The organism is Kitasatospora sp. NPDC094019 (genome assembly GCF_044764505.1).
Classification (GTDB): domain Bacteria; phylum Actinomycetota; class Actinomycetes; order Streptomycetales; family Streptomycetaceae; genus Kitasatospora.
The window spans coordinates 119797-177121 of the sequence record NZ_JBIWIF010000010.1 but is presented as its reverse complement, the minus strand read 5'-3'; the positions used below and the strand labels follow the sequence as shown (position 1 = coordinate 177121).

The window sequence follows — 57325 nt, the reverse complement described above, 5'->3', positions numbered from 1 at the left end:
ACCCGCCTGGACGCCGAGATCCTGGTCGGCTCCGACGCCGGCTCCGGCGAAACGGTCATCCTGCGCATGCACGGCGAACTCGCCGCGCACGCCCAGTCGGTCGTCCTGCCGCTGCTGCTGCCGGACGCCCCGGTCGTGGTCTGGTGGCCCGAGAACGCGCCGCTGCACCCGGCGCAGGACCCGCTCGGCGCGCTCGCCCAGCGCCGGATCACCGACGCGGTCACCGCCGAGTCCCCGGTCGGCCAGCTCGCCCAGCGGGCCCAGAGCTACACCCCGGGCGACACCGACCTGGCCTGGACCCGGATCACCGGCTGGCGCTCGATGCTGGCCGCCGCGCTGGACCAGCGGCCGTCCGAGATCACCTCCGCGGTGGTCGAGGGCGAGTCGTACAACCCCAGCGTGGAACTGCTCGGTCTGTGGCTGCACAACCGGCTGCACGTGCCGGTCGAGCGGGCCGTCACCAGCGGCCCGGGCATCACCGCGGTGCACCTGCGCACCACGGAGGGGGACATCACCCTGGACCGCCCGGACGGTCTGCTGGGCACGCTCTCCATGGCCGGCTCGCCGGACCGCCAGGTGGCGCTCAAGCGCCGCGAGACCTCGGAGCTGATCGCCGAGGAGCTGCGCCGGCTCGACCCGGACGACATCTACGCGGCGGCCGTGCGCACCCCGGTGGAGCGGCTCAAGGAGCGGGACACCGCCGAGGTGGCGACCGCCGCCGCGATCGCCGGCGGGGCCGTCGAGGAGGCCGTGGCCGAGGAGACGGCCGCCGCCACCGCCCCGGCCGCGGCGGCCGAGAGCGGGACCCGCAAGGCCGCCGGCAAGCGCGCCGCCAAGAAGGCGGGCGCATGACCGCGGCCACCCCGCAGCTGGTCGTCCACCGGGACAAGGAGCTGATGGCCCAGGCGGCCGCGGCCCGGCTGATCACCCGGATCGTGGACGCCCAGGCCACCCGCGGCACCGCCTCGGTGGTGCTCACCGGCGGACGCAACGGCAACGCCCTGCTGGCCGCGATCGCCGCCTCCCCGGCACGCGACGCGATCGACTGGGCGCGGCTGGACCTCTGGTGGGGCGACGAGCGGTTCCTGCCCTCCGGCGACCCGGAGCGCAACGCCGTCCAGGCCCGCGCCGAGCTGCTGGACGCCGTCCCGCTCGACCCGGCGCGGGTGCACGAGATGCCCGCCTCGGACGGCGTCGACGGCTCGGACGTGGACGCCGCGGCCGCCCGCTACGCGGAGGAGCTCGCCGGGGCGGCCGGTCCCGCCGACCGGCTCCGGGTGCCCGCCTTCGACGTGCTGCTGCTCGGCGTCGGACCGGACACCCACGTCGCCTCGCTGTTCCCGGAGCACCCCGGGGTGCGGGAGACCGAGCTGACGGTGGTCGGCGTGCGCGGCGCGCCGAAGCCCCCGCCGACCCGGGTCTCGCTCACCCTGCCGGCGATCCGGGCCGCCCGCGAGGTCTGGCTGCTGGCGGCCGGCGAGGACAAGGCGGACGCGGTCGCGCTGGCCCTGTCCGGCGCCGGCGAACTCCAGGCGCCCGCCTCCGGCGCGCACGGCACCGGCCGCACCCTGTGGCTGCTGGACCGCGCCGCCGCGGACCGGCTGCCGCCCCAGCTGTACCCCCCGGCCTCGGCCTGAGGCCCGGGAACACCGAAGGGCGCCACCCGTCACGGGTGGCGCCCTTCGGTGTTCCGCCTGCTCAGATCTCGCCGCGGAGCTTGGCCAGCGCCTCGGCGAGGATCGCCTCGCCGTCGGCGTCGGTGCGCCGCTCGCGGACGTAGGCCAGGTGCGTCTTGTACGGCTCGTTGCGGGACGGCGCGGGCGGGTTGTGCTCGTCCTGCCCGGCCGGGAAGCCGCAGCGCGGGCAGTCCCAGGTGTCCGGGATGACCGCCTCGGCCGCGAAGCTCGGCCGGGTCTCGTGCTTGTTGGCACACCAGAAGGAGATCCGGTTGCGGGGGGCGGATTCGCCGCGCTCCGCCTCACCCATCGGGCCGGCTCCGACCCTGCTGCCACGGATGGCGTTGCCACTTGCCACGGTCTGACTCCCTGCGTGCTGGTGCGCCGACGAGCCGCGATGCGCGTCGGTGGCGAAAGTCGTCCTAGTGTAAGCAGGAGTTAAGGATGCGCCACCACCGGCTCCGCCCCGGACCCTTCCAGGATAGGCCGCGGGGCGACGGGGCGTCAGAGGTATGTCAGCTCTTGTACTTGAGGACCATGCTGAGCACGAACAGCGAGGCGAACCAGCCCAGACCGACGACGATCGTGATGCGGTCCAGGTTGCGCTCGGCCACCGCCGAGCCACCGCCGGTGGACATCGCGCCACCGCCGAACATGTCCGACAGGCCGCCGCCCTTCCCCTTGTGCAGCAGCACCAGGAGGATCATCAGCAGGCTGAAGACGATCAGGGCAATAGAGAACCCGAGAACCACGACGGGACCAACTCTCTCGTATCTTCGGCGAAGGGGCCGGACCACGCCAGGTGGTCCGGCCCCAAAGCCTACGTTGCTGCGGCGGCGTTAGCCTACTGCCTGGTCACGGTACCGCACGATCTTGACGAACTCCTCGGCGTCCAGCGAGGCACCGCCGACCAGCCCGCCGTCGATGTCCGGCTTCGCCATCAGGCCGGCCGCGCTCGACGACTTGACCGAACCGCCGTACAGCACCCGGACCTTGTCCGCGAGCTCGGCGGAGTACAGCTCGGCGATCCGCGCGCGGATGGCGGCGCAGACCTCCTGGGCGTCCTCGGGGGTCGCCACCTCGCCGGTGCCGATCGCCCAGACCGGCTCGTAGGCGACCACGACGGACTCGGCCTGGTCGGCCGGGACGTCCTTCAGGCCGCCGTCGAGCTGGGCCAGGGTGTGCTCGACGTGGGTGCCGGCCTTGCGGATCTCCAGCGGCTCGCCGATGCACAGGATCGGGGTGATCCCGTTCCGGTAGGCGGCCTTCACCTTGGCGTTGACCAGCTCGTCGGTCTCGTTGTGGTACTCGCGGCGCTCCGAGTGCCCGATCACCGCGTAGGTGCACTTCAGCTTGGACAGCATCGGGCCGGAGATCTCGCCGGTGTAGGCGCCGCCGTCGTGCTGCGAGATGTCCTGCGAGCCGAACTTGATCTTCAGCTTGTCGCCGTCGACCAGGGTCTGCACCGAGCGCAGATCGGTGAACGGCACCAGGACGGCCACCTCGACCGACTCGTAGTCCTTGTCGGCCAGCGCGAAGGCCAGCTTCTGGGTGTGCTGGATGGCCTCGAGGTGGTTGAGGTTCATCTTCCAGTTGCCCGCCATCAGCGGGAGACGCTCAGTCATGCGTGATTCAGCCTTCCAGTGCGGCGAGACCGGGGAGGGTCTTGCCCTCCAGGTATTCGAGGCTCGCGCCACCGCCGGTCGAGATGTGCCCGAACTTCGTCTCGTCGAAGCCCAGGATGCGGACGGCCGCGGCGGAGTCGCCGCCGCCGACCACGGTGAAGCCGTCGCTGTCGATCAGGGCCTGGGTGACGGCGCGGGTGCCGTCGGCGAAGGCCGGGTGCTCGAAGACGCCCATCGGGCCGTTCCAGAACACCGTCTTCGCGTCGGCCAGCTTCTCCGCGAACAGCGCGCCGGAGGCGGGACCGATGTCCAGGCCCAGCGTGCCCGCCGGGATGGCGTCGGCGCCGACCACCGCGAAGTCCTCGACCGGAGCCTGCGACCTGACGTCCGGGAACGACGCGGAGACCGCGACGTCCACCGGCAGCACGAACTCGACGCCGCTCTCCTCGGCGCGCTTGAGGTACTCCAGCACGGTCGGGATCTGGTCCTCCTGCAGCAGCGAGTTGCCGACCTCGTGGCCCTTGGCCTTGAGGAAGGTGAACGCCATGCCGCCGCCGATCAGGATGCGGTCGGCCTTGCCGAGCAGGTTGTCGATCACACCGACCTTGTCGGAGACCTTGGAGCCGCCGAGCACCACCACGTACGGGCGCTCGACCTCCTCGGTGAGGCGCTGGAGGACGCCCACCTCGGTGGCGATCAGGTCGCCGACCGCGTGCGGCAGGCGGGCCGGCAGGTCGAACACCGAGGCGTGCTTGCGGTGCACGGCGCCGAAGCCGTCGCCGACGTAGAGGTCGGCGAGGCCGGCCAGCCGGTCGGCGAAGGCGCCGCGCTCGGCGTCGTCCTTACTGGTCTCACCGGCGTTGAAGCGCAGGTTCTCGAGCAGCGTGACCTCGCCGTCGGCCAGGGCGGCGACGGTGGCCTTCGCGCTCTCGCCCACGGTGTCGGTCGCGAACGCGACCGGCCTGCCGAGGACCTCGCCGAGGCGGACGGCCACCGGCGCGAGGGAGAACTGCGGGTCCGGCTCGCCCTTGGGGCGGCCGAGGTGGGAGGCGACGACGACCTTCGCACCGCGCTCGACGAGCTTGGCGATGGTCGGGGCGACGGCGCGGATCCGGCCGTCGTCGGTGATCGTGCCGCCGGACAGCGGGACGTTCAGGTCCGCGCGGACGAACACGCGCCGTCCCGCGACGTCCAGGTCTTCGATGGTCTTCACGGTCTTCGGTCTCCTGGCGAGATGGTGGAGCAGGCGACGGCACGACAGCGGGCCGTCAAAGGGGAGTTGAGGGTGCGCAGACGGAGGGCCCGGTCGGCTTCGCACATGCCTTCCGGGCCCTCCCCCCTACTTCACGTCAGCTCCCGCAGCGTCAGAGCCCGGCACCCACGAGGGTGGTCAGGTTGACGAGGCGGTTCGAGTAGCCCCACTCGTTGTCGTACCAGCCGAAGACCTTGACCTGGTTGCCCTGGACCATGGTCATCAGCGAGTCGAAGATCGTGGAGAACGGCGAGTTCACGATGTCGGAGGAGACGATCGGGTCCTCGGTGTACTGCAGGATGCCCTTGAGGGTGGTCTCGGAAGCCTTCTGGAAAGCCTCGTTGACCTCCGCGACGGTGACGTCGCGCTCCAGGGTGACGACCAGGTCGGTGATCGAGCCGGTCGGGACCGGGACGCGCAGCGAGGTGCCGTCCAGCTTGCCCTTGAGCTCGGGCAGGACCAGAGCGGTGGCCTTGGCGGCACCGGTCGAGGTCGGGATGATGTTGAGGGCCGCGGCGCGGGCGCGACGCAGGTCCTTGTGCGGGAAGTCCAGGGTGACCTGGTCGTTGGTGTACGCGTGCACCGTGGTCATCAGACCCTTGACGATGCCGAAGTTCTCGTTCAGCACCTTGGCCAGCGGCGCCACACAGTTGGTGGTGCAGGAGGCGTTGGAGATGACGGTGTGCTTGGCGCCGTCGTACTTCTCGTCGTTGACGCCCATGACGATGGTGATGTCCTCGTCGGTGGCGGGCGCCGAGATGATGACCTTCTTCGCGCCGGCCGTGACGTGCTTCTTCGCAGCCTCGGCCTTGGTGAAGATGCCGGTCGACTCGATGACGATGTCGACACCCAGCTCGCCCCAGGGGAGGTTGGCCGGGTCGCGCTCGGCGATGACCTTGAAGGTCGTGCCGTCGACGGTGATGCTGTCCGCGGTGTGGGACACCTCGCCCGGGAAGGTGCCCAGGATCGAGTCGTACTTGAGCAGGTGCGCCAGGGTCTTGGTGTCGGTCAGGTCATTGACGCCGACGATCTCGATGTCCGCGCCCTGGGACTTAACCGCACGGAAGAAGTTGCGGCCGATGCGGCCGAATCCGTTGATGCCTACCCGGATCGTCACGAACCGATCTCCTCGTTAGGTACGCCGGACGCTATGCCGACGGGGTGGAATTTTGGGATGTCCCCGACCGCCTATGACCCTACCCCTCCGAGGCCGCGCGGAGCACATCAGGCGACCGCGCAACCCCTGGCGTGGCGCGTGTTCCCACCGTTTTCGGGTCGTCCGGCCTTGCCCGTCCGGGCAGTTGGTCCCGACCCGGGCGAGGCGCCCGGCGGCCGCCCGTCCCAGCCCCCGGACACGACAGCGCCGGTGCCCGCGTTGGCGGGCACCGGCGCGTGGATCACCAGCGGGCGCGATCGTCAAGACCCCGGACGGACCGGATCGACGGGAGGCGTCAGCTGAGCGCCATCTCGTCGGTGAGGTTGGCCTCGGTGCTCGGGAGTCCGAGCTCGGAGGCGCGCTTGTCGGCCATCGCCAGCAGCCGGCGGATCCGGCCGGCCACCGCGTCCTTGGTCAGCGGGGGGTCGGCGAGCGCGCCCAGCTCCTCCAGCGACGCCTGCTTGTGCTGCATCCGCAGCTGGCCGGCGGCGGCAAGGTGCTCGGGCACCTCCTCGCCGAGGATCTCCAGCGCGCGGGCCACCCGGGCGCCGGCCGCCACCGCGGCCCGGGCCGAGCGGCGCAGGTTGGCGTCGTCGAAGTTGGCCAGCCGGTTGGCGGTGGCCCGCACCTCGCGCCGCATCCGGCGCTCCTCCCAGGCCAGCACCGACTCGTGCGCGCCGAGCCGGGTGAGCAGCGCGCCGATGGCGTCGCCGTCGCGGATCACCACCCGGTCCACGCCGCGCACCTCGCGGGCCTTGGCGGGGATGCCGAGCCGGCGGGCGGCGCCGACCAGGGCGAGGGCTGCCTCCGAACCGGGGCAGGTGATCTCCAGCGAGGACGAGCGGCCGGGCTCGGTGAGCGAGCCGTGGGCCAGGAAGGCGCCGCGCCAGGCCGCCTCGGCGTCGCAGGTGGCTCCGGAGACCACGGCCGGGGGCAGACCCCGGATCGGGCGGCCCCGGCCGTCCACGAGCCCGGTCTGGCGGGCGAGCAGTTCGCCGTCCTTGACCACCCGGACCACGTAGCGACTGCCGCGCCGCAGGCCGCCGGGGGCCATCACGACCAGGTCCGAGGAGTGTCCGAAGATCTCCAGCAGGTCCTTGCGCAGACGCCGGGCGGCGGCTCCGGTGTCGAGCTCCGCCTCGATCACGATGCGGCCGCTCACGATGTGCAGCCCGCCCGCGAAACGCAGGATCGCCGACACCTCCGCCTTGCGGCAGCAGGCCCGGGTGACCGGGAGCCGGCTGATTTCGTCCTTCACCGCTGGAGTCATCGCCATGGCCCGATCCTTCCATGTGTCCGGAAAATCCGGTCGTACGCGGCGGCCAAGAGCTCCGGGTCGTGTCGCGGCGTGCCGTCGGTGCGGGCGACCCGTCCGAGCACCAGTGCGGCGCCCATCCGCTCGGCGGCCTTCTCCAGTCCGGCCAGGTCGGCCTGGCCGAAGGCGCCGCCGGTGACGGCGCGCTCGTCCACCAGGATCGCATCCACCGCGAGGGCGGGGGCGTGGTCGGCGATGACGTCGAGGTGGCGCTGCGGGGTGAAGCCCTCGGTCTCGCCGGGCTGCGGGGCGAGGTTCAGGGTGAGCAGGCGGCGGGCACGGGTCTCCACCAGCGCCTTCACCAGCTCGGGCACCAGCAGGTGCGGCAGCACGCTGGTGAACCAGGATCCGGGGCCGAGCACGACCCAGTCCGCCTCCCGGACCGCGGCGACCGCCTCCGGCACGGCGGGCGGCTCGTCCGGGACGAGCCGGACGGACTGCACGGTGCCGGGAGTGACCGCCACGCTGGCCTGGCCGCGGACCGCGCCCAGCTCGGCGGGGAAGGCCGGGTCGTGCCCCCGGACTATCGCCTCGATGTCCAGCGGGACCGCCGACATCGGCAGCACCCGGCCCTGGACGTTGAGCAGCCGGCCGACCCAGTCCAGGGCCGCCACCGGGTCGCCGAGCTTCTCCCAGAGCGCGACGATCAGCAGGTTGCCGACCGCGTGGCCGCCCAGCTCGCCGGTGCCGGTGAAGCGCTGCTGGATCACCTCGGACCAGGTGCGGCCCCAGTCGTCGTCGCCGCACAGCGCGGCCAGCGCCTTGCGGAGATCGCCGGGGGGCAGGACCCCGAGCTCCTCGCGGAGCCGGCCGCTGGAGCCGCCGTCGTCGGCGACGGTCACCACCGCGGTGAGGTCGGTGGTGAGCCGGCGCAGCGCGGAGAGCGAGGCCGACAGGCCCTGGCCGCCGCCGAGCGCGGTGATCCGCGGGGCCTGACTGCTCCTGGGCGCCTGATGGGGACGGGCCGGGCCGGTGCGGGCCGCCCCGGTGCGGGACCGGCCGGTCAGGATCGACCTGACCGTGCTCCCGCTCCGGTCGGCGGTCTTGTTCTGCAGCTGCCGCCCGGGCACGTATCCCGTCACACCTACCTCGCGTTCCTCTTGCCGGGCCGCCGACCTCCGCCGGCGGCCCGGCAGGGGGTGCGGCGGCTACTCCCGTCCCATGTCACGGTGGACGAGCACCGTTTCCACGCCGTCCGCGATCAGACGCTTCGTCAGCCGCTCGGACATCGCGACGCTGCGGTGCTTGCCACCGGTGCAGCCTACGGCAAGGGTCATGTAACGCTTCCCCTCGCGGCGATAGCCCTCGGTGACAATGCGCAGCAGTTCGGCGTAGCCGTTGAGGAACTCGTTGGCCCCGGGCTGCTGGAACACGTAGTCGGCGACGTCCGCGTCGGTGCCCGTCCTGGCCCGCAGCTCGGGCACCCAGTGCGGGTTCGGCAGGAAGCGGCAGTCCACCACGAGGTCGGCGTCGACCGGCAGGCCGTACTTGAAGCCGAAGGACATCACGGTGGCGCGCAGCTCGGGCTCGTCGTGGTCGGCGAACTGGGCGTCGAGCTTGGCCCGCAGCTGGTGGACGTTGAGGTTGGAGGTGTCGATCACCAGGTCGGCCTCGCCCCGGAGCTCGCGCAGCAGCTCGCGCTCCTGGGCGATGCCGTCGACGATCCGGCCGTCCCCCTGCAGCGGGTGCGGGCGGCGCACGCTCTCGAAGCGGCGGACCAGGGCGTCGTCGGAGGAGTCGAGGAAGACGACGCGCAGCCGCACGCCGCGCTTCTCCAGCTCGTCGAGGGAGGTCAGCAGGTCGTCGAAGAACTGCCGGCCGCGGACGTCCACCACGGCGCCGATCCGGGCGACGTTGCCCTGGGAGCGGGCTCCGAGGTCGACCATGGTGGGGATGAGGGCCGGGGGCAGGTTGTCGACGACGAACCAGCCCAGGTCCTCCAGGCACTTGGCGGCGGTGGAGCGGCCCGCCCCGGACATGCCGGAGATGATCACCAGCTCCGGGGTGTTCTCGCCGCCGGCCTCCGGCCGGGCGGTGCCCCCGTAATCGGACACGGTCACTTCGGTTCCCCGCTCTCGGTGGTTCTGCTGTGGAGAACGCGCGTCGCGCGGGCATGCTTCCCGGTGTCACTCGGACGAGTGGGCGCGGGGCACGCCGGCTGACGGGCGGCGTCGGCCGTCATGGCGTCTCCTGGATGGGTGCGGTCTCGGGCGCCGCGGGCGCCGGCTCGTCGGCACCGTCCTCGATGATCTCGCCCGTGGCGGTGTTCACGGCTGGTGCGGCAGGTGTACGGGACGACAACGCCGCCGCAACGGTCTCCGCCGTCCGCCGGCCGATGCCGGGGACGGCGCAGAGTTCGTCGACGGTGGCCGCCCGGAGCTTCTTCAGCGAGCCGAAGTGCTTGAGCAGCGCCTGACGGCGAGTCTCGCCGAGGCCGGGGACGGAGTCCAGTTCTCCGGCGGTGAGTCGCTTGGAACGCTTGCCGCGCTGGTAGCCGATGGCGAAGCGGTGGGCCTCGTCGCGGACCCGCTGGAGCAGGTAGAGGCCCTCGCTGCTGCGCGGGAGCACCACCGGGTCGTCCTCGCCGGGCAGCCAGACCTCCTCCAGTCGCTTGGCCAGGCCGCACAGCGCGATGTCGTCGATGCCGAGTTCGTCCAGGGCCCGCTGGGCGGCGGCGACCTGCGGCTGCCCGCCGTCGACGACCAGCAGTTGCGGCGGGTAGGCGAAGCGCCGGGGCCGGCCGTCCTCGGCGCGGGCGCCGGCGCCGTCGAGGTCGGTGCCGTCCACGACCGCGGCGGCGTCCACGGCGTTCTCGGGGCCCTCCTCGGGGACAGCCCACTCACCGGTGCGCTCGCGTTCCTGGAGGTAGCGGCGGAACCGGCGGCTGATCACCTCGTGCATCGAGCGGACGTCGTCCTGGCCCTCGAAGCCCTTGATCTCGAAGCGGCGGTACTCGCTCTTGCGGGCCAGACCGTCCTCGAAGACCACCATCGAGGCGACCACGTCCTCGCCCTGGAGGTGGGAGATGTCGAAGCACTCGATCCGCAGCGGGACGCTGTCCAGCTCCAGCGCGTCGGTGATCTCCTGCAGGGCGCGGCTGCGGGTGGTGAGGTCGGAGGCGCGCTTGGTCCTGTGCAGCGCCAGCGCCTGCTGGGCGTTGCGCTGCACGGTGGCCATGAGGTCCTTCTTGTCGCCGCGCTGCGGGATGCGCAGGTCGACCTGGGCGCCGCGCAGCCCGCCCAGCCACTCCCGCACCGGCTCGGCCGGGTCGGGCAGCGCGGGGACGAGCACCTCGCGGGGGACGCCCTCGCCGGGGTTCCCGGCGCCGGCGCCCCCGTAGAGCTGCTGGAGGGCGTGCTCGACCAGGCCGGCGGTGTCGACGTCCTCGACCTTGTCGGTGATCCAGCCGCGCTGGCCCCGGACCCGGCCGCCGCGGACGTGGAAGATCTGGACGGCGGCCTCCAGTTCGTCCTCGGCGACGGCCAGCAGGTCGGCGTCGGTGGCGTCGGCGAGGACGATGGCGTTCTTCTCCATCGCGCGCTTGAGGGCGCCGATGTCGTCGCGCAGCCGGGCGGCCTTCTCGTACTCCAGGTCGGCGGCGGCCTCCTGCATCTCGGTCTCCAGCCGGCGCAGGTAGTTGCCGGTGCGGCCGGCCATGAAGTCGCAGAAGTCCTCGGCCAGCGCCCGGTGGTCCTCCGGCGTGATCCGGCCCACGCAGGGCGCGGCGCACTTGCCGATGTAGCCGAGCAGGCAGGGGCGGCCGACCTGGGCGGCGCGCTTGAAGACGCCGTTGGAGCAGGTGCGGACGGGGAAGACGCGCAGCAGCAGGTCGACGGTCTCGCGGATCGCCCAGGCGTGGCCGTAGGGGCCGAAGTAGCGCACGCCCTTCCGGTGCGCGCCGCGCATCACCTGGACCCGGGGGAACTCCTCGTTGAGGGTGACCGCGAGTTCCGGGTAGCTCTTGTCGTCCCGGTACTTGACGTTGAACCGGGGGTCGAACTCCTTGATCCAGGAGTACTCCAGCTGGAGCGCCTCGACCTCGGTGGCGACGACGGTCCACTCCACCGAGGCGGCGGTGGTGACCATGGTCGCGGTGCGCGGGTGCAGTCCGGCGAGGTCCTGGAAGTAGGAGGACAGCCGGGGGCGCAGGCTTTTGGCCTTGCCGACGTAGATGACCCGCCCGTGGGCGTCGCGGAACTTGTAGACACCGGGCGAGGTCGGGATCGCACCCGGCGCCGGACGGTAGGTGGACGGGTCAGCCATGGGTCCACCGTACCGACTCGGACCGGGGGCGCGTGCGGGAGATCAACTGCTTCAGCGCGGGGTCACCTTGAGGTTGCCGCCCTCGACCGCCACGTCGTACGCGGGCAGCGGGGTCGGGGCCGGGCCGTCCAGGACGGCGCCGTCGGTGATGCCGAACATGCTGCCGTGACAGGGGCATTGGATCTTCTGGTTCTTGACCTGGTCGACGACGCAGCCGGCGTGGGTGCACTTGGCGCTGAACGCCTTGTACTGGCCCTCGGCGGGCTGGGTGACGACGATCTTCTTCTCGCGGAAGACGGTGCCGCCGCCGACCGGGACGCCGGAGGCCGGACCGAGGTCGACCGGGGTCTTCGCGGCGGAGTCGGAGCCGGAGGAGGCCGAGGAGCAGCCGGTGACGGCGACGGTGCCGCCGGCGGCGAGGACGGCCGCGGCTCCGCAGAGCAGGGTGCGGCGGGAGGGGGCGGGACTCTCGGGTGCCTCGGACATGAGGGTGCTCCTGGGTTCGGCGGCGGCGTTCGGCGGCGGCTTCGCGGCTGCGGGCCGCCCGGAATTCTATGCGTCGCGCCTCCGCCCGCCCCCGGGGTGCCGGGGGCGGGCGGGGGCGGGCGGCGAGGCCGGTCCGCTACTTGCGCGCCGCCGCGGCGCGCTTGCGGGGGGCCTTGGCCTTGGCCGGCGCGGCCGGGGCCTCCTCGAAGCCGCCCGGCAGGATGTCCCGGAGGAACTTGCCGGTGTGGCTCTCGGAGACGGCCGCGATCTCCTCGGGGGTGCCCTCGGCGACCACGCTGCCGCCGCCGGAGCCGCCCTCGGGGCCCATGTCGACGATCCAGTCCGCGGTCTTGATGACGTCGAGGTTGTGCTCGATGACGATGACCGTGTTGCCCTTGTCCACCAGACCGGAGAGCACCTTGATCAGCTTGCTGATGTCCTCGAAGTGGAGGCCGGTGGTGGGCTCGTCGAGCACGTAGACCGTCCGGCCGGTGGACCGCTTCTGCAGCTCGGAGGCGAGCTTCACCCGCTGGGCCTCGCCGCCGGAGAGGGTCGGCGCGGACTGGCCGAGTCGGACGTAGCCGAGGCCGACGTCGTTGAGCGTGCGCAGGTGCCTCGCGATCGCCGGGACGGCCTCGAAGAAGCCGAGGGCCTCCTCGATCGGCATGTCCAGCACCTCGGCGATGGACCGGCCCTTGTAGTGGACCTCCAGCGTCTCCCGGTTGTAGCGGGCGCCGTGGCAGACCTCGCACGGCACGTAGACGTCCGGCAGGAAGTTCATCTCGATCTTGATGGTGCCGTCGCCGGAGCAGTTCTCGCAGCGGCCGCCCTTGACGTTGAACGAGAAGCGGCCGGGCAGGTAGCCGCGGACCTTGGCCTCCTGGGTCTCCGCGAACAGCCGCCGGACGTGGTCGAAGACGCCGGTGTAGGTGGCCGGGTTGGAGCGCGGGGTGCGGCCGATCGGCGACTGGTCGACGTGCACCACCTTGTCCACCTGGTCGGTGCCGGTGATCCGGGTGTGCCGGCCGGGCACCGTGCGGGCGCCGTTCAGCTCCCGGGCGAGGTGGGTGTAGAGGATGTCGTTGACCAGGGTGGACTTGCCCGAGCCGGAGACACCGGTGATCGCGGTGAAGGTGCCGAGCGGGAAGCCGACCGTGACGTCCTTGAGGTTGTGCTCGCGGGCGCCGTGCACGGTGAGCTGGCGCTTCTTGTCCCGGGCGCGGCGGGTGGCCGGGATCGGGATGCTCCGCTTGCCGGACAGGTACTGGCCGGTGAGGGACTCCTTGTTGGTGAGCAGCTGCTTCAGCGAGCCGGAGTGCACCACCTTGCCGCCGTGCTCGCCGGCGCCGGGGCCGATGTCGACCACCCAGTCGGCCATCTTGATGGTGTCCTCGTCGTGCTCGACGACGATCAGGGTGTTCCCGATGTCGCGCAGCCGGACCAGGGTCTCGATCAGCCGGTGGTTGTCGCGCTGGTGCAGGCCGATGGACGGCTCGTCCAGCACGTAGAGCACGCCGACCAGGCCGGAGCCGATCTGGGTGGCGAGCCGGATCCGCTGGGCCTCGCCGCCGGAGAGGGTGCCTGCCGCGCGGTCCAGCGAGAGGTAGTCCAGGCCGACGTCGACCAGGAACCGCAGCCGCTCGTTGACCTCCTTGAGGACCCGCTCGGCGATCTGCTTGTCCCGGGCGTTCAGCTTCATCGCGCCGAGGAAGTCGGAGCAGTCGCTGATCGACATCGAGGAGACGTCCGCGATCGAGCGGCCCTCGACGGTGACCGCGAGCACCACCGGCTTGAGCCGGCTGCCCCGGCAGGTCGGGCAGGGCACCTCGCGCATGTAGCCCTCGAAGCGCTCGCGGCTGGAGTCGCTCTCGGCCTCCTGGTGGCGGCGCTGGATGAACGGCACCGCGCCCTCGAAGCCGGTGGTGTAGGAGCGGTCGCGCCCGTAGCGGTTGCGGTAGCGGACCTCGACCTGGTGCTTGTGGCCGTACAGCAGCGCCTTCTTGGCGCGGGCCGGGAGTCCGGCCCAGGGGATGTCGGTGCGGAAGCCCAGCTCGCCGCCGAGGGCGTCGATCAGCCGCTGGAAGTACTCCTTGGTGTGGCCGCCGGACCAGGGGTGGATGGCGCCCTCGTCCAGCGAGCGCTCCTCGTCGGGCACCACCAGCTCCGGGTCCACCTCCATCCGGTTGCCGAGGCCGGAGCAGTCCGGGCAGGCGCCGAACGGCGAGTTGAAGGAGAACGAGCGCGGCTCCAGCTCCTCGAACGACACGTCGTCGTAGGGGCAGTAGAGGTGCTCGGAGTACATCCGCTCGCGCTCGGGGTCGTCGTCCGGGAGGTCGACGAAGTCCAGCACGACCATGCCGCCGCCGAGCCGCAGGGCCGTCTCCACCGAGTCGGTCAGCCGGCGCTTGGCGCCGCCCTTGACGGTGAGGCGGTCGACGACCACCTCGACGGTGTGCTTCTCCTGCTTCTTCAGCTTGGGCGGCTCGGCGAGCTGGATCGTCTCGCCGTCGACCCGGGCCCGGGCGTAGCCCTTGGACTGGAGGTCGGCGAAGAGGTCGGCGAACTCGCCCTTGCGCTCGCGCACGACCGGGCTGAGGACCTGGAAGCGGGTGCCCTCCGCGAGCTCCAGCACCTTGTCGACGATGGCCTGCGGGGACTGCTTGGCGATCGGGCGGGCGCAGTGCGGGCAGTGCGGCTTGCCGATCCGCGCGAACAGCAGCCGCAGGTAGTCGTAGACCTCGGTGATGGTGCCGACGGTCGACCGCGGGTTGCGGTTGGTGGACTTCTGGTCGATCGAGACGGCCGGGGAGAGGCCCTCGATGAAGTCGACGTCGGGCTTGTCCATCTGGCCCAGGAACTGCCGGGCGTAGGAGGACAGCGACTCGACGTAGCGGCGCTGGCCCTCCGCGAAGATGGTGTCGAAGGCCAGCGAGGACTTACCGGAGCCGGAGAGGCCCGTGAAGACGATGAGGGAGTCGCGGGGCAGGTCGAGCGAGACGTTCTTGAGGTTGTGCTCGCGAGCACCGCGCACGATGAGGCGGTCGGCCACTGCTTCTGGCGCCTTTCTCCGGGACGAGAGGGCTGGTGAACGAGGGGTGTACTTCTACCAGGATGCGGCAGCCAGCCTACTAGCTCACGCGTTCGATTATCGAGCTCGTCCAGCCGGGTCCACCCGAACGAGTGAGGACGACGCGCGGAGCCTTGACGCGCGGACCGAAAAGCCCCTGCTCGGCGGCGGGCGACGGCGGTAGCGTCGCCTGGTCAACGAGCGAAGCCCCACCGGGGCAACGCACCCTCTCCCACCGAAGGCCGAATCGATGACCGACCCGCAGACCGACGCGCAGACCGACCCGCAGACCGAGCCCGCCACCGCCTCCCTGCCCTCCGTCGCCGCCCGGCGCCTGGCCGAGGTCGAGGAGAGCACCCGCCTGCTGCTGCGGACCGTCGCCGGGATCGGGGCGGAGGCCGCCGGCGGGCCCTCCGCACTGCCCGGCTGGACCCGCGGCCACGTGCTCACCCACCTCGCCCGCAACGCCGACTCGCTGGTCAACCTGCTGAACGGCGCCCGCACCGGCACCGACATCCCGCAGTACCCGAGCCAGGAGGCCCGTGACCGGGACATCGAGGAGGGCGCGCCCCGCCCCGTGGACGAGCAGCTCGCCGACCTGCGCGCCTCCCACGCCCGCTTCGGAGCGGCGGCGGCCCTGCTGCCGGACGGGGCCTGGGCCGCGGAGGTCAAGCACCGCAGCGGCGTCGTCCTCCCGGCCGCGGAGATCCCCTGGCGGCGGCTGGCGGAGGTCGAGTACCACCACGTCGACCTGGACGCCGGCTACACCCCCGCGCACTGGCCGGAGGAGTTCGCCACCGTCGAGTTCCGGCAGCTCGCCGAGAAGCTGGCCGGGCCGGCCGGCGCCGGGCTGCCCGCCGTCGCGCTGCTGGCCGAGGACACCGGCGGACGCGCCGTGATCGGCGCTGGCACCCCCGCGCTGACCGTCGAGGGCCCCGTCCGCGCCCTGCTCGCCTGGCTCTCCGGCCGGTCCGACGGCGCCGGCCTGCGCCGCACCCCCGGCACCGCCCTGCCGGTCCTCCCCCCGTTGGGCTGAGCCCCGCGCAGGCGCGAGGATGGCCCTGACCCTGTAGACGCGACAAGGAGCGGACGGATGACGTACCACGGAGCGGTCAAGGTCGGCGGGCCGCCGGACGTGCGCGAGCTGGCGCACCTGATCATCACCAAGGTGGCGGTCGGCCCCCACGACAACAACGCCTACCTGCTGCGCTGCCGCGACACCGACGAGCAGTTGCTGATCGACGCGGCGGCGGACGCGCCGGTGCTGCTGGAGACGGTCGGCGAGCGGCTGGCGACCGTGGTCACCACCCACCGGCACCACGACCACTGGGGGGCGCTGGCCGAGGTGGTCGCCGCCACCGGCGCGCGCACCGCCGCCGGCGAGCACGACGCCGAGGGCATCGACGTGCCCACCGCGCTGCCGCTCGCGGACGGCGACACGCTCGCGGTGGGCCGCTGCGAGCTCACCGTGCGGCACCTGGTCGGCCACACCCCGGGCGCGATCGTGCTGGTCTACGACGACCCGGTGGGCCACCCGCACGTGTTCACCGGCGACTGCCTCTTCCCCGGCGGGATCGGGAACACCTGGGGCGACAAGGACGCCTTCGCGAGCCTCCTCCGGGACGTCACCGGGAAGGTCTTCGACGTGCTGCCGGACGAGGCGTGGGTCTACCCCGGCCACGGCGACGACACCACCCTCGGCGCCGAGCGCCCGCACCTCGCCGAGTGGCGCGAGCGCGGCTGGTAGAACGCCCCGGACACGCGGACGGGCGGGCCCGTGACCGAGCGATCCGGTCACGGGCCCGCCCGTTCGGCGGTGGGGACGCGTCAGGCGTCCAGCTTCTCCGGCTCGCCCCGGCCGCCCTGCTCCGCCTGCTCGGCGAGGGCGGCCTTCTTGGAGGCCATCAGGCTGGTCACGGTGGTGACGGCGAGCACCACCACGATGAAGCCCAGCGAGAACGGGATGCCGATCTCGGGCACGTGCACACCCTGCTCGTGCAGCGCGTGCAGCACCAGCTTCACCCCGATGAAGCCCAGGATCACCGACAGGCCGTACGACAGGTGGACCAGCTTCTTCAGCAGTCCGCCGATGAGGAAGTACAGCTGGCGCAGACCCATCAGGGCGAAGGCGTTGGCGGTGAAGACGATGTACGGGTCCTGGGTCAGGCCGAAGATCGCCGGGATCGAGTCCAGCGCGAACAGGACGTCGGTGGTGCCGATCGCGATCATGACGATCAGCATCGGGGTCATCAGCCGGCGGCCGTTCTCCCGGACGAAGAGCTTGGTGCCGTGGTACTTGTCGGTCGACGGGAAGCGCTGCTCGATCGACTTGAGCAGACGGTTCTCCTCGAACTCCTCCTCCTCCTCGTCGGCCCGCGCCTCCTTGATCAGCTTCCAGGCCGTCCAGATCAGGAAGCCGCCGAAGATGAAGAACACCCAGGAGAACTGGGCCACCAGCGCGGCCCCGCCGGCGATGAAGACCGCGCGCAGCACCAGGGCGATGATCACACCGAACATCAGCACGCGCTGCTGGTAGATCCGCGGCACCGCGAACTTGCCCATGATCAGGATGAACACGAACAGGTTGTCGACACTGAGCGACTTCTCGGTGATGTAACCGGCGAAGAACTCACCGGCCGGCGTCGCGCCGGAGTGCCACCAGAGGAAACCGCCGAAGATCACCGCCAGCACGACCCAGACCGTGGTCCAGATGCCGGCTTCCTTGATCGAGACCTCGTGCGGCTTGCGGCCGCCGATGAAGAAATCGGCCACGACCAGCGCCAACAGCACCACGATCGTGCCGACCCACAAACTTACGGAAACGTCCACTACTGCTCCTCCGGCAGGTAGGCGAGACAGTCATCGTCACTGCCGGAGGTCTCTTCCGCCCGCCGGGCGCGCGGTCGCGCACCCGCGGACCAGCGCCCCGGGATGCCGCGACGGGCATCCGTGATGACGGGGACGACTGCGTGGGAATACTCCCCTCCGCTGCAAGAAGGGTAACAGCACTCCCAAGGAAAGGTAAAGAAGGTAAAGAACCGTCAGAGGAACGGCTCGATCGCCGGCAGCAGGTCCTGGAACGACCGGCCCTTCGCCGGGGCGCCGATCGCCTGCATCTCCCAGCCCCCCGCGCCGTCCCGGAACACCTTCGCCATGACCTGCCCGGTGTGCGGGCCGCCGCCGGTCAGGTCGTAGCGGGCCAGCTCCAGCCCGGTCGACTCGTCCACCAGCCGGCAGTGCGCGTTCTGCACCTCGGCGAAGCTCTGCCCGGTGTAGGAGCTGACCGTGAACACCACCTGGGTGATGTGCGGCGGCACGTGCGCGAGGTCCACCAGGATCGCCTCGTCGTCCTCCCCCGCCCCGGAACCGCCCACCAGGTTGTCCCCGGTGTGCCGGACCGAGCCGTCGGAGCTCTCCAGGTGCTGGAAGAAGACCACGTCGGACGGGGTCCGCTCGGCGTACAGCAGTGCCGAGGCGTCCAGGTCGATCTGCTGCGTCCGGCTGCCGAACAGGCCCCGCCGGGGCGCCGCCCGCCAGCCCAGGCCCATCCGGACCACGGTCAGCGTCTCCCCCGGGCCCTTCTGCAGGCTGACCCGCTGCCCCTTGGCCAGGTTCACCGACACGGCGGTTGTCCTCTCTGCCCGGCCGCACGGGATCCCCGCGCCGGCTCCACGGTGGAACACCCCGTTGCCGTCCCCCGGCTGAGGCCCCCTCTTTACCGGCCGCCCGACAAGGACGGCACCGCAGGCCAGCCTAGGCCCTGCCGTCCAACGCCTTTCCCGCCGTGTACCCCCTCCGGGCGGCGCCGACGCACCGCGGGGTGCGGGCGGGCGGAGAACCGGCCACACCCCGCGGTCGGGTGCTACGCGATCCCGGCCTCCCGCATCTGCCGCAGCTCCCGCTTCAGCTCCTTGACCTCGTCGCGCAGCCGGGCCGCCACCTCGAACTGGAGGTCGGTCGCCGCGGCGTGCATCCGCTCGGTCATCGACTGGATCAGCTCGGCCAGCTCGGCGGCCGGCATCGACTTCGCCGGCTTGCGGTCGGAGCCCAGGGCCGGCACCGGTGCCTTGCCCTTGGCCCCCTTGCCACCGGGCGCGCGGTAGCCGGTCGACAGCAGCTCGTCGGTGTCCACCTCCTCGCGGGCGAGGGTGGCCAGGATGTCGCCGATCTTCTTGCGCAGCGGCTGCGGGTCGATCCCGTGCTTCTTGTTGTACGCCTGCTGGACCTCCCGGCGGCGATTGGTCTCGTCGATGGCCTTCTCCATCGCCGGGGTGATCCGGTCCGCGTACATGTGGACCTGGCCGGAGACGTTGCGGGCCGCGCGGCCGATGGTCTGGATCAGCGAGGTGCCGGAGCGCAGGAAGCCCTCCTTGTCCGCGTCCAGGATCGCCACCAGCGACACCTCGGGCAGGTCCAGGCCCTCCCGGAGCAGGTTGATGCCCACCAGCACGTCGTACTCGCCGGCCCGCAGCTCGCGCAGCAGCTCGACCCGGCGCAGCGTGTCGATGTCGCTGTGCAGGTACCGGACCCGGATGTCCAGGCCGAGCATGTAGTCGGTGAGGTCCTCGGACATCTTCTTGGTGAGAGTGGTGACCAGGACGCGCTCGTCCTTCTCCACCCGCTTGCGGACCTCGTGCACCAGGTCGTCGATCTGGCCCTCGGTCGGCTTGACGATCACCTCGGGGTCGATCAGACCGGTCGGGCGGATGATCTGCTCGACCTGGCCGTCGCCCCGGGACAGCTCGAACTTGCCCGGGGTCGCCGACAGGTAGACGGTCTGGCCGATCCGCTCCAGGAACTCCTCCCACTTCAGCGGGCGGTTGTCCATCGCCGAGGGCAGCCGGAAGCCGTGCTCGACCAGGGTCCGCTTGCGCGAGGCGTCGCCCTCGTACATGGCGCCGATCTGCGGCACGGTGACGTGCGACTCGTCGATGACCAGGAGGAAGTCCTCCGGGAAGTAGTCCAGCAGGGTGTTCGGCGGGGAGCCGGGCTCGCGGCCGTCGAAGTGCATCGAGTAGTTCTCGACGCCGGAGCAGGTGCCGATCTGGCGCAGCATCTCGATGTCGTAGGTGGTGCGCATGCGCAGCCGCTGGGCCTCCAGCAGCTTGCCCTGCTTCTCCATCCTGGCGAGGGTCTGCTCCAGCTCCTTCTCGATGTCGGTGACCGCGCGCTCCATCCGCTCCGGGCCGGCCACGTAGTGCGAGGCCGGGAAGACGTACATGGAGTCGTCCTGGCTGATGATCTCGCCGGTGAGCGGGTGCAGCGTGTACAGCGCCTCGATCTCGTCGCCGAACATCTCGATCCGGACGGCGAGCTCCTCGTAGACCGGGAAGATCTCGATGGTGTCGCCGCGGACCCGGAAGGTGCCGCGGGTGAAGGCCAGGTCGTTGCGGGTGTACTGGATGTCGACGAAGCGGCGCAGCAGCACGTCCCGGTCGACCTCCTCGCCGACCTTCAGCCGCACCATCCGGTCCACGTACTCCTGCGGGGTCCCGAGGCCGTAGATGCAGGACACCGACGCGACCACGACCACGTCCCGGCGGGTGAGCAGCGAGTTGGTGGCCGAGTGGCGCAGCCGCTCGACCTCCTCGTTGATCGAGGAGTCCTTCTCGATGTAGGTGTCCGTCTGCGGGACGTACGCCTCGGGCTGGTAGTAGTCGTAGTACGAGACGAAGTACTCGACCGCGTTGTTGGGCAGCAGTTCGCGGAACTCGTTCGCCAGCTGCGCCGCCAGCGTCTTGTTCGGCGCCATCACCAGGGTGGGCCGCTGCAGCTTCTCGATCATCCAGGCCGTGGTGGCCGACTTGCCGGTACCGGTGGCGCCGAGCAGGACGACGTCCTTCTCCCCGCCCCGGATCCGCCGCTCCAGCTCGGCGATCGCCGCCGGCTGGTCACCGTTGGGCTGGTAGGGACTGACGACCTCGAAGGGCGCCACTGACCGCTCAATACTCGTGATGGGTCGCACGCCACCACGGTACGACCCCCCACCGACACCCGGGGCCCGTCGGCGGGACTACCCGGCGCTGTCCCGGGCGAGGGCGACCAGGCGGGAGACGGCGCGGAGGTACTTCTTCCGGTAGCCGCCGCGGAGCATCTCCTCGGGGAAGACCTGGTCGAAGGGGATGCCGGAGGCGGTGATGGGGAGTTCGCGGTCGTACATCCGGTCGGCGAGGACGACCAGGCGCAGGGCGGTGGACTGGTCCTCGACCTGGCGGACGCCGCGCAGGCAGACGGCGGTCACGTCGTCCAGCAGGGCGCCGTAGCGGCTGGGGTGGACGGCGGGGAGGTGGGCGAGCAGGGCGTCGAAGTCGTCCAGGGAGGCACCGGGGGTGCGGGCGGCGACGGCGTCGACCTCGGTGTCCGGGTAGGGCGGCGGGGCGTCGGGCAGGCCGCGGTGGCGGTAGTCCTGGCCGTCGATCCGCATCGGGCGGAAGTGCGCCGACAGGCCCTGGATCTCGCGCAGGAAGTCGGCGGCGGCGAACCGGCCCTCGCCCAGCTTCTCCGGCAGGGTGTTCGAGGTGGCGCACAGCTTGACGCCGTTCTCGACCAGGCGGCCGAGCAGGGTGGAGACCAGGACGGTGTCGCCCGGGTCGTCCAGTTCGAATTCGTCGATGCACAGCAGCCGGTGGTCGGACAGGGTCCGCACGGCCTGCTGGAAGCCGAGCGCGCCGACCAGGTTGGTCAGCTCGACGAAGGTGCCGAACGCCTTGGGGCCGGGCACGGCGTGCCAGAGCGAGGCCAGCAGGTGGGTCTTGCCGACGCCGTAGCCGCCGTCGAGGTAGATGCCGGCCGGGCCGGCCGGGGCCGGGGCGGCGCGGCGGAACCAGCCGCGCTTCGGCGCGGCGCCGTTCCCGCCGTTGAGCGCGGCCGCGAACTGCTCCAGCACCTGCACGGCCTCGTACTGGCTGGGCTGGCCCGGGTCCGGGAGGTAGGTCCCGAAGCTCACGTCGGAGAAGCGCGGCGGCGGCACCATCTCGGCGACCAGGCGCTCGGCGGGCACGACCGGACGGCGGTCGGTGAGCGCGGTCGGCGGAGCGGTGGCGCCGGCTATCGGCTCGGTCGCGGTGGCGGGGCGGGAAGCTGCGGGCACGGTGGACAAGGGTACGCCCGCTCGGCGCGGACTCCGACCCCGGCCGCTGCGAGACTGGGAGCATGCAGCAGCTGATCGGTCCGACGGACCGCGTGTTCGAGGACCCGGGGTCGCCCGAGGCGCTCGCCGCCGTGTACGCGTACCCCGGGCAGGTGAGTCGGGGCCGCCCGTGGCTGCGCGCCAACATGGTGGCCGGGCTGGACGGCGGGGCGCGGCTCGACGGGCTCTCGGAGGGCCTGTCCAGCCCGGCCGACAAGCGGATCTTCGGGGTGCTGCGGGCGCTGTCGGACGTGGTGCTGGTGGGCGCCGAGACGGTGCGGGCGGAGGGGTACGGGCCGGCCGGGGCCCCGGCCGGGTTCGCCGCAGCGCGCCGGGCGGCCGGGCAGGCGCCGGCCCCGGCGATCGCCGTCGTCAGCCGCTCACTGGGCCTGGACCTCACGGCGCCCCTGTTCACCGAGCCGCTGGTGCGCACGGTGGTGGTCACCACCGAGGACGCGTCGGCCCGCGCTCTGGCCGAGGTGGCCGAGGTGGCCGACGTGATCGCGGTCGGGCGGGGTTCGGTGGACCTGCGGGCGGCGGTCGCGGCGCTGGCCGACCGGGGCTGGACCCGGATCCTGACCGAGGGCGGCCCCCGGCTGCTGGGGCAGCTGGCCGCCGCGGACCTGCTGGACGAGCTGTGCCTCTCGCTGGCGCCGCTGATCACCGGCGGCGACGCGCCGCGCATCATCCACGATGCGGAAATGCCTGACGTGCGGCGGATGCGGCTGGTCTCATTGATCGAGCAGAAAGGATTCCTCTTCACCCGTTACCTGCGTTCCGCCGACCCCGTGACCTCCGGACCGTGATCCCGCTCCCGCCCGGGAGCCCCTCCGCGTGGCCCGTGTGCCGGGTGAGCAGCGTGCGGAAAGCTTCCGCCGGGCAGTATGGGATGCGAAGCCGGGGCCCGGGGGCCGGTGACTGGAAGGGACTCACGTGTTCAAGACGGTACTGATGATCGAAAAGGCGCTCTCCGACGCCGACGTGGAGCTCGTCACCACGCTGCACAGCGAGGAGAAGGTGTCGTTCGTCGTCCTGATGCAGCCGCGCGGCAAGCAGGACGAGCTGCTGCGGGCGCTGGACGACGTCGCCCTCGGCCACCTCGACAAGGTGGTGCACGAGCACGACGAGTCCGAGAGCGGGCCCACGGTCGCCACCGAGTCGCTGGAGCACAGCCTGCGCCACCTGCGCGAGGCCGGCGCCGAGGCGGTCGGCGAGCTGGTCGAGGAGAAGCCGCTGGACCGGCTGCGCGCGGTGGTGGAGGAGCACCGGGCCGACGAGGTGGTGGTGCTCACGTCCCCGCACTTCGTGGAGGAGTTCTTCCACCGCGACTGGGCCTCCCAGGCCCGCCACAAGGTGGGTGTCCCGGTGCTGCGGCTGTTCGCCAGCGACTCCTGACCCGGGCCCTCCCCGCGCCGGGCGGGGCGGGGTCCGGACGCCGTCGTGGTGCAGAATCGTCCTTGCGGTCCGGTGTGCCCCGGCCGCGAGGACGATACGACCGTCGTCCGCACCTCCCCCGTCCCCGCCCCGTACGGAGCCCCGCCTTGAACGACGCCGCGCACGACCTGCACGCCCCGCACTTCATCGGCATCGGCGGCGCCGGCATGTCCGGCCTGGCGAAGATCCTCGCGGTGCGCGGGGCCAGCGTCTCCGGCAGCGACTCCAAGGAGTCCGAGACCGTTCTCGCGCTGCGCGCCCTCGGTGCCGCCGTCCACATCGGCCACGCCGCCGAACACGTGCCGGACGGCGCGAGCAGCATCGTGGTCTCCAGCGCGATCCGCGCCGACAACCCGGAGCTGGCCGCGGCCCGCGAGCGCGGCATCCCGGTGGTGCACCGCTCCGACGCGCTCGCCGCGCTGATGGGCGGCCGCCGGGCGCTGGCGGTGGCCGGCACCCACGGCAAGACCACCACGACCAGCATGCTCGCCGTCGCCCTCGGCGAGCTGGGACTGGACCCGTCCTACGCGATCGGCGGCGACCTCGACGCCCCCGGCTCCAACGCCCACCACGGCACCGGCGAGATCTTCGTCGCCGAGGCCGACGAGAGCGACCGCAGCTTCCACAAGTACGCGCCCGAGGTGGCGATCGTGCTCAACGTGGAGCTGGACCACCACGCCAACTACGCCTCGATCGACGAGATCCACGAGTCCTTCGAGACCTTCGTCGCCCGGATCACCCCCGGCGGCACCCTGGTGGTCTCCGCCGACCACGACGGCGCCCGCGAGCTGACCGCCCGGGTGGCCGGCCGCGAGGACCTGAACGTCGTCACCGTCGGCGCCGCCGAGGACGCCGACCTGCGGGTGCTGTCGGTCGTCGCGCGCGGCATGACCAGCGAGGTCACGGTGCTGCTGAACGGCGAGGAGCTGGGCTTCACCGTCTCCGTGCCCGGCCGGCACTACGCCCACAACGCGGTCTCCGCGCTGGCCGCCGGTGTCGCCCTGGGCGTCCCGGCCGCGGACCTCGCCAAGGCCCTCGGCGCCTACACCGGCGTGCGCCGCCGGCTCCAGCTCAAGGGCGAGGCGGGCGGCGTCCAGGTGATCGACTCCTACGCCCACCACCCGACCGAGATGACCGCCGACCTGGAGGCGATCCGGGAGGCCGCCGAGGGCCGGGTGCTGGTGGTCTTCCAGCCGCACCTGTTCAGCCGCACCCAGCAGCTCGCCGAGGAGATGGGCGCCGCGCTGGCGCTCGCCGACGCCTCCGTGGTGCTGGACATCTACCCGGCCCGCGAGGACCCGATCCCCGGCGTCACCAGCGAGCTGATCCTCGACGCCGCCCGCCGGGCCGGTGCCGAGGTCACCGCCGAGCACGACTTCGCGGCCGCCCCGGCCCTGCTGGCCGGACTGGCCCGCCCGGGCGACCTGCTGCTCACCATGGGCGCCGGCGACGTCACCGACCTCGGTCCGGAAATCCTGCGGCACCTCGCGAACGTTTCCACCAACGTCTGAGTCCCCCGACCTGGAGCCGTCATGAGCTACGAGATCGAGAAGACCGACGCCGAGTGGCGTGACCAGCTCTCCCCGGAGGAGTACCACGTGCTCCGGGAGGCCGGCACCGAGCGCCCGTTCACCGGCGAGTACACCGACACCAGGACCGTCGGCGTGTACGGCTGCCGGGCCTGCGGGGCCGAGCTGTTCAGCTCGGAGACCAAGTTCGACAGCCACTGCGGCTGGCCGTCCTACTACGCGCCGCTGGCCGGCGACAGCGTCCAGTACATCGAGGACACCACGCTCGGCATGCGCCGGGTCGAGGTCCGCTGCGCCCGCTGCGGCGGCCATCTGGGCCACGTCTTCGAGGGCGAGGGCTACGGCACGCCGACCGATCAGAGGTACTGCATCAACAGCGTCTCGCTGACGCTGAAGCCGGCCGAGTAACGGCGGACGGCCGGGTGGGCCCGGTACCCCGTCGGGGTGCCGGGCCCACTGCTGTCCGGGCGGCTCTTTCCGGCCGCTACCCGGCCAGCGGGGTGAAGCGGACCGGGAGGCGGACCAGGGCGCGGTGGAAGGGGCCCGGGCGCCAGCGCAGGGAATCGGCGGGCTCGGCGAGTTCGAGGTCGCCGATCCGGCTGGTCAGCTGCTCGACGGCGGTGATCGCGATCAGCAGCGCCGGGTCGCGGGCCGGGCAGGCGTGCGGGCCGGCCGCCCAGGCCAGGTGGGCCGACTCGCCGCTGCGCAGCCCGTCGGTGTCGGCGCCGCCGGCCGGTGGGGCGGCCTCGGAGTTGGCGGCGGCGTAGGAGACCAGGACGAGCGAGCCGGCCGGGATCGCCCGGCCGTGCAGGACGGTGTCGCAGCGCGGGTAGTGGGCGGAGAGGTTGGCCAGCGGCGGCTCGTGCCACAGCACCTCGTCGATCGCCTGGTGCGCCGTCATCGCGCCGCCGAACAGCGAGCCGGCGTAGCGGGCGTCGGTGAGCAGCCGGCGCAGGGCGTTGCCGATGAGGTTGGTGGTCGGCTCGTTCCCCGCGATCATGGTCAGCGTGATCTGCCGGACCACCTCGTCGTTGTCGAGCCCCGCCGGGTGGGTGAGGAACCACGAGGTCAGGTCGTGCCGGGGGCGCTCGCGGCGCTCGGCGACCATCGCGGTGACCACGGCGACGAGGTCCGCGTACGCGGTCACCGCCTGCCGGGTGGACTCGATCATGCCGACGATGCCGGCCACCAGCCGCTCCCGGTGCTCCTCGGGCACGCCGAACCAGGTGGTGACCACGTGGACGGGCAGCCGGCGGGCGTAGTCGGCGATGAGGTCGGCCGAGCCGGTGGCCCCGAACACGCCGATCAGCCGGTGGGCGACCTCGGCGACCCGGCGCTGCAGCAGGTGCGGTTCCAGCAGCGCGAGGCCGTCGGTGATCACCTGCCGGTAGCGGGCGTGCGTCTCGCCGTCGCTGAACAGCGCGGTCGGCCGGTAGCCGAGCACCGGCAGCAGCGGGGAGTCCGGGGGGACGGTCTGCTGCCAGGCCCGGGAGTCCTTGGAGTAGGTGTCGGTGTCGCGCAGCAGGTCCAGCGCGGCCTGGTAGTCGGTGACCAGCAGGGCCTCGACGCCGGGCGCGATCTCCACCGGGGCGACCGGGCCCTGCCGCCGCAGCCGCTCGTAGACGGTCTGCGGGTCGGCGGCGAAGGCCGGGCCGTGGAGGGCGGTCGGGTGCTGGGCGTCGGGGGGCTGCGCGGTGGGGGTGGTCATGACTGCTCCGGGGCGGAGGGCGGCAGGCCGCGCAGGACGTGTTCGGCGAGGGCGATCAGGGCGTCCAGGCTGGAGCCGCGCTCACGGGCGTCGCAGAGCACCAGCGGGGTCGCCGGGTGGAGGTCGAGGTGGGCGCGGAGCACCTCGGGCGGGTGCGCCGGCGATTCGGGGAAGCGGTTGACGGCGACCGCGTACGGCAGGCCCTGCTCCTCGACCATGTCCATGATCTCGAAGGAGTCGGCGAGCCGGCGGGTGTCCGCCAGGACCAGGGCACCGAGGGCACCGCGCGCGATGTCCTGCCAGAGCGGGAAGAACCGCCGCTGGCCGGGGGTGCCGAACATGTAGAGCACCACTTCGCCGGGCAGGGTGAGCCGGCCGAAGTCGACCGCCACCGTCGTGGTGACCTTGCCGGGAGTGCCGGCCAGGTCGTCGACGGGGGCGCCGGTCTCGGTCATCGCCTCCTCGGTGTGCAGGGTGGGGATCTCCGAGAGGGTGCGGATGAAGGTGGTCTTGCCGACGCCGAAGGGACCGGCGACCACCAGCTTCATCAGCGTCTGTTCGGGGTCGGGCAGATAGCCCACCCGGTCCGGGCGCCCCGGACCGGGCGGCCTACCGGAGAGTGCGGAGTCCAACGAGGAGCCTCTCGACGAGGGAGCGGTCGGTCTGCTGGGCGCGGGGAATCGGCGCGCGGGCGTGCAGGCAGCCCGCCTCGACCAGGTCGGCCGCGAGGAAGACGGTCGCGCTGACCGGGAGCCGCAGGTGCGCGGCGGCCTCCACCACGGTGAGCGCGCCGGGCCGCAGCAGCTCCCAGAGCCGCCGGTGCTCGGCCTCCAGCCCGGTGAGCGCCTCCGGCTGCTCGGCACCGGTCGCGAACAGCACGGTCAGCCGTTCGAACCCGTCGGCGCCGGGGCGGGCCCGGCCGCCGGTGGCCAGGTAGGCGGGCACCATCCGCCTGCGGGGGGCGGCGGTCATGACCGCGGGGCGTCCTGCCGCCTGGCCGGGCTGGCCAGGGCGCGGCCGAGGGCGGCCACCTGGACCTGCATCTGGTAGGCGACGTTGCCGAGTTGGGCCTCGGGCGTGGTGAACACCGCGAGCGAGGTGTTCTCCCCGGCCGGGACGACGACGGCGAAGCCCAGCTCCGACTCGACCACGGTCTGCGCCAGCCGGGGCTGCTCGGTGTCGGTGAAGGCGGTGGTGAACGCGCGGGCGGCCGCGTGGACGGTGGCGGTCATCGCGGCGACCCGCTCGGCGGAGGCGCGGCCGAGGCCGGCCGAGGCGGCCTCGACCAGGCCGTCACCGGTGGCGATCACCGCGTGGACGACGCCCGGCAGCTCCAGGAGCGGGCTCAGTACCCAGCCGATCCCTTCGGCGGTGGCGGGTGCGGCGGTGGCGGTGGCGCTGGCGGTGCTGGGGCTGGACGTGCTGCTCACGGCGCGGCTCCTCAGGAGGTCTCGGTGCTCCGGCGGCCGGACGCCGCCGCGGGACCGGCGCCGGTGTGGGCGGCGTCGGGGCGGGGCGGGGCCGCCCGGTCGGCGGCGGCGGGGCCGGTCGCCTCGGGGGACGGGGAGTGGGGGATCGGGGTGGCGTCGGCCGGCTCGGCGGCGACGGCCTCGGTGGCGACGGCCTCGGTGGCGACGGCCTCGGTGGCGGAACCGACGGCCGGGTGCTCGGTGGCGGGGTCGGGGTCCGCCACCGCCTCGGCTCCGGCTCCGGCTCCGGCTCCGGCTTCGGCCTCCGCGACGGCGGCGCGACCGGAGCCGGTGCCGTGCTGGAGTGCCTGCCAGCGGGCGGCCGCCTGCTCGGGCGTCCGCACCGGGCGGGCGGAGCCGGGCCCGGCCTCCGCGGCCGCGCCGTCGGGCGAGGGCTGCGCGGGCACCGGGCGGCGCCGGCGGCGGCTGGGCAGTCCGCTGCCGTCGTCCGGCGCGGCGGGCTCGTCCGGCACCGCCCGCACCGGCGGGACGGCGTGCACCGCCGGTGCGTCGGACGGGCGCGGCGGGTCGGCCGGGTCCGGCAGGTCCGGCACCGGGGGGACGACGTGGATCGCCGGGGCTCCCTCGCGGGCGCGTCCGCCCGCGGCGGGCGCCGGACCGGCCGGGGCGGCACCCGCCCGCAGCGGCAGCGGGGTGAGCACCGACAACGGCTGCTCCGCGTCCACCACCGTCAGCAGCCCGGCCGGGATCCGGACCAGGGCGCGCATGCCCCCGTACGGGGAGGGCTCGACGTGGCAGGAGAAGCCGTACTGCCGGGCCAGCTTGCCGACCACCGCGAACCCGGTCCGCGGCGGGTTGCCCAGCTCGGTGAGCAGCACGTCGGACGGACCCGCCAGCAGGCGCCGGGCCCGGCGGAGCTGGTCCTCCTCCATCCCGATGCCGCTGTCGTCGACGATCACCAGGGCGCCCCGGCCGCCCTGCTGGAGGGTGACCGGGACATCCGTCTCGGGGTGCGAGTAGGCGGTGGCGTTGGCGAGCAGTTCGGCGACCGCGATGGCCACCGGCTCGGCGGCCCGGGCCACCACGGCCAGGCGGCCCTCGCGCAGGTGGTTGGCGACCTTGATGCGGGCGTAGCCGGGCACCCGGGAGAGCGCGCCGACCACCACCTCGGCGAGCGGCGAGTCGGTACGGGCCAGGCCCGGCCACGCCTCGCAGAGCACGGCGACGGTCTGGATCCGGCGCAGCGCGACCTCGTTGCGGAAGTCGACCTCCAGCAGCCGGGGGTCGTCGTTGTCGTGCTGGAGCTGCTGGACCAGGCTCTGGATCTGGTAGAGCAGGGTCTGGATCTTGGAGGTGGCGCCGCGCATCGCGGAGCGGGCGGCGGCGTCGACGCGCTCCCGCTCCTCGGTGACGGCGGCGGCGGCCGCGTCCAGCACGGCCTGGAGCGCCCGGGCGGCGTCCGGGCCGACGGCGGCGGCGTCGAGCGGGCCGGCGATCGGCGCGTTGGGGTGGCTCAGCCGCAGGGCGGCGGCGGCCACCCGCTCGGTGGCGAGGTGGGCGATCTCCGCCAGCAGGGCGGCGGTCCCGGCCTCGGCGGCCGCGGTCCGCTGCTCGGCGGCGTCGGCCCGCTGTTCGGCGGCGGCCGCCCGGTGGTCGGCCTCGGCCGTGCGCTGTCCGGCCTCGGCGGCCCGGTTCTCCGCCCGGTGGGCGCGGTCCTCGGCCGCGGCCGCGCGGTCGGCCGCGCCGCTGGCCTCCACCGCCGCCTGCCGGGCCTCGGTCCCGGCCTCGCGTGCCTGCTGCTCGGCCCGGGCGGTCTGCCCCTCGGCGGCGCGGGCGCGTTCGGCGGCCAGGCCCGAGGCGGTCTCGGCGGCCTCGGCCCGGGCCGCCGCGCGCGAGCGGCCGCGCGCCAGGAGCGCGGCCGCCACGAGCGCGGCGAGCGCGACCAGCACCAGGGCCGGTACCAGGAACTGCGTCATCGACGTCCTCGGAGTTTCCTTGTACGAAGAGCGGGCTCGGTCGGGAGGGCCCCGGCGGCGGGCCGCGCCGACCGGCGGTCGGCCGGCGCGGTGCCGTGGACCGGGTACCGGGTGGTGCGGGGCGGTGCCGGGTGGTGCGGGGCGGTGCCGGGTGGTGCGGGGCGGGCGCGGCGGGCCTCAGGCCGTGGCGCGGCCGTCCACGCTCCGGCGGGGCGCCCGGCGGGCGGCGTCCTCGTCGATCTCGCGGGCCACCAGCGCCACCTGGCTCATCGCCGCCAGGATGTCCGGCAGCCCGCTGCCGTCCAGGTGCCGGTACTCGGCGGCGACGGTGAGCACCAGCCGCTCGGGCAGGCCGAGTTCGGGGTGGCGCCGCTCGGCGATGATCCGGCGGGCCGCGTCCAGGGCGGTGAGCCCGGCGGTGTGCAGGGCGTGGGCGCGCTCGCGGACGTGGCTCAGGTAGGCGATGTGCTCGTGGACGCCCGGCCGGTCGAGGACCGGTCCATGGCCGGGCACGATGATCCGGGCGCCGGTCGCCAGGATCCGCTCGCAGGCGGCGATGACGTTCTCCAGCGGGCCGGCCCAGTGCGAGGGGTGGTCGCCGGGCTGCTCGGCGGTCGAGCCGAAGATCACGTCGCCGGCGAACACCGCGCTCTGGTGCGGGAGGTGGACGATGAGGTCGCCGCCGGTGTGGGCGGCGGGCAGGCCGGTGATCTGCACCGGGTACTCGCCCACCCGGAGTTCCAGTTCGCCCCGGAAGACGGTGTCCGGGTGCACGGGGTCGGTCCCGGACCAGTCGAACTGCCCGAAGTGGCGCCGGAGGTAGTCGCCGAGCGGCGACTCCGGGTCGCTCCCGGTGACCAGTCCGTGGGTCTGCCGGGGCGTCGGCTCCCAGTGGATGTGCTCCAGTGCCTCGCGGGTGGCGATCACCTCGGCGTCGGGCAGCACGCCCGCGCCCCAGAGGTGGTCGCCGTTGGCGTGGGTGACGACGATCCGGTCGACGTCGACGCCGTCGGCCAGCCGCTCGCGGCTCTCGGCGAGGAACTCGGAGGCCAGCGAGGGGTCGTAGGGGGTGTCGATCCACAACGCTGTCCGTCGCCCGGCGAGCAGTCCGCAGTTGGCCAGTCCCCAGCCCCGCTTCGGCGGGAGCCAGACGTACAGGTCCTCGGCAATCGCGCTCACGTTCGCACGGTTGATCGTCATGGGCGCGATTATGCCGATGATGTGACAGCAGTGGAGCCAAACCCTGGCGTTTTCAGCCACTTCCTGCCCCGGACTCTCCCGCCCCGTCCCTTTCCTCCCCTTTCGTCGCCCACCACCGTTCCGACATCCGGTCAGGCGGGTGTTCGGCATCCGGTCGGCCCGCCCCGGGGCATCGGGGCGGCACGCCCGGGGCGGCACACCCGGGCGGACGTCCGAGGCGCGGTCAGGCCGACGGCAGGACCCGGCAGACCTCGACCGTCACGTCCACGGTGTCCAGACCGATCACCCGGCCCTCGACGGCGACGAATCCTTTCTCCCCCGAGCGGAACAGCCCGGCCAGCGGGGACTGCCGGCCGGCCGCCGCGAGCGCCTCCACCGCCATCGCCGAGCCGAACGCGAAGACCCCGCAGAGCACCACGCAGGGCGCCTGCCGGGAGGTGCGGGTGACGAACACGAAGCCGTGGTCGCGGACGAGTTCGTCGGCCGCGTTGTACTGCGCCTCGAAGGCCATCCCGCCCCAGCGGGCCCGGGCCGCCTGCGGGTGCTCCAGCCGGAAGTCCGGGAAGGCGGTGGCCAGCACACCCGCCGAGTAGGCGTTGACGCTCGGTCCGCCGACGGAGAAGGTCGGCATCCGCGGGTCCTGCGCGCCCGCGGTGACCAGCTCGATGGTCGCCTTGCGGTTGATCTTCCGCAGCAGGTCGGTGAGTTCGGCGATCGCCCGGGCCTCGGCCATCGGCATGAACAGCACGTTCCGCGGCCCCCGGCTGGTGAGCGGGCAGCCGTCCTTGGCGTAGGCGAACTCGCCCACCTCGATACTCGGGGTGACGATCTGCACCCGGCCGTACGGGCCGAGCAGCGCGCGCAGGAAGCCGTAGCGCAGGAAGAGGCGGGTCCGGGCGAGCGACCGCGCCGCGAGAAAGCCGATCACGGCCGGGACGAACCCCACCAGGATCTGGAGCAGGATCTCCATGGCACCCCCGCGATGACTCGGGCACGAACAGTCTGCGTCGATGTGATGCCCCGTGGAGGCCCGGGAACTCCCGAGCCGGGCGGAGACCCGGCGTTCGCGGCCGCCCGCACACCTGGTTCACCCGTCCGGCTCAGTCCGCCCGTCCACCGGGCGTCACGCTCCGTCACCCCCTCCCGCCCCGAGGGATCGCGTCAGCCGCCCAGTCGCTTGATGAACTTCCGCTCGCTCGCGCAGCGTTCGTAGCCCAGCCACGCGTTGATCGCCAGCATCGGCGCGTTGGTCGCGTCGTTGGAGGTGTACGCGTGCCGCAGACCGGCCGCCCGGGCCAGCCGCAGCGACTCCAGCTTGGCGAGCTTGGCCAGCCCCCGGCCGCGGAACTCCCGGCGGCAGGCGGTGAACGCCGACCAGTACCGGTCCGCGCCGTCGGTGTGGACGGCGGTGAACGCGGCCGGCCGGCCGTCGACCACGGCCACGATGCTCAGCGCGGTGTCCAGGGCCGGGCGGTGCCACTCCCCCGCGAGCCACTCCTCGTAGTCGGCCGCGTCCATCGGCACCTCGCCCGGCTCGTCCCGGATCGCGTCCGCCTCGACCAGGAACACCGGGTGCGGGTCGGCCGCCCAGTCGCTCACCGGGCGCAGCTCGACCCCGGCGGGCGGCGGCGGGCCCTCCGGCAGCGGGCGGGCGAGGTCCCGGCCGCCGAAGTGGGCGGTCCGCCCCTCGGCGAAGCCCCGGGCCAGGGCGAAGGCACGCGGGCCGGGCTCCTCGTCCACCCAGCTGTGGACCTCGGTCACGCCGTGTTCGGCCAGGTGCCGCTCGGCGGCGGCCAGCAGCCCGGTGAAGGCCCCGCGCCGCCGGTACTCGGGCAGGACACTGCCGTTGGCGTGGCCGATGCCGGTGACGGTCGTCCCGGTCACCACCCCGCAGCGGACCGAGCCGACCACCCGGCCGTCCAGCTCCGCGACGAAGGTGCGGTAGTGCTGGCCCTTCGCCTGCCGGGCGTCCAGCCACACGAACATCTCGGGCGTCTGCACCAGGTGTTCACGCCCGGCCCGGTGGGCGGCCGCCACGGCCTCGGCGTCCTCGGGGCGGAAGTCACGAATTCTCAGCGTTGTCATATTCGCCTCACCGTAGCGGCCGACGGTTCTCCCCGCACCGGGTTTGTTCTCCACCGGAACCGGTCCCACCTGCGGCGATGCGGGAAATCCCGGCCCAGGTCGCGGATTGACTCGACGCCAAGCTCAAGTAATGCTCTGAGATGACCGGTCGAGGCTTGGCAGCCGCGCCGACCGGGGACATGCTCAGCACCACAGCCCGGTGGCCCTGGCGACGAGGCCCGCGCCGACCGACGGCTTTCCACCCAGCCCTCCGAAGGGGGCGCCCGATGACCTCCCCCGCCCTGCGGACCGCTCCGCAGCCGCCCGCGACGACGACGGGCACCACCGCCGGCACCACCACCGCCGGCACCGCGACCACCGGCACCGCGCGCCGGCTCGGCGTCGGCCTCGGCTGGCGCAGCGAGATCGACACCGTGGTCGAGCGCCAGCCCGGCCTGGACTGGGTCGAGGTCGTCGCCGAGAACATCTGCGACGACCACCTCCCCGCCTCCCTGCGGATCCTGATCGACCGGGGCCTCACCGTGGTCCCGCACGGGGTCGGGCTCGGCCTCGGCGGTGCCGACCGGCCCGACCCGGCCCGCCTGGCCCGGCTCGCCGCGACGACCGGACTGCTCGGCTCCCCGGTGGTCACCGAGCATCTGGCGTTCGTCCGGGCCGGCGGCCTGGAAGCCGGCCACCTGCTGCCGGTGCCGCGCTCGCGGGACGCCCTGCGGGTGGTCGCCGAGAACGTGCGGATCGCCCAGGACCAGCTGCCGGTGCCACTGGCCCTGGAGAACATCGCCGCCCAGCTGGCGTGGCCGGACGACGAGCTGACCGAGGGGCAGTTCCTGGCCGAGCTGGTCGAGCGGACCGGTGTCCGGCTGCTGATCGACGTCGCCAATCTGCACACCAACCGGGTCAACCTCGGTATCGACCCGGCCGCCGAACTGGACCGGCTGCCGCTGGAGGCGCTCGCCTACGTGCACGTCGCGGGCGGCACCATGATCGACGGTGTCTGGCACGACACCCACGCCCACCCGGTCACCGAACCGGTGCTGGAGGTGCTGGCCGAGCTGTGCGCCCGGGTCGCGCCGCCCGGAGTGCTGCTGGAGCGCGACGCCGCGTTCCCGCCGCCGGCCGAGCTGGCCGCCGAACTCGACGCCGTCCGGCGGGTGCTGGAGGGCGGCCGGTGACCACCGCCCCCGGCGCGGAGCGCGCCGCCACCACCGACGCCCCCGGCACGGACGCCGACACCGACGCCGCGCGGGCCCGGCTGGCGGCCCGGCAGACCGAACTGCTCACCGCCCTGGTGGCCGGCGGCCCGGTGCCGCCCGGCTTCGACCCCGCACAGGTGCGCGCCCAGGCGGCCGGTCTGGCCGCCAAGCGGCGCGACACCGCCGCCAAGGTGGCCCCGGACCTGCCCCGCCTGCTCGGCGCGTCGTACGGGCCGCTGTTCCTCGCCTACGCCCGCAGCCGTCCGCAGACCGGCGGCTACCGCGCCGACGCCCGGGCCTTCGCCGAATGGGCGCTCACCGGGCACCCGCAACCGTCCGCGGACCAGCGGCGGGCCCTGGAACGCTGGCTCCGCCCGGCGCCCGCGGACCGGCCACAGGACCGACCCGGACGCCGGCCCGGCCCACTCGCCCGACTGCGCGGCGCACTGCGGTCCGGCCGGGAGAGCTGAACCCCGCACCGCACCGCGCCGCTCCCTCCGCACCGGTGGCCGTCCGCGCCGAGGCCGCGCCCGCCCGGGCCCCGCGCCCGCCCGGACCGCACCCTGCGACCCATCACCGCCCCACGAAGGCGCCACGCGCGCGCCCGAACCATGTCTCACCACCCGGGGGAACCACTCATGTGGCACAACGCCTACTACCTCGTACCCGGCCTCCTGCTGGCCGTCACCGTGCTCCTCGCCGCGCGGGCCAAGCAGGCCGCGCGGCGCGTCAGCGACCCCAAGGGCCTGCCCGGCCGCGGTATCGCCCTGCTCGAAGCCGCCTTCCTGGCCGGTGGCCCCGGCCGGGTCTTCGACACCGCCCTGGTCCGGATGCACCGGCGCGGCCACGTCGTGGTCAGCCGCTCCCGGCTGGTCACGCTGACCGCCGACGAGCCGGCCGACGAGGTCGACGGCGCGATCGTCGACGCGATCGGTCCGTCCCGCGGCCGGGACCTCGACTCGCTGCGCGCCGCCGTGATGCGCGCGCCCGCCGTCCAGGCCATCGGCGACGCCCTGGCCGCCCGGGGCCTGCTGCGCAACCCGGAGCGGCTGCGCCGGGCCCGGACCGCGTGCCGGACGATCTGGCTCGCCCTGGCGGTCACGGTGGCGTTCGCCGTCGCCGCTCCGCTGCTGGACTCCGGCGAGCCGGGCGGCGACCGCCCCGCGCTCTGGATCCCGCCGGTGCTGCTCGTCCTCGGCCTGGTCTCGCTGGCGGCCACCCGTCCGCCCAAGGGCCGGGTCACCCCGGCGGGGCGCCGCCAGCTCGGCCTGATGGACAACGGCAAGCCCTGGCAGCCGCACCACGGCGCGTTCGTGGCCGGCGCCGACGCCGTCCTGCTCGGCGCCGTCGCCCTCGGCGGCCTGGCCGTGATCGGCGCCGACGGCCTCGGCGACGCGGAACTGCACGAGGCGATGCTCGCCGCGGCGGCCGCCGACCAGTCGACCCGGGCCGCGGCCGCCTCCGCCGGCTCCTCGTCCTCCGGCTCCTCCTGCGCCACCGGCCCCGCCGCCTGGTGCGGCTCCTCCTCCGACTCCTCGGACTCCTCGGGCTCCTCCGGTTCGGGCTGCGGCAGTTCCTTCAGCTGCTCCTCCGGTTCCAGCTGCTCCTCCGGCTCCTCCGGCTGCGGCTCCTCCTCGGGTTCCAGCTGCGGCGGGGGCTCCAGCTGCGGGGGCGGCGGGGGCTGCGGATCCTGAGCGGATCCCGGCGCGCCGGACGTCACAGTTCGGTATCGCGCTCCGGGAAGACGTTCCGCCTGCGGCGCGGCCGGGACTACAACAAGCCCATGTGGTTGCTCTTCCTCCTCCCGGCCTGCGTCGCCGCGGTGCTCTCCTGCATCCGGCTCGTCCGGACGACCGCCACCGCCGACGGACGGGCCGGTCAGGAGGGCCCCCGGCCGGCCGAGGCGGTCGGAATCGGGCTGTACGAGACGGCGTACCTGGCCGGCGGTCCGGACCGGGTGGTCGAACTCGCCCTCGTCCTGATGGCCTCCCGGGGCCGGCTGCACCTCGCCCACACCGGCTGGACCACGGTCGTCGACCCGCGCGGCCGCAGCCGGCTGGAGCGCGCGGTGATCGCCACCGTCGGCCCCGAGGGCCAGTGCCGCACCGACGACCTGCGGGTGGCGATGGCCGCGCACCCCACGGTGCTGGAGATCGGCAGCCGGCTCTCGCTCGCCGGGCTGGCCACCCCGGCCACCGTGCAGCGGCACACCGTGCTGGTGGTCCGGCAGGTCCGGCAGGCGCTGCTGCTCTCCCTGGTGCTGCTGGCCGTGGCGCTGGTCGTCGGCGGCCTGGGCGGCGGTGCGGTGGTGACCCCGCTGGCCTGGTTCTCGCTGCCGCTGGTGCTCACCTCGGGCACCCTGCTGATGGCCCGGGTCGACGTCTACCCCTACACCCGCTGGGCCTCGCCGATCGGCCAGGAGGTGCTCCGCGAGGTGCGCCCGCCGCGCCAGCACGGCCTCACCGACGACGACGAGCGCGAACTGCTCACCGCCGTCGCGATGAACGGCCCCGCCGTCCTCCCGGACGCCCGGCTGCGCGCCGCCCTGCGCCGCCACTGACACGCCGAAGGGCCCGTCCGGCGCGGACGGGCCCTTCGGCGCGCGGGCGACGCGGGTGCCGTCAGACCAGGCCGTTCAGCAGCTCGGCGACCGGCTTCCGGCGACCGGTGTAGAACGGCACCTCCTCGCGGACGTGCAGCCGGGCCCGGGACGGGCGCAGGTCGCGCATCAGGTCCACGATCCGGTGCAGCTCGTCCGCCTCGAAGGCGAGCAGCCACTCGTAGTCGCCCAGCGCGAACGAGGCGACGGTGTTGGCCCGCACGTCGGGGTAGCCGCGCGCCATCTGGCCGTGCTCGGCGAGCATCGCCCGCCGCTCGGCGTCCGGCAGCAGGTACCACTCGTAGGAGCGCACGAACGGGTACACGCAGACGTAGTCGCGCGGGCGCTCGTCGGCGAGGAAGGCCGGGATGTGCGACTTGTTGAACTCCGCCGGGCGGTGCAGCGCCATGTTCGACCAGACCGGCTCCAGGTGCCGGCCCAGGCCGGTGCGGCGGAAGCGGTTGTACGCCTCCTGGAGGTCGTCCGAGTCGGCGGCGTGCCACCACACCAGGATGTCGGCGTCCGCGCGCAGACCGGACACGTCGTAGGTGCCGCGCACCGTGACGTCCTTGGCGTCCAGCTGGGCGAACAGCTCCTCGACCTCGGTGACCAGGCCGGTGCGGTCCTCGGGCAGCGCGCCCTTGAGCTTGAACACCGACCACATGGTGTAGCGGATGACCTGGTTCAGGTCCCGCGCCTTCAACTTGGCGGGCTGCTCGGCGGCCTGCTGCTCAGCGGTCTCAGTCATGCGCCCATTGTCCTCTCGGTGACGTTCGCCCCGGCCAGCGGGGTCAGTACTCGGTCGAGCGCGGCGACGGCCGTCCGGGCGCTCGCGACGCAGGCCGGGATGCCCACGCCGTCGTACGCCGCTCCGCACAGCGCCAGCGCTCCCACCCGGTCCGCCGCCGCCCGGATCCGGGCCACCCGGTCCAGGTGGCCGACCGGGTACTGCGGCAGTCCGGCCCGCCAGCGGGTGACGGCGGTGTCGTACGGGCGGGCGGTCAGACCGATCGCCTCGCCGAGGTCGCCCAGCGAGCGGGCGACCAGTTCCTCGTCCGCCAGCTCCAGCGGCTCCTCCTCGCGCAGCCGTCCCAGCGAGGTGCGCAGCACGAAGGCGTCCGGCGCGGACCGCTCCAGCCAGCCCCACTTGTTGGAGGAGAAGGTGGACGCCTTGATCCGGCGGCCGTCCACGGGCGGGACGAGGAAGCCGCTGCCGGCGGGGGTGCGTGCCAGGTCGGAGCGGCGGAAGGCCAGGGTGACCAGCGCCATCCCGGCGTACTCCACGGTGTCGAGTTCGGCGGCCGCGGCGGGCGCGTCGGCGCGCAGCAGCCGGGCGGCGGCCGGAGCGGGCACGGCCAGCACGACGGCGTCCGCGGCGAGCACCCCGCCGTCACCGGTGGTCACCCGCCAGCCGTCGGGGGTGCGGCGCAGCTCCGTCACCGCGGTCCGGGTGCGCAGCTCGACACCGGCCCCGGCACAGGCCGCGGCGACCGCCTCCGGCAGGGTGCCGAGACCGCCGCGCAGGCCCTGGAACACGGGGGTGCCGGCGGTCGTCGGCCGGGTGGCCAGCGCGTGCACGCCCTCGACCAGCGATCCGCCGCCGCGGGCGACCGGCAGCAGCGCGGGCACGGCGGCGCGGAGCGAGATCTCGTCGCTGCGCCCGGCGTAGACGCCGCCGAGCAGCGGCTCCACCAGCCGGTCCACGACCTCGCGGCCGAGCCGGTCGGCGACGTAGCGGCCGATCGCGACATCGTCCGCGACCGGCTCCCCGAGCACCTCGTGCCGGGCCCGCTCCAGCCCCTCGGGGCTCAGCACGCCGGAGTCCGCCAGCGCGGCGAGGTCCCCGGGGACGCCCATCACCTGTCCGCCGGGCAGCGGCCGCAGCGCGCCCCTGGTCCAGATCGCGGCCTTGGCGGTGGTCGGCGGCTCCAGCAGCTCCGCGAGCCCGACGGCCCGCGCCAGTTCGACCGCCTCCGGCCGCCGGGCGAGCATCGACTCCGCCCCGAGGTCCACCCGGACCCCGCCGACCTCGCCGCCCCGCAGCTTCCCGCCCAGCCGCTCCGACGCCTCCAGCAGCGTCACCCGCGCCCGCGCCGGCTCCCCCGTGCCCCCGCCGACCACAGCGGCGGCGGTCAGCCCCGCGATCCCGCCGCCGATCACCACGACATGTGCTTGCGCCATGCCCCGCAGTCTCGCAGGTCCTTACACCTTTGCCTCAATCCGCCCGCCGGTGCCGATCGCGGGCGGGGACGGGCCCGCGCCGCAGGCCGTCCCGCTCCCCGACCCGGCGCCGCGGAGCACCGGGCGTCCCGGCGCCGACCCGTGCGGCCGCCGCCTCGTCGGCCCGGGGCACCCTGCGGCACCGGCGGCCACCGGCCGACGGCACCCGCTCGGCCCCCTGCGGGTTCGCGCAGGTGTTCAGGTGTACAGGTGGCCGCGACGTGCGGGAGGCCGGCGTCCGCGCACCGGCCCGGGCCGGCGGCCCGGACGGCGGGGCGCCGGCACCCGCGCGATCGCCGGACCAGTCCCCCGACCGCACCGGCCCGGTCGGCGACAGCAGGTTCCGGGTACGGACCACCGGCCGACCGAGGACCTCGACCGCGGCCCGGGCGCCGCTTCCTTCCCGCCTCCCCTTGCGGCGGTCGGGCCGAACACCCCGGCGCGCCCGACGGCCTCGCGACAACGGGCTTCCGCCCACCGCCCGGCCGTAGGCTCCCGGGGGTGGAGAAGATCCTGGTGAGCGCGTGCCCGGCTGGTGTGCCGTGTCGGTACGACGGGCGGGCGAAGGAGTCGCCGCGGGCGCTCGGGCTGCTCGCGACCGGGCGGGCGGTGGTGGTCTGCCCGGAGGGGGCGGGCGGACTGCCGACGCCGCGGCCGCCGGCCGAGATCGTCGGCGGGGACGGCGCGGACGTCCTGGACGGGCGGGCCCGGGTGGTGGACGCGACCGGGGCGGACCGCACCGAGGCGTTCCTGGACGGGGCCCGGCAGGCGCTGGCCGCGGCCGGAACCGCCGGGGCGCGGCGGGCGCTGCTGACGGCACGCAGCCCCTCCTGCGGGTGCGGCCGGGTCTACGACGGCACGTTCGGCGGGGAACTGCGTCCGGGTGACGGGGTGACGGCGGCACTGCTGCGGCGGGCGGGGATCGCGGTGGAGGCGGTCTGACGCCTTGTCCGCTCCGCAGCCGAGACGTGATCGAGCCGCGACCTCCCGGGTGGGTCCGGAGTGGGGCGGGGTCCGTCGAAATGGTGTGGGTGCCCCGGGAGGGGGCGCCGGAACCATCGGACGGCGGGGAGGGCTCGATCGTGGGACGAGGACGAGGACGAGGACGAGGACGGCGGAGAGCGGGGGCGCTGGCGGCGGTGGCCGTCGCCGCGGTGCTGGCGGCGGGCTGCTCGGCGAGCGGGGACGGCGGGGCCGAGGACATGTCGGTGGCCGCCCCGGCGCGGGCCGCCGCCGGGGAGGCGGCCAAGGGGGACGCCGCCGTCGGCGCGCCGGGCGTGGCCTCGGTGGCGCCCAAGGCGCCGCCGACGGGGCAGCCGGGCGCGGTGACGGTGCCGGACGCCCGGCAGATCGCGTACTCGGCGCAGCTGACGGTGCGGACGGCGCAGGTGGACCTGGCGCTGGCGAAGGCCCGGGACCTGGCCGTCGCGGCGGGCGGCTATGTGGCGAGCGAGACCGGGAGCTCCGGTGGGGACGGCGGCCCGCGGAGCGGGCAGATCACGGTGAAGGTGCCCTCGGCGGCGTTCCAGCCGACGCTGGACCAGTTGGCCGGGCTCGGCGAGGTGCTGTCCCGCCGCAGCCAGGCGGAGGACCTGACCCAGCAGGTCGCGGACGTCAACAGCCGGACGCAGAGCCAGCAGGCGAGCGTGGACCGGGTGCGCGCGCTGATGGCGCAGGCGAAGACGCTGGCCGAGATCGTCAGCCTGGAGAGCGAGCTGAGCCGGCGGGAGTCGGACCTGGAATCGCTGCAGAAGCAGGTGAAGGAACTGTCGGCGCGGACCTCGCTGTCCACCGTCACCCTGGACGTCCGGCAGAAGGCCGGTCCGGTCCAGGACGTGCCGGACGCGCCGAAGGACAAGGGGTTCTGGGCCTCGGTCGGCTCGGCGCTCGGCGGGGGCTGGCACCTGCTGGCCGCGATCGTGCGGGGGATCGCCGTGGCGGTGGCCGCGGCGCTGCCGTTCCTGCTGGTGGCCGCGCCGGTGGCGGCGGCGGTGTGGGTGCTGCGCCGGCGGCGGAAGCCGGTCCCGGTGGCGCCGGCGCAGGAGGAAGCGGAGAAGGAACCCGCGAGCTGAGCCCGGACCCGGCGGTGGCGGCCCCCTCCGGAGGGACCGGAGGGGGCCGCCACCGGACGGCGGGTCAGCGGGCGCCGGCCTCGTGCACGAAGGCGACCAGACGGCTGAGCGCGTCCGGGTCCATGCTCGGCATGACGCCGTGGCCGAGGTTGAAGATGTGGCCGCTGCCGCCGAGCGCCCGGGCGGCGTCCAGCACCTCGCGGGCCTTGGTCTCGACGGCCGCGGTGGGCGCGAACAGCACCGCCGGGTCGAGGTTGCCCTGAAGGCCCTTGCCGGGGCCGACCCGCTCGGCGGCGACGTCGAGCGGCACCCGCCAGTCGACGCCGACCACGTCCGCGCCGGCCTGGCCCATGAGGCCCAGCAGCTCGCCGGTGCCGACGCCGAAGTGGATCCGCGGCACGCCGTACCCGGCCACCGCGTCGAACACCTTGGTGCTGGCCGGCATCACCGAGCGGCGGTAGTCGTCCGGCGCGAGCGCGCCGACCCAGGAGTCGAACAGCTGGATCGCGGAGGCGCCGGCCTCGATCTGCACCTTGAGGAAGGCGGCGGTGATCCCGGCCAGCCGGTCGAGCAGGGCGGCCCAGAGGTCGGGCGCGCCGTACATCATGGCCTTGGTGTTCTCGTGGTTCTTGGACGGCCCGCCCTCGATCAGATAGCTGGCGAGCGTGTAGGGGGCGCCCGCGAAGCCGATCAGCGGGGTCGGGCCGAGCTCGTCGACGAGCAGGCCGACGGCCTCGGTGATGTAGGGGACGTCGTCCGGCTCCAGCGGGCGCAGCCGCTCCAGGTCGGCGAAGGTACGGATCGGGTCGGCGATGACCGGGCCGATGCCGGGCTTGATGTCGACGTCGATGCCGATGGCCCGGAGCGGCACCACGATGTCGCTGAAGAAGATCGCCGCGTCCACCTTGTGCCGGCGCACCGGCTGGAGGGTGATCTCCTTGACCAGCTCGGGCCGCATGCAGGACTCCAGCATGGGGATGCCCTCGCGGACCTTCAGGTACTCGGGCAGCGAGCGTCCGGCCTGGCGCATGAACCACACCGGGGTGTGCGGTACCGGCTCGTGCCGGCAGGCGCGCAGGAACGCCGAGTCGTACGCGGCGCCGCGGCGCGCGTCGGGCCGGTGACCGGGGGTGGCGCCGGTCGGGGGGACTGCCGGGGTGGCTGCCGTGGTGTCTGCCGTCGTCTCGCTCACGCTCCAAATCTTCGCACGCGCCCCGGCCCCGCCCGTCCCTGCGGTCCCGTCGCTTCCTCCAGGATCCGGCCCGGACCCGCGGCCGGGGTCCGGACGGAGACCCCGACGGAGAGCCCGACCAGGACCCGCCCGGGGCTCCCACCGCGGATCCGCACAGGAATTCGGACGAGGATCCGGACGGAGATCTGGCCGGTTTGCCGCCCCGGCGCGCCGCGCGGGCGGAAGTTACGGCGATTACCCGTGTTTTCGACCTAGTCTTCGGGTCATGGCAGCGGTCGGAGGGCACCCCGCGCAGGGTGGCGCAGCAGGTGGCGGAGCGGGTCGGGAGACGGCGCCGAGTGAGTTCCGGGCCGCCGTGGAGGCGTTCTCCGGCGCCCGGCTGCGCCCCGAGCTCGTCCTCTCCCCCGCCCCGGCCCCGCGCCGGCTGGCTCCGCACTCCTTCGCGCTGACCGCCACCGTCGAGGTCGACGGCGAGGAGCTGGCCGACGGCCGGCTGGTGCTGCTGCACGACCCGGACGGGCAGGAAGCCTGGAACGGGGACTTCCGTGTGGTCACCATGACCCGGGCGGAGCTGGAGCCGGAGATGGCCGGCGACCCGATGCTCTCCGAGGTCGGCTGGGCCTGGCTGCTGGACGCGCTGCAGGCGCACGGCGCCGGGTACACGGAGCCCTCGGGCACGGTGTCGCTCTGCGCCTCGCAGTACTTCGGCGGGCTGTCGGAGCGCGCGTCGACCACCGAGATCGAGATCAGGGCGTCCTGGACACCGGCCGACGGCCGCTTCGAGCGGCATCTGGCGGCCTGGGGGGATCTGCTCTGCATCGGCGCGGGCCTGCCGCCCGCGGCCGCGGCGCCGCACGCGCCGGCCGACGTCACGTCACTCGGTGGAGTGGTCCCGATGCCCGCGAGGCGACGTCCGCGCTCGCACTGAGGAGTGGCGGCGCCGGGTCGTCATCACCGGACGCGATGCCACCCCCAGGGCTGACGGAGTGTGACTTCGGTGCGGCTCTCCGTCAATAAACCGGTCGGATCCGACCGGTTCGTGTCAGGTCTGATCGATTCTGTGCGATTTCCAGGCATGTCGTAATCAGTCACCTGCGCGATTTGTCCGTATTGTTACTCACTAGATCGTGATCTTTCGCTAAAGCCGGGCACGGTAGCTGCCGAAGCAGACTGTGACCCTTTCCGAACGCGGAACACTCCGACCGCCCCCTCGGGGTTCCGTCCGCCACTCCCGCAGGAGGCCTGGTGTCGGTCCTTCTTGAGCACCCCGCAAACGTGGTCGCCTACCGCCCGACCAAGCCCACCGCCATGGTGGTCATCGCCGATCCCCGCGTCCGAAACACCGTCACCCGTCACCTCTGGGCGCTCGGCGTCCGGGACGTGATCGAGGTGTCCTCGATCGCCGAGGCCCGCCCCCGGGTCTCGACCCCGCGCGACATCTGCGTCGCCGACGTCCACCTCCCCGACGGTTCCGGGCTGACCATCCTGGCCGAGACCCGCGCCGCCGGCTGGCCCAACGGGCTGGCGCTCTCCGCCGCCGACGACATCGGCGCCGTCCGCAGCGCCCTGGCCGGCGGCGTCAAGGGCTATGTCGTGACCGGCACCCGCACCAATGTGGCCATGCCGGGCCGACCGGGCATGCCGCTCGGCGCCGCCGGGCTCGCGGGCCGGATGCGGCGCCCCGGGATGCCGGGCATGCCGGGTGCGACCGGGGCGCCGGGCGGCGCGCCCGGTGCCCACGGCGCGCCGGGCGCCCAGCCGACCGCCTACCGCGAACTGTCCGGCCGTGAGGTCGAGGTGCTGCGGCTGGTGGCCGAGGGCCAGTCCAACAAGGCGATCGGCGTGGCGATGGGCCTCTCGGCGCTCACCGTGAAGAGCCACCTCGCCCGGATCGCCCGCAAGCTCGGCACCGGGGACCGCGCCGGCATGGTCGCGGTCGCGCTCCGGACCGGCATCATCCACTGAGCCCCGGCGCCGCCGCGGCGGCCCAGGAGGAACGTTTCCTCCCGGGTCGCCGCGCACCGCGGCCGGGAACGCCCTCCGGGGCCCGTCCGGAGAACACCGGGCGGGCCCCTTCATCGGTCTGACCAGTCCGACAACACTCCCGGTCGCGGGGTCCGTCGTACCCTTGGTAGGTGACCGACGCCGTAGCAGCCATCCCAGAAGAAGCAGCCCCGGTCCCGCTCCTCGAACCGAAGGAGGGGATCCCTCCGGTCGTGGCGGACGAGCAGGCGCTGGCCGACACCGTCGCCGCCTTCGCGGCGGGATCCGGACCGGTCGCCGTCGACGCCGAGCGAGCCTCCGGCTACCGCTACGGCCAGCGGGCGTACCTCATCCAGCTCCGCCGCGCGGGCGCCGGGACCGCGCTGATCGACCCGATCGCCTGCCCCGACCTCAGCGGGCTGGGCGCGGCCCTCGCGGACACGGAATGGGTGGTGCACGCCGCCACCCAGGACCTGCCCTGCCTGGCCGAGGTCGGCATGAGACCCCGGCGACTGTTCGACACCGAGCTGGCCGGCCGGATCGCCGGCTTCGCCCGGGTCGGCCTCGGACCGATGACCGAGAACGTGCTCGGCCTCAGCCTGGCCAAGGAGCACTCCGCGGTGGACTGGTCCACCCGCCCGCTGCCCGAGCCGTGGCTGCGCTACGCCGCTCTGGACGTCGAGGTGCTGGTCGAGCTGCGCGACGCACTCGAACAGGAGCTGGACGCCCAGGGCAAGCTCGACTGGGCGCTGGAGGAGTTCGCGGCGATCGCCGCCGCCCCCCGCCCGGCCCCGCGGACCGACCCGTGGCGCCGCACCTCGCAGCTGCACAAGGTCCGCCGGCGCCGCCAGCTGGCCGTGGTGCGCGAGCTCTGGCTCGCCCGCGACCGGGCCGCGCAGGAGCGGGACGTCTCCCCGGGCCGGGTGCTGTCGGACGCCGCGATCGTCAACGCCGCGATCGCCATGCCGCTGAACATCGCCGCGCTGCAGGGCGTCCAGGGCTTCGGACCCCGGGTGCACCGGCGCCAGCTGGAGCAGTGGCTGGCCGCCGTCCAGCGCGGGCGGGAGGTGCCGGAGAACCAGCTGCCGCCGGCCGCCGCCCCGCACGACGGCCCGCCGCCGCCGCGCGCCTGGGCCGAGAAGGACCCGGTGGCTGCCGCCCGGCTGAGCGGGGCGCGCGCCGCGGTCGGTGAGCTGGCCGAGCGGCACAACCTGCCGGCCGAGAACCTGATCACCCCGGACCTGGTCCGCCGGGTGTCGTGGGAGCCGCCGGCGGACGCCTCGACCGCGAACGTGGCGGCCGCGCTGCGGCGGCTCGGGGCCCGGCAGTGGCAGGTGGACCTGGTCGCCCCGGCCCTGGTCGCCGCCTTCGCCGGCGCGGCCGAGGTCGCGGCCGCCACCAAGGCCGGTACGGCCGCGCAGCAGGGCTGAGCGGGAAGAGCCGAGGAGGAGGGGATGTCGCCCGGAGCGGGCGGCATCCCCTCCGTCGTACCCGGCACCACAACCACCCCGAGCCGACCACGCCTCGACCCCGGCCGACTCCGAACCCGCCCCGAGCCGAAGGGGCGCGCCGGTGCCGAAAGGGTGGGGGCACCTCCCGGCCGGAGGCTGGGGGAGCGAGGGAGCGACGGTGGGGGCACCTCCCGGCCGGAGGCTGGGGGCGAGCGAGGGAGCGCCGACCGTCGGCACCGGACAAAAGCGCCCCGGAGGCGAGCGGGCGAAAATGCAGAGTGGGCGACAACACATCGGGTGTTGCGGCTTCCGGGCCTGGGCAGGTTGGTTACCGACGGGTAGCATGGCCGTGGGCGGCGCCGCCCACGTCCATTCGTGCGACGGCTCGCGGCAGCCTGCCCACCTGAACCGTTGGTCCCTGGGAGGAGAGCCCCCGTGCCTCGTACCGCGAGGGACGTCGTCTTCGTCGATGGCGTCCGCACCCCGTTCGGCAAGGCAGGCCCGAAGGGCATCTACCACGAGACCCGTGCCGACGACCTCGTCGTCAAGTGCATCCGGGAGCTCGTGCGTCGTAACCCGAACCTGCCCGTCGAGCGCATCGACGAGGTCGCGATCGCGGCCACCACGCAGATCGGTGACCAGGGTCTGACGATCGGCCGCACCGCAGCACTGCTGTCGGGCCTGCCGAAGTCCGTCCCCGGCTACGCGATCGACCGCATGTGCGCCGGCGCGCTGACCGCCGTGACCACCACCGCCGGTGGCATCGCCTTCGGCGCCTACGACGTGGTCGTGGCCGGCGGCGTCGAGCACATGGGCCGCCACCCGATGGGCGAGGGCGTCGACCCGAACCCGCGCTTCGTCTCCGAGAAGCTCGTCGACGAGTCCGCCCTCTTCATGGGGATGACCGCGGAGAACCTGCACGACCGGTTCCCGCACATCACCAAGGAGCGCTGCGACGCCTACGCCGTGCGCTCGCAGGAGAAGGCCGCCAAGGCGTACGCCAACGGCGACATCCAGCCCGACCTGGTGCCGATCTCGATCCGCAACACCAACCCCGAGGTCGGCGAGACCGGCTGGGGCCTGGCCACCGCGGACGAGCCGATGCGCCCGGGCACCACGATGGAGAGCCTGGCCGGTCTCAAGACCCCGTTCCGTCCGCACGGCAACATCACCGCGGGCAACTCGGCCGGTCTGAACGACGGCGCCACCGCCTCGCTGCTGGCCGCCGAGGACGTCGCCGAGGAGCTCGGCCTCCCGGTCCGGATGCGCCTGGTCTCCTACGCCTACGTCGGCGTCGAGCCCGAGGTCATGGGCATCGGCCCGGTGCCGGCCACCGAGAAGGCGCTGGCCAAGGCCGGTCTGACCATCGAGGACATCGGCGCCTTCGAGGTCAACGAAGCCTTCGCCGTGCAGGTCCTGGCGTTCCTGGACCACTACGGCATCGCCGACGACGACGAGCGCGTCAACCCGTTCGGCGGCGCGATCGCCTTCGGCCACCCGCTGGCCTCCTCCGGCGTGCGCCTGATGAACCAGCTCGCCCGCCGCTTCGAGCAGCGTCCGGACGTCCGCTACGGCCTCACCACGATGTGCATCGGCTTCGGCATGGGTGCCACCGTCGTCTGGGAGAACCCCCACTTCGAGGGTGGTAAGTGATCATGAGCACCACGACCGAGCTGCTGACCCGCGGCGCCGAGCTCTTCCCCGGCGAGGTCGTCACGACCGCGCACGTCCGCCACCTGGACCTGCCGCTGCAGGCGGGCCGGCTGGCCCTGATCACCCTGGACAACGGCTTCGACCACACCAAGCCGACCACCTTCGGCCCGGGCTCGCTGCTCAAGCTGAACGAGGCGCTGGACCAGGTCGAGGCGGAGGCCGCCGCCGGTACCGTCGTCGGTGCCGCGATCACCGGCAAGCCGTTCATCTTCGCGGTCGGCGCCGACCTCAAGGGCGTCGAGCTGCTCAAGGAGCACGCGGACGCGCTCGCCATCGGCAAGGGCGGCCACGAGGTCTTCAAGCGGATCGCCGCGCTGCCCGTCCCGACCTTCGCCTTCTACAACGGCGCGGCCATGGGCGGCGGCGTCGAGGTCGGCCTGCACTGCGACTACCGCACGGTCTCGGCCGGCGTCCCGGCGTTCTCGCTGCCCGAGGTCTTCCTCGGCCTCGTCCCCGGCTGGGGCGGCTGCAGCATCCTGCCGAACCTGATCGGCCCGGCCAAGGCCGTCAAGGTGATCATCGAGAACTCGATGGCGCAGAACAAGCAGCTCAAGGGCAAGGACGTGTTCGAGCTGGGGATCGCCGACGCGATCTTCGAGCCGGCCGACTTCCTGGAGCAGTCGCTGCTCTGGGCCGCCAAGGTCCTCACGGGCGACGTGACCGTCGAGCGCGAGGAGATCGACCGCGGCAAGAGCTGGGACGACGCCGTCGCCTGGGGCCGGCTGGTCGCCGACGCCAAGGTGCACGGGGCGGCCCCGGCCGCGTACCGCGCGCTGGACATCATCGCCCAGGTCAAGACCGCGACACTCGACAGCGCGGACCTCCAGGCCGGCTTCGACGCCGAGGACGCGGCCCTGGCCGACCTCATCATGGGCGGCGAGCTGCGCAGCGGCATCTACGCCTTCAACCTGGTGCAGCGCCGGGCCAAGCGCCCGGTCGGCGCGCCGGACAAGTCGCTGGCCCGCCCGGTCTCCAAGGTCGGCGTCGTCGGCGCCGGTCTGATGGCCTCGCAGCTGGCGCTGCTGTTCGCCCGCCGTCTGGAGGTGCCGGTGGTCCTCACCGACATCGACCAGGAGCGCGTGGACAAGGGCGTCGGCTACGTCCACGCCGAGATCGACAAGCTGCTCGACAAGGGCCGCATCGGCAAGGACAAGGCCAACCGCCTCAAGGGCCTGGTCTCCGGCTCGCTCGACAAGGCCGCCGCCTTCGGTGACGCGGACTTCGTGATCGAGGCCGTGTTCGAGGAGATGGGCGTCAAGCAGACCGTCTTCGCGGACCTGGAGGACGTGGTCTCGCCGACCTGTGTGCTGGCGACCAACACCTCCTCGCTCTCGGTCACCGAGATGGCCTCGAAGCTGAAGCACCCCGAGCGGGTCGTCGGCTTCCACTTCTTCAACCCGGTCGCGATCCTGCCGCTGCTGGAGATCGTCCGCGGCGAGCAGACCGACGACGCCTCGCTGGCCACCGCCTTCGGCGTCTCGAAGAAGCTGAAGAAGACCGCGGTGCTCTGCAAGGACGCCCCGGCGTTCGTGGTGAACCGGATCCTGACCCGCTTCATGGGCGAGATCCAGGGCATCATCGACGAGGGCACCCCGATCGCCACCGTCGAGAAGGGCGTCGAGCCGCTCGGCCTGCCGATGTCCCCGATCGTGCTGCTGGAGCTGGTCGGCCCGGCCATCGCCCTGCACGTCTCGGAGACCCTGCACGGCGCGTTCCCGGAGCGGTTCACCGTCTCCGAGAACCTCGGCCGGGTGGTCAAGGCCGGCAAGCGCGGCTTCTACACCTGGGTGGACGGCAAGCAGGTCCTCGACCCCGAGGTGCTGGAGCTGCTGACCTTCGGCGACACCGTGCTGACCGAGGAGCAGGTGCTGGGCCGCGCCCTGGACGCCGTCGCCCAGGAGATCGGTCTGATGCTGGAGGAGGGTGTCGTCGCCGAGGCGCAGGACATCGACCTCTGCATGATCACCGGTGCCGGCTGGCCCTTCCACCTGGGCGGGATCACCCCGTACCTGGACCGTGAGGGCATCTCGGAGCGGGTGAACGGCAAGCGCTTCCTCGCCCCGGGCCTGGCCTCCGTGCCCGCCTGAGGATGACGTGGAGGGCCCCGGTGACCTTGACGGTCACCGGGGCCCTCTGTCGTTCCGCCACGCCCCGGGGAGAGCCCGGGAGGCGGCGCGGTGCCGTCAGCGCTTGAGGCGGTAGACGACGGTGTCGGCGAAGACGCCGACCATCTCGTAGTGGGTGTCCAGCAGGTTCTCGATCTTCGGGATCATGCCCGGCTGGTACGGCGCGAGGCCGGAGTCGTCGACGACCACCTCGGGCAGGCCCTTGGCGATCTCCTGGTCGAAGGTCTGCCAGGCGTTGGCCATCGAGAACTGCTCGCCGACGTTGGGGCTGCCGTCCTTGCCGCCGCTGTAGTTGGTCAGGAAGCCGGCCGTCAGGTACCGGGTGGCGGGCTTGCGGTCGGCGAGCCAGTACAGCTCCGGGTGCATGCCCCAGACCAGCACGGTGTCCTTGGACGTGGTCTGCGCGGCGACGGCGGTGGCGACCTCGGTGGTGCGGTCCAGCCGCTCCCCCGGCCAGGCCAGCGCCAGGCCCCAGAAGACGGTGGCGGCGGCCGTGGTGTACACCAGCACCGGTTTCCAGCGGACCGCCGAGGTGGCGACCGCGCCGGTGCCCAGCAGCACCAGCGGGGGCATCAGCTGGAGGTAGTAGTGGCCGAAGAAGTGGAAGCCGACGCTGACCGCGACGACCGAGGAGAGCAGCCACATCCACAGGTCGGCGGTGGAGCCGTGCTCCTCCCCGGCGACCGGCAACGGCCGGTGCCGGTGCTTCAGCCACAGTCTTCGGCCGACCGGCAGCAGGAAACCGAGCCCGGCGCCGACCAGGATCGCCGAGTTGCCCAGCGCCCGGCCGACCATCTGCAGCCAGGCGCCGCCGGAGGTGGCGTAGTCGCCGCTGCCGGTGACCACCCAGAACAGGAAGCCCTTGGGTTTGGTCAGGATCACCGCGACCAGCGCTATCGGCAGGGTGAAGCCGAAGCCGATCTTGAACAGGGCCGGGATCCAGCGGACGCCGCGCTGCCGGGCGTCCTGGAAGAGCATCCAGAGGACCGGCAGCAGCACCGCGCCGCCGGTCTGCTTGGTCAGCGAGCAGAGCGCCACCGCGATGCCGGCGGCCAGCCAGCGGCGACGCTCGGCGTAGCGGAAGGCGGCCACCATCGCGGGCAGCATGAAGACCTCGAAGGTCGCCGCCTGGGTGTCCTCCGGGGAGAGCCCGATCGAGACCAGCAGGTAGAGCAGTCCGGCGCCCACGCCGGCCCGGTTGCCCCAGCGGCCGCGGGCGATCGAGGCCAGCAGGATCGCGGTGACCAGGTGGGCGGCCACCGCGAGGGTGCGCAGCGGCCAGAGCGAGGCGGAGCCGAAGACCGTGAAGCACGCCTGGTAGAGCCAGGGGAGCAGCGGGGGCTTGCGGTCCACCACGGTGTCGTAGAGCACGCCGCCGTCGGCGAGCATCCGGGCCTGGGTGGCCAGGAAGCCCTCGTCGGGGCTCCAGACCGGGCGGACGAAGGACGGCAGGTGGGTGAGCAGGGCGACCAGGGCCAGCAGCGGCACGAGCCGCGTCCAGTAGCCGGTCCTCACCCGCTCCCAGCCGTCGGCCGGGGGTACCCCCAAGGGCAGGCGCTCGGTGAGCGCGCTCAAGCGGGATCGGATGGGGGTCGGCACGGATGACAACCTACCGGGCGGAATCGGCACGGGCAGCGCCGGTCCCGCCTTTGGTGCGATTATCGGCCTCACTGTTGCAGAGCTGTCGCAGAGCCGGGCCGCACCGCCGCCGTCCGGGGGGCTCCCCCGGACGGCGGTAGGCCCGCGGCGGTGCCGCCGCGGGCGAGCGGTCAGGCTTCGACGGTGGCGACGTCCAGGCGCGAGACCAGGGCGGTCACCTGCCGGGCGATGTCCGGGGCGGTCAGGCCGATCTCGGCGAGGATCTCCGGGCGCGAGGCGTGGTCCAGGAACGCCTGCGGGATGCCGAAGTCACGCAGCGGCAGGTCCACGTCCGCGTCCCGCAGCGCCTGGGCGATCGCGGCGCCGACACCGCCGACCCGGCCGTTGTCCTCGACCGTGACGACCACCCGGTGCTCGGCCGCCAGGCCGGGCAGCGCCGGGTCGACCGGCTTGACCCAGCGCGGGTCCACCACGGTGGAGCTGATGCCCTGGGCGGCCAGCAGGTCGGCCACCTCCAGGCACATCGGGGCGAGCGCGCCGACCGAGACGATCAGCACATCGGCCCGGCGGCCGTCCTCGGCCTCACCGAGGGAGTCGGGCACGGCGGCGCGCAGGACGTCCATGCCGCCGATCGTGGCGACCGCCGGGATGACCTCGCCGACCGAGCCCTTGGAGTAGCGGACCACCGTGGGGGCGTCCTCGACCTCGACCGCCTCACGCAGCTGGGCGCGGACCTGGTCGGCGTCGCGCGGAGCGGCGAGCCGCAGACCGGGGACGACCTGGAGGATCGACATGTCCCACATGCCGTTGTGCGAGGCGCCGTCGGTGCCGGTGACGCCGGAGCGGTCCAGCACGAAGGTGACGCCCAGCTTGTGCAGGGCGACGTCCATCAGCACCTGGTCGAAGGCCCGGTTGAGGAAGGTCGCGTAGACCGCGAAGACCGGGTGCAGTCCGCCGGTGGCCAGGCCGGCCGCGCTGGTGACGGCGTGCTGCTCGGCGATGCCCACGTCGAAGATCCGGTCCGGGAACGCCTCCGCGAACGGGGCCAGGCCCACCGGGTGGAGCATCGCGGCGGTGATGCCGACGATGTCCTCGCGCTCGTGGCCGAGCGCCACCATCTCCTCGGCGAAGACCGAGGTCCAGTCCTTGCCGGAGCTCTTGATCGGCAGACCGGTCTCCGGGTGGATGACGCCGACCGCGTGGAAGCGGTCCTCGTCGTTGTTCTCGGCGGCGTGGTAGCCGCGGCCCTTCTCGGTGAGGCAGTGCACGATCACCGGGCCGCCGAAGCCGCGCGCCTTGGTGAGCGCGGACTCCAGGGCGGTGAGGTCGTGGCCGTCGATCGGGCCGATGTACTTGAGGCCGAGGTCCTCGAACATGCCCTGCGGGGCGATGAAGTCCTTCAGGCCCTTCTTGGCGCCGTGCAGGGTCTCGAACAGCTGCTGGCCGACCACCGGGGTGCGCTGCAGCGCGTCCTTGCCCCAGGAGAGGAACCGCTCGTAGCCCTGGGTCGTGCGCAGGGTGGCGAGGTGGTTGGCGAGGCCGCCGATGGTCGGGGAGTAGGAGCGCTCGTTGTCGTTGACGACGATGACGACCGGACGGTCCGTGGCGTCGGCGATGTTGTTGAGCGCCTCCCAGGCCATGCCGCCGGTGAGCGCGCCGTCGCCGATCACGGCGACCACCGGGTCGTGCTTGCCCAGCAGCTGGTTGGCCTTGGCCAGGCCGTCGGCGTAGGAGAGCACGGTGGAGGCGTGCGAGTTCTCGATCACGTCGTGCTCGGACTCGGCGCGCGAGGGGTAGCCGGACAGGCCGCCCTTGGTCCGCAGCCCCGAGAAGTCCTGGCGGCCGGTGAGCAGCTTGTGGACGTAGCTCTGGTGGCCGGTGTCGAAGAGGATGCGGTCGCGCGGGGAGTCGAACACCTTGTGCAGCGCGATGGTGAGCTCCACCACGCCGAGGTTCGGGCCCAGGTGGCCGCCCGTCTTGGAGACCTCGGTCACCAGGAAGGTCCGGATCTCCTGGGCCAGTGCGGCCAGCTGTCCGGGCGTGAGCCGGTCGAGATCGCGCGGTCCCCGAATGCGGGTCAGCAGGGCCACCCGTTCCTCCTCGTTCGTGTTCGCGGACCGGAGGTCCGACGGGCGTCGCTGCCCGGTGTCGACCGGTCGAGTCTAATGTCCGCCCACCGGACGCCGGGCGGGGCGTCCGGTCTCGACGGCCGGTACGCGCCAACCACCTCGGCGGTCACTCTTTCGGGTGAACGTGGAAAACCGGCGTGTCGTTGCACCCGGGCCGGGGCGGCCCCGGGGCTCAGGGACGGGCGACGGCGAGCGCGCTGGAGTCCCCCGCCTCGCTCATGACGAGCGCGAGCGCGCCCAGGACCTCGGCCCGGCCGCCCAGGGTACCGGGGACCACCGACAGCTGGCGGGCGGCGCTGGGAATCGCGTAGCGGGCCACCGAGTCGCGGATCGGCGCGAGCACCAGCTCACCGGCGTCCGCGAGGTCGCCGCCGAGGATCACCCGGCGCGGGTTGAGCAGGTTGCAGAGGGTGGCCACGCCGGTGCCGATCTGCCGGCCCGCGTCGGCGATCACCCGGCGGCAGCCGAGGTCGCCCTGGTGGGCCAGCTCGACCACCCGGGGCAGGCTGAGCTCGGCGCCGAGGGTCGGGGTGAGCAGGTTCAGCAGGTAGCGGGAGCCGACGAAGGTCTCCAGGCAGCCCCGGTTGCCGCAGCGGCAGACCGGACCGGCCTCGTCCAGGGTGATGTGGCCGATCTCGCCCGCGGTGCCGCCCGGGCCCCGGTAGATCTGCCCGTTGACCACCAGGCCCGCGCCGACGCCGCTGGCCACCTTGATGTAGGCGAGGTCGCTCAGGCCGCGGCCGGCGCCCCAGACCAGCTCGCCGAGGGCGCCGAGGTTGGCGTCGTTGTCGACGTGCACCGGCATGCCGAGGCGTTCGGCCAGCTCGCGGCCGGGGGCGATGCCGGTCCAGCCGGGCAGGATCGCGGTGGAGCCCAGCGCCCCGGTCTCCACGTCGATCGGGCCCGGTACGCCCAGGCCCACGCCGATCACCTTGTCCGCTCGGAAGCCGGCCTCCGCGAGCAGCCGCTCGACCAGGGCCTCGGCCCGGTCGAAGCCCTGCGCGGCCGAGACGTCGACGTCCATCGGCGCGCTCTCCTCGGCGAGGATCCGGTGGGCGAGGTTGCCGACCGCGACCCGCAGATGGGTGTGGCCGAAATCGATCCCCACCACGATGCCGGCGTCACCGCTGAGCGAGACGCTGCGGGCGCGCCGTCCGCCGGAGGAGGTGTCGGCCACCACGACGGTGCCGCTCTCCTTCAGTTCTCGCACGATGTTGGACACCGTGGCCGCCGAGAGTCCGGTCCCGCGGGCGATCTCGGCCTGGGTCAGCGAGCCGGCCATCCGTACCGCGCGGAGCACCCGCTCCAGGTTGGCCCGGTGCAGTGAGGACTGCGAGCCCGGCGTGTCCGTCGACATGATCCACCCTCCCAAGGGGGCCGGGGACCCCTCCGCCGGGTGTCCCCTTTCAACTCCTGAAGCCTAGGGCCTGTGTCGGGGTGAAGGCACGGGGGAGAGTAGGAGCGGAGGTGGTGAGGGCGGGGGGTCCGCCGGGGGTGCGACGGGGGCGGGCGGAGGGTGGCGGACCGGCCCCGGCCCAGGTCGGCGGGGCGGGCTGCGGGCTGACAGCGCCGCAGGTCGACGCGGGGTCGGCCGGGACCCGAGGTTCCGACGCCGGTCCGAAAACCGGTCCCCCGTACGATGGTGCCCAATCTCACCCGTCCCGGAGGCCGCACACGCGCGCCGCGCCCGGGGCGATTCCAGACATGACGGGGCATCAGATGGCAGGGGATCACCCTACACCGGGGGCTGGCGAAGCTCCCGGTAGCGGTCCGGACAACCGGGGCGTCTCACTCGGACGACCGGCGGGCGGCGTCGACCCGGCGGCCGTGGCCGACCAGCAGACACAGCTCGACGGGGCCGCGGTCCCCGGCCAGGCCGCACCGCCGGCCCCGGCCGCACCGCCCGCGCCGCCGGCCGGGGCGCCGGGGGCCGGGGCGTACGCCTACGCGGCCACCGCCCCCGCCTTCCCCGCGCAGGGCCCGGCGGGCGCCCCGCCGCAGGCCCCGCCGATGGGCCCGTACGACCCCTCCCCCGGCCAGCCGCAGTTCGGCGCCCCGGCCGCGGGCCAGCAGTACGGCTACACCGCCCCGCCCGCCGACGGCGGCGCGGCCGGCTACGGCTACCCGCAGCAGGGCGGCGGCTACGGCTACCCGGGCGCCCCGGCGCCGGTCGCCCCGCCGAAGCGCAACCCGGTGATGGTCTGGGGCGGCATCATCGGCGGTGTGCTGGCGATCGCCATCGTCGCCGCGCTGATCGTGCTGTTCACCGACGACACCAAGAAGAAGACCGACGAGCCGAGCGCGTCCGGCGGCACCACCGGCCAGGTCACCGGCGGACCCACCGGGGACGCCACCGGCGGGACGGTCACCGCGCCGGCCACCGGCGGCGCGACCGGGGGCGGCACCGGCGGCGGGGGCGGCGGCAAGGCCGGCGCCTACAACCCGGCCTGGGCGGCCGACAAGCCGGCCAGCTCGGTCAGCGGCTCGACCCGGATGCTCGCCATCTGGGGCGCCGAGAAGGTCGCGGTGCGCGCCGACACCACCGGCATCCGCGCCGTCAACACCTCGGACGGCAAGGAGGCGTGGAACATCCCGGTGCCCTCCGGCGCCAAGGAGTTCTGCTCCGCCTCGTACAGCGCCAATTCCAAGCACATCGCCGCGATCGCGCTGAACACCGGTGACAGCGACTGTTCCACCATCGCCGCGGTCGACCTCACCACGGGCAAGCTGAGCTGGACCGTCAAGGTCGGGCAGGCCCGGATGTCCTCCCCCACCCTGACCGTCACCGACAAGGTGGTCGGCATCGGCGCCAACACGGCCGCCGCCGTCAACATCGCCGACGGCTCGGCCGCCTGGTCGTTCCAGCCGCGCGAGAAGGACTGCAGCGTCTACGGCACCGTCGCCGGCGCCCAGATCGTGGTCACCGACCGCTGCTACGGCCTCAACACCACCGTCAAGTCGCAGCTGGTCGTCGTCGAGACGGACACCGGCAAGGTCGCCTCGCCCGCGCCGATCACGCTCGGCGGCACCATCGAGCGGGTCGACAAGGTGCTCTCCGAGCAGCCGCTAGTGGTCTCGATGTCCAGCGGCCCCAACGGCGACTACGTGCTGCCGTTCGACAAGACCAACAAGCCGGGCAACCAGATGCCGGTCAAGGAGCCCGGCTACGACAGCCTGCGGCTCAGCGGCCTGGGCGACGCCATCACCCAGAGCGTGGTCAGCGGCACCACCCTGTACGTGCAGACCAACCCGACCAAGCCCGCGGTCAACGCCTACGACCTCAACACGGGCAAGCGGATCTGGTCGACCGACGGCAAGGCCAAGGACGGCCTGCGGCTGGTCTCCGGCACGGACAAGGAGGGCAAGGTCCGGGTCGTCATGGACATGGGCTACGGCACCGACGCCAAGCTGGCGTCGCTCGCCCCCGCCGACGGCGCCGTGACCGAGCTCGGCACCATCGCGCTCGGCAAGGACTCCTCGTCCTTCAGCATCAGCCTGAGCAGCAACGAGTTCGTGCTGAACTCGGACGGCGCGCTGTACGGGTTCTCCCGCAGCAGCATCGACCCGCCGGTGTTCAAGTTCGTCAAGAAGTAACGGCAAGCAGCCGCACCCCCGGGCGGGGGGGGGGGGGGGGGGCCCCCCCCCCCCCCCCCCCCCCCCCCCGGCCCCCCCCGGGGGGCCGCGGGCCCCCCCCCCCCGCGCGGGGGGGGGGCCCGG

General features: G+C 73.6%; 47 protein-coding genes and 1 pseudogene (1 of these 48 cut by a window edge). 19 read left to right on the top strand and 29 right to left on the bottom strand.

The annotated features are described in order from the left end of the window. Both opcA and pgl read left to right on the top strand, forming a co-directional pair. On the top strand, window positions 1-852 hold the 3' portion of the coding sequence (gene opcA, locus ACIQ9P_RS23350) for a glucose-6-phosphate dehydrogenase assembly protein OpcA (protein WP_402359276.1). Its footprint begins 234 nt before the window's first position; only the last 852 of its 1086 coding nucleotides appear in the window; the start codon falls outside the window, past its left edge; its stop codon occupies window positions 850-852. Continuing rightward, window positions 849-1637 carry a 6-phosphogluconolactonase gene (pgl, locus tag ACIQ9P_RS23345; protein WP_402359272.1) on the top strand — a complete coding sequence of 263 codons (789 nt, stop codon included), beginning with the start codon at window positions 849-851 and terminating at the stop codon, window positions 1635-1637. The genes opcA and pgl overlap by 4 nt, the downstream gene beginning before the upstream one ends. A gap of 61 nt (window positions 1638-1698) precedes the next feature. On the opposite strand, the gene ACIQ9P_RS23340 is transcribed toward pgl, so the two are convergent. The 11 genes from ACIQ9P_RS23340 to uvrA form a co-directional block, all read right to left on the bottom strand. After that, window positions 1699-1986 carry an RNA polymerase-binding protein RbpA gene (locus tag ACIQ9P_RS23340; protein WP_030308030.1) on the bottom strand — a complete coding sequence of 96 codons (288 nt, stop codon included), beginning with the start codon at window positions 1984-1986 and terminating at the stop codon, window positions 1699-1701. A gap of 205 nt (window positions 1987-2191) precedes the next feature. Next, window positions 2192-2428 carry a preprotein translocase subunit SecG gene (secG, locus tag ACIQ9P_RS23335; RefSeq protein ID WP_030394965.1) on the bottom strand — a complete coding sequence of 79 codons (237 nt, stop codon included), beginning with the start codon at window positions 2426-2428 and terminating at the stop codon, window positions 2192-2194. A gap of 87 nt (window positions 2429-2515) precedes the next feature. After that, a complete protein-coding gene (gene tpiA / locus ACIQ9P_RS23330) occupies window positions 2516-3301 on the bottom strand; it encodes a triose-phosphate isomerase (RefSeq protein ID WP_402359268.1) in 786 nt (261 codons plus the stop codon). A 7-nt stretch (window positions 3302-3308) separates the two neighbouring features. Next, a complete protein-coding gene (locus ACIQ9P_RS23325; protein WP_402359265.1) occupies window positions 3309-4514 on the bottom strand; it encodes a phosphoglycerate kinase in 1206 nt (401 codons plus the stop codon). Between the two features lie 151 nt (window positions 4515-4665). Then, window positions 4666-5670 carry a type I glyceraldehyde-3-phosphate dehydrogenase gene (gene gap / locus ACIQ9P_RS23320; protein ID WP_030394968.1) on the bottom strand — a complete coding sequence of 335 codons (1005 nt, stop codon included), beginning with the start codon at window positions 5668-5670 and terminating at the stop codon, window positions 4666-4668. A 334-nt stretch (window positions 5671-6004) separates the two neighbouring features. Then, on the bottom strand, window positions 6005-6985 hold the full coding sequence (whiA, locus tag ACIQ9P_RS23315) for a DNA-binding protein WhiA (protein WP_030394969.1): 981 nt from the start codon (window positions 6983-6985) through the stop codon (window positions 6005-6007). Next, window positions 6976-8106, bottom strand: a complete 1131-nt coding sequence (gene yvcK, locus ACIQ9P_RS23310) for a uridine diphosphate-N-acetylglucosamine-binding protein YvcK (RefSeq protein WP_402359261.1) — start codon at window positions 8104-8106, stop codon at window positions 6976-6978. The genes whiA and yvcK overlap by 10 nt, the downstream gene beginning before the upstream one ends. 66 nt (window positions 8107-8172) lie before the next feature. Then, a complete protein-coding gene (gene rapZ, locus ACIQ9P_RS23305; RefSeq protein WP_369826124.1) occupies window positions 8173-9084 on the bottom strand; it encodes an RNase adapter RapZ in 912 nt (303 codons plus the stop codon). 118 nt (window positions 9085-9202) lie between these two features. Next, window positions 9203-11287: an excinuclease ABC subunit UvrC gene (gene uvrC, locus ACIQ9P_RS23300; RefSeq protein ID WP_402359258.1), complete on the bottom strand. Its 2085-nt coding sequence runs from the start codon at window positions 11285-11287 to the stop codon at window positions 9203-9205. A gap of 51 nt (window positions 11288-11338) precedes the next feature. Then, the gene (locus ACIQ9P_RS23295; RefSeq protein ID WP_402359255.1) at window positions 11339-11773 is read right to left on the bottom strand and encodes a Rieske (2Fe-2S) protein; all 435 of its coding nucleotides are present in this window, start codon (window positions 11771-11773) and stop codon (window positions 11339-11341) included. Between the two features lie 136 nt (window positions 11774-11909). Further along, a complete protein-coding gene (gene uvrA, locus ACIQ9P_RS23290) occupies window positions 11910-14822 on the bottom strand; it encodes an excinuclease ABC subunit UvrA (RefSeq protein WP_402359252.1) in 2913 nt (970 codons plus the stop codon). Window positions 14823-15090: 268 nt separating this feature from the next. Here uvrA and ACIQ9P_RS23285 point away from each other — a divergent pair, with 268 nt between their 5' ends. Together ACIQ9P_RS23285 and ACIQ9P_RS23280 are read left to right on the top strand one after the other, a co-directional pair. Then, entirely contained in the window at window positions 15091-15876 is a 786-nt protein-coding gene (locus ACIQ9P_RS23285; RefSeq protein WP_402359249.1) for a maleylpyruvate isomerase family mycothiol-dependent enzyme, read from the top strand. A 57-nt stretch (window positions 15877-15933) separates the two neighbouring features. Next, on the top strand, window positions 15934-16587 hold the full coding sequence (locus ACIQ9P_RS23280; protein WP_402359246.1) for an MBL fold metallo-hydrolase: 654 nt from the start codon (window positions 15934-15936) through the stop codon (window positions 16585-16587). 80 nt (window positions 16588-16667) lie between these two features. Here the strand turns inward: ACIQ9P_RS23280 and ACIQ9P_RS23275 are convergent, their stop codons facing one another. The 4 genes from ACIQ9P_RS23275 to zapE all read right to left on the bottom strand — a co-directional run bounded on the left by ACIQ9P_RS23275 (window position 16668) and on the right by zapE (window position 21891). Continuing rightward, window positions 16668-17669: a TerC family protein gene (locus tag ACIQ9P_RS23275; protein WP_402359243.1), complete on the bottom strand. Its 1002-nt coding sequence runs from the start codon at window positions 17667-17669 to the stop codon at window positions 16668-16670. 212 nt (window positions 17670-17881) lie between these two features. Then, window positions 17882-18463 carry a TerD family protein gene (locus ACIQ9P_RS23270; RefSeq protein ID WP_402359240.1) on the bottom strand — a complete coding sequence of 194 codons (582 nt, stop codon included), beginning with the start codon at window positions 18461-18463 and terminating at the stop codon, window positions 17882-17884. Window positions 18464-18702: 239 nt separating this feature from the next. After that, window positions 18703-20805 carry an excinuclease ABC subunit UvrB gene (gene uvrB, locus ACIQ9P_RS23265; RefSeq protein ID WP_402359237.1) on the bottom strand — a complete coding sequence of 701 codons (2103 nt, stop codon included), beginning with the start codon at window positions 20803-20805 and terminating at the stop codon, window positions 18703-18705. 48 nt (window positions 20806-20853) lie between these two features. Continuing rightward, window positions 20854-21891: a cell division protein ZapE gene (gene zapE, locus ACIQ9P_RS23260; RefSeq protein ID WP_402359757.1), complete on the bottom strand. Its 1038-nt coding sequence runs from the start codon at window positions 21889-21891 to the stop codon at window positions 20854-20856. A 101-nt stretch (window positions 21892-21992) separates the two neighbouring features. Here zapE and ACIQ9P_RS23255 point away from each other — a divergent pair, with 101 nt between their 5' ends. The 4 genes from ACIQ9P_RS23255 to msrB all read left to right on the top strand — a co-directional run bounded on the left by ACIQ9P_RS23255 (window position 21993) and on the right by msrB (window position 25340). Then, window positions 21993-22775 (top strand): pyrimidine reductase family protein, encoded by a 783-nt coding sequence (locus tag ACIQ9P_RS23255; protein ID WP_402359234.1) that lies wholly within the window; start codon window positions 21993-21995, stop codon window positions 22773-22775. A 127-nt stretch (window positions 22776-22902) separates the two neighbouring features. Next, window positions 22903-23364 (top strand): indole-3-glycerol phosphate synthase, encoded by a 462-nt coding sequence (locus tag ACIQ9P_RS23250; protein WP_107084186.1) that lies wholly within the window; start codon window positions 22903-22905, stop codon window positions 23362-23364. Between the two features lie 167 nt (window positions 23365-23531). After that, window positions 23532-24914, top strand: coding sequence for a UDP-N-acetylmuramate--L-alanine ligase (gene murC / locus ACIQ9P_RS23245; RefSeq protein WP_402359754.1), 1383 nt, complete (start codon window positions 23532-23534; stop codon window positions 24912-24914). Window positions 24915-24935: 21 nt separating this feature from the next. Next, the gene (gene msrB, locus ACIQ9P_RS23240; protein WP_402359231.1) at window positions 24936-25340 is read left to right on the top strand and encodes a peptide-methionine (R)-S-oxide reductase MsrB; all 405 of its coding nucleotides are present in this window, start codon (window positions 24936-24938) and stop codon (window positions 25338-25340) included. A gap of 76 nt (window positions 25341-25416) precedes the next feature. Here the strand turns inward: msrB and ACIQ9P_RS23235 are convergent, their stop codons facing one another. From ACIQ9P_RS23235 to ACIQ9P_RS23200, 8 genes are all read right to left on the bottom strand, one after another. Further along, window positions 25417-26640 (bottom strand): cytochrome P450, encoded by a 1224-nt coding sequence (locus tag ACIQ9P_RS23235; protein WP_402359228.1) that lies wholly within the window; start codon window positions 26638-26640, stop codon window positions 25417-25419. Further along, entirely contained in the window at window positions 26637-27272 is a 636-nt protein-coding gene (locus ACIQ9P_RS23230) for a GTP-binding protein (RefSeq protein WP_402359225.1), read from the bottom strand. The genes ACIQ9P_RS23235 and ACIQ9P_RS23230 overlap by 4 nt, the downstream gene beginning before the upstream one ends. Further along, window positions 27250-27612: a DUF742 domain-containing protein gene (locus ACIQ9P_RS23225; protein ID WP_402359222.1), complete on the bottom strand. Its 363-nt coding sequence runs from the start codon at window positions 27610-27612 to the stop codon at window positions 27250-27252. Before ACIQ9P_RS23225 ends, ACIQ9P_RS23230 begins: the two co-directional genes overlap by 23 nt. After that, the gene (locus ACIQ9P_RS23220; RefSeq protein WP_030394988.1) at window positions 27609-28001 is read right to left on the bottom strand and encodes a roadblock/LC7 domain-containing protein; all 393 of its coding nucleotides are present in this window, start codon (window positions 27999-28001) and stop codon (window positions 27609-27611) included. The genes ACIQ9P_RS23225 and ACIQ9P_RS23220 overlap by 4 nt, the downstream gene beginning before the upstream one ends. An 80-nt stretch (window positions 28002-28081) precedes the next feature. Then, window positions 28082-30046 carry an ATP-binding protein gene (locus tag ACIQ9P_RS23215; RefSeq protein ID WP_402359219.1) on the bottom strand — a complete coding sequence of 655 codons (1965 nt, stop codon included), beginning with the start codon at window positions 30044-30046 and terminating at the stop codon, window positions 28082-28084. 177 nt (window positions 30047-30223) lie between these two features. Beyond that, window positions 30224-31246 (bottom strand): MBL fold metallo-hydrolase, encoded by a 1023-nt coding sequence (locus tag ACIQ9P_RS23210; protein ID WP_402359216.1) that lies wholly within the window; start codon window positions 31244-31246, stop codon window positions 30224-30226. Between the two features lie 223 nt (window positions 31247-31469). After that, entirely contained in the window at window positions 31470-32216 is a 747-nt protein-coding gene (locus tag ACIQ9P_RS23205) for a hypothetical protein (protein WP_402359213.1), read from the bottom strand. A gap of 191 nt (window positions 32217-32407) precedes the next feature. After that, window positions 32408-33331 (bottom strand): GNAT family N-acetyltransferase, encoded by a 924-nt coding sequence (locus ACIQ9P_RS23200; RefSeq protein WP_402359211.1) that lies wholly within the window; start codon window positions 33329-33331, stop codon window positions 32408-32410. Between the two features lie 404 nt (window positions 33332-33735). Between ACIQ9P_RS23200 and ACIQ9P_RS23195 the strand changes: the two are divergent. From ACIQ9P_RS23195 to ACIQ9P_RS23185, 3 genes and pseudogenes are all read left to right on the top strand, one after another. Then, a pseudogene (locus ACIQ9P_RS23195) lies at window positions 33736-34994 on the top strand (DUF692 domain-containing protein). 168 nt (window positions 34995-35162) lie between these two features. Beyond that, window positions 35163-36218 (top strand): TIGR04222 domain-containing membrane protein, encoded by a 1056-nt coding sequence (locus tag ACIQ9P_RS23190; RefSeq protein WP_402359208.1) that lies wholly within the window; start codon window positions 35163-35165, stop codon window positions 36216-36218. A gap of 89 nt (window positions 36219-36307) precedes the next feature. Then, window positions 36308-37084: a TIGR04222 domain-containing membrane protein gene (locus ACIQ9P_RS23185; RefSeq protein ID WP_402359205.1), complete on the top strand. Its 777-nt coding sequence runs from the start codon at window positions 36308-36310 to the stop codon at window positions 37082-37084. Window positions 37085-37145: 61 nt separating this feature from the next. Here ACIQ9P_RS23185 and hemQ read toward each other — a convergent pair whose 3' ends face one another. Next, the gene (gene hemQ, locus ACIQ9P_RS23180; protein ID WP_402359202.1) at window positions 37146-37871 is read right to left on the bottom strand and encodes a hydrogen peroxide-dependent heme synthase; all 726 of its coding nucleotides are present in this window, start codon (window positions 37869-37871) and stop codon (window positions 37146-37148) included. Continuing rightward, the gene (hemG, locus tag ACIQ9P_RS23175; RefSeq protein WP_402359199.1) at window positions 37868-39304 is read right to left on the bottom strand and encodes a protoporphyrinogen oxidase; all 1437 of its coding nucleotides are present in this window, start codon (window positions 39302-39304) and stop codon (window positions 37868-37870) included. The genes hemQ and hemG overlap by 4 nt, the downstream gene beginning before the upstream one ends. Before the next feature lie 540 nt (window positions 39305-39844). On the opposite strand from hemG, the gene ACIQ9P_RS23170 reads away from it, so the two are divergent. Both ACIQ9P_RS23170 and ACIQ9P_RS23165 read left to right on the top strand, forming a co-directional pair. Continuing rightward, on the top strand, window positions 39845-40285 hold the full coding sequence (locus ACIQ9P_RS23170) for a DUF523 domain-containing protein (protein ID WP_402359196.1): 441 nt from the start codon (window positions 39845-39847) through the stop codon (window positions 40283-40285). A 197-nt stretch (window positions 40286-40482) separates the two neighbouring features. Next, complete coding sequence (locus ACIQ9P_RS23165; RefSeq protein ID WP_402359194.1) at window positions 40483-41415, top strand: DUF4349 domain-containing protein; 933 nt, start codon at window positions 40483-40485, stop codon at window positions 41413-41415. A gap of 64 nt (window positions 41416-41479) precedes the next feature. Here the strand turns inward: ACIQ9P_RS23165 and hemE are convergent, their stop codons facing one another. After that, window positions 41480-42493: a uroporphyrinogen decarboxylase gene (gene hemE / locus ACIQ9P_RS23160; RefSeq protein WP_402359751.1), complete on the bottom strand. Its 1014-nt coding sequence runs from the start codon at window positions 42491-42493 to the stop codon at window positions 41480-41482. 379 nt (window positions 42494-42872) lie between these two features. Here hemE and ACIQ9P_RS23155 point away from each other — a divergent pair, with 379 nt between their 5' ends. From ACIQ9P_RS23155 to ACIQ9P_RS23135, 5 genes are all read left to right on the top strand, one after another. Continuing rightward, window positions 42873-43535, top strand: coding sequence for a DUF3000 domain-containing protein (locus ACIQ9P_RS23155; protein ID WP_402359191.1), 663 nt, complete (start codon window positions 42873-42875; stop codon window positions 43533-43535). A gap of 317 nt (window positions 43536-43852) precedes the next feature. Continuing rightward, on the top strand, window positions 43853-44572 hold the full coding sequence (locus ACIQ9P_RS23150; protein WP_402359188.1) for a LuxR C-terminal-related transcriptional regulator: 720 nt from the start codon (window positions 43853-43855) through the stop codon (window positions 44570-44572). A gap of 170 nt (window positions 44573-44742) precedes the next feature. After that, complete coding sequence (locus ACIQ9P_RS23145) at window positions 44743-46020, top strand: ribonuclease D (protein WP_402359186.1); 1278 nt, start codon at window positions 44743-44745, stop codon at window positions 46018-46020. Window positions 46021-46476: 456 nt separating this feature from the next. After that, complete coding sequence (locus ACIQ9P_RS23140; protein ID WP_402359183.1) at window positions 46477-47694, top strand: thiolase family protein; 1218 nt, start codon at window positions 46477-46479, stop codon at window positions 47692-47694. A gap of 2 nt (window positions 47695-47696) precedes the next feature. Continuing rightward, window positions 47697-49841 (top strand): 3-hydroxyacyl-CoA dehydrogenase NAD-binding domain-containing protein, encoded by a 2145-nt coding sequence (locus ACIQ9P_RS23135; protein ID WP_402359180.1) that lies wholly within the window; start codon window positions 47697-47699, stop codon window positions 49839-49841. A 96-nt stretch (window positions 49842-49937) separates the two neighbouring features. On the opposite strand, the gene ACIQ9P_RS23130 is transcribed toward ACIQ9P_RS23135, so the two are convergent. From ACIQ9P_RS23130 to ACIQ9P_RS23120, 3 genes are all read right to left on the bottom strand, one after another. Then, complete coding sequence (locus tag ACIQ9P_RS23130; protein WP_402359177.1) at window positions 49938-51455, bottom strand: ArnT family glycosyltransferase; 1518 nt, start codon at window positions 51453-51455, stop codon at window positions 49938-49940. Window positions 51456-51649: 194 nt separating this feature from the next. After that, a complete protein-coding gene (gene dxs, locus ACIQ9P_RS23125; protein ID WP_402359174.1) occupies window positions 51650-53569 on the bottom strand; it encodes a 1-deoxy-D-xylulose-5-phosphate synthase in 1920 nt (639 codons plus the stop codon). 211 nt (window positions 53570-53780) lie between these two features. After that, window positions 53781-54965, bottom strand: coding sequence for an ROK family protein (locus ACIQ9P_RS23120; RefSeq protein ID WP_402359171.1), 1185 nt, complete (start codon window positions 54963-54965; stop codon window positions 53781-53783). Between the two features lie 470 nt (window positions 54966-55435). Here ACIQ9P_RS23120 and ACIQ9P_RS23115 point away from each other — a divergent pair, with 470 nt between their 5' ends. Then, the gene (locus ACIQ9P_RS23115) at window positions 55436-57202 is read left to right on the top strand and encodes a PQQ-binding-like beta-propeller repeat protein (protein ID WP_402359168.1); all 1767 of its coding nucleotides are present in this window, start codon (window positions 55436-55438) and stop codon (window positions 57200-57202) included. Window positions 57203-57325: the final 123 nt, after the last annotated feature.

Coding starts and splice junctions, on each gene's coding strand:
- ACIQ9P_RS23225 (WP_402359222.1), bottom strand. CDS start 27,612: ATGACCGCCGCCCCCCGCAGGCGGATGGTGCCCGCCTACCTGGCCACC.
- ACIQ9P_RS23210 (WP_402359216.1), bottom strand. CDS start 31,246: ATGACGATCAACCGTGCGAACGTGAGCGCGATTGCCGAGGACCTGTAC.
- ACIQ9P_RS23200 (WP_402359211.1), bottom strand. CDS start 33,331: ATGACAACGCTGAGAATTCGTGACTTCCGCCCCGAGGACGCCGAGGCC.
- ACIQ9P_RS23120 (WP_402359171.1), bottom strand. CDS start 54,965: ATGTCGACGGACACGCCGGGCTCGCAGTCCTCACTGCACCGGGCCAAC.
- hemQ (WP_402359202.1), bottom strand. CDS start 37,871: ATGACTGAGACCGCTGAGCAGCAGGCCGCCGAGCAGCCCGCCAAGTTG.
- ACIQ9P_RS23155 (WP_402359191.1), top strand. CDS start 42,873: ATGGCAGCGGTCGGAGGGCACCCCGCGCAGGGTGGCGCAGCAGGTGGC.
- ACIQ9P_RS23235 (WP_402359228.1), bottom strand. CDS start 26,640: ATGACCACCCCCACCGCGCAGCCCCCCGACGCCCAGCACCCGACCGCC.
- ACIQ9P_RS23280 (WP_402359246.1), top strand. CDS start 15,934: ATGACGTACCACGGAGCGGTCAAGGTCGGCGGGCCGCCGGACGTGCGC.
- ACIQ9P_RS23190 (WP_402359208.1), top strand. CDS start 35,163: ATGTGGCACAACGCCTACTACCTCGTACCCGGCCTCCTGCTGGCCGTC.
- uvrC (WP_402359258.1), bottom strand. CDS start 11,287: ATGGCTGACCCGTCCACCTACCGTCCGGCGCCGGGTGCGATCCCGACC.
- whiA (WP_030394969.1), bottom strand. CDS start 6,985: ATGGCGATGACTCCAGCGGTGAAGGACGAAATCAGCCGGCTCCCGGTC.
- hemG (WP_402359199.1), bottom strand. CDS start 39,304: ATGGCGCAAGCACATGTCGTGGTGATCGGCGGCGGGATCGCGGGGCTG.
- ACIQ9P_RS23285 (WP_402359249.1), top strand. CDS start 15,091: ATGACCGACCCGCAGACCGACGCGCAGACCGACCCGCAGACCGAGCCC.
- ACIQ9P_RS23205 (WP_402359213.1), bottom strand. CDS start 32,216: ATGGAGATCCTGCTCCAGATCCTGGTGGGGTTCGTCCCGGCCGTGATC.
- ACIQ9P_RS23215 (WP_402359219.1), bottom strand. CDS start 30,046: ATGACGCAGTTCCTGGTACCGGCCCTGGTGCTGGTCGCGCTCGCCGCG.
- ACIQ9P_RS23340 (WP_030308030.1), bottom strand. CDS start 1,986: ATGGGTGAGGCGGAGCGCGGCGAATCCGCCCCCCGCAACCGGATCTCC.
- ACIQ9P_RS23185 (WP_402359205.1), top strand. CDS start 36,308: ATGTGGTTGCTCTTCCTCCTCCCGGCCTGCGTCGCCGCGGTGCTCTCC.
- msrB (WP_402359231.1), top strand. CDS start 24,936: ATGAGCTACGAGATCGAGAAGACCGACGCCGAGTGGCGTGACCAGCTC.
- pgl (WP_402359272.1), top strand. CDS start 849: ATGACCGCGGCCACCCCGCAGCTGGTCGTCCACCGGGACAAGGAGCTG.
- ACIQ9P_RS23255 (WP_402359234.1), top strand. CDS start 21,993: ATGCAGCAGCTGATCGGTCCGACGGACCGCGTGTTCGAGGACCCGGGG.
- ACIQ9P_RS23295 (WP_402359255.1), bottom strand. CDS start 11,773: ATGTCCGAGGCACCCGAGAGTCCCGCCCCCTCCCGCCGCACCCTGCTC.
- ACIQ9P_RS23135 (WP_402359180.1), top strand. CDS start 47,697: ATGAGCACCACGACCGAGCTGCTGACCCGCGGCGCCGAGCTCTTCCCC.
- tpiA (WP_402359268.1), bottom strand. CDS start 3,301: ATGACTGAGCGTCTCCCGCTGATGGCGGGCAACTGGAAGATGAACCTC.